This is a genomic window from Spirosoma fluminis, assembly GCF_054778895.1.
In genome coordinates, this window is record NZ_BAAGZD010000006.1 from 114,681 (window position 1) to 172,351 (window position 57,671).

Annotated in this window: 55 protein-coding genes (2 of these 55 cut by a window edge); 29 read left to right on the top strand and 26 right to left on the bottom strand. The window is 51.2% G+C overall.

Going from position 1 to position 57,671, the window contains the following annotated elements; genetic code table 11:
• A protein-coding gene (locus tag ACYVBJ_RS11135; RefSeq protein WP_460982375.1) for a DUF2064 domain-containing protein crosses the window boundary here: on the bottom strand, positions 1-112 show its 5' portion. The gene continues 569 nt to the left of window position 1, outside the view; 112 of the gene's 681 nt are visible here — the first part of the coding sequence; the start codon lies at positions 110-112; its stop codon lies beyond the left edge, outside the window.
• A gap of 196 nt (positions 113-308) precedes the next feature.
• Between ACYVBJ_RS11135 and ACYVBJ_RS11140 the strand changes: the two genes are divergently transcribed.
• Positions 309-1,313 (top strand): glycoside hydrolase family 113, encoded by a 1,005-nt coding sequence (locus ACYVBJ_RS11140; protein ID WP_460982376.1) that lies wholly within the window; start codon positions 309-311, stop codon positions 1,311-1,313.
• Between the two features lie 164 nt (positions 1,314-1,477).
• On the opposite strand, the gene ACYVBJ_RS11145 is transcribed toward ACYVBJ_RS11140, so the two are convergent.
• Genes ACYVBJ_RS11145 through ACYVBJ_RS11155 form a run of 3 tightly spaced genes read right to left on the bottom strand, consistent with a single transcriptional unit; the run spans position 1,478 to position 5,195 of the window.
• A complete protein-coding gene (locus ACYVBJ_RS11145) occupies positions 1,478-3,043 on the bottom strand; it encodes a 4Fe-4S binding protein (RefSeq protein ID WP_460982377.1) in 1,566 nt (521 codons plus the stop codon).
• Between the two features lie 12 nt (positions 3,044-3,055).
• Entirely contained in the window at positions 3,056-4,414 is a 1,359-nt protein-coding gene (locus ACYVBJ_RS11150) for an NAD(P)/FAD-dependent oxidoreductase (protein ID WP_460982378.1), read from the bottom strand.
• 22 nt (positions 4,415-4,436) lie between these two features.
• Positions 4,437-5,195 (bottom strand): DUF547 domain-containing protein, encoded by a 759-nt coding sequence (locus ACYVBJ_RS11155; protein ID WP_460982379.1) that lies wholly within the window; start codon positions 5,193-5,195, stop codon positions 4,437-4,439.
• Positions 5,196-5,316: 121 nt separating this feature from the next.
• Between ACYVBJ_RS11155 and ACYVBJ_RS11160 the strand changes: the two genes are divergently transcribed.
• The 4 genes from ACYVBJ_RS11160 to ACYVBJ_RS11175 are packed head-to-tail and all read left to right on the top strand — an operon-like array spanning position 5,317 to position 8,637.
• Positions 5,317-6,423 (top strand): BamA/TamA family outer membrane protein, encoded by a 1,107-nt coding sequence (locus tag ACYVBJ_RS11160; protein WP_460982380.1) that lies wholly within the window; start codon positions 5,317-5,319, stop codon positions 6,421-6,423.
• Positions 6,424-6,483: 60 nt separating this feature from the next.
• Complete coding sequence (locus ACYVBJ_RS11165; RefSeq protein ID WP_460982381.1) at positions 6,484-7,176, top strand: TIGR04283 family arsenosugar biosynthesis glycosyltransferase; 693 nt, start codon at positions 6,484-6,486, stop codon at positions 7,174-7,176.
• Entirely contained in the window at positions 7,173-7,724 is a 552-nt protein-coding gene (locus ACYVBJ_RS11170; protein WP_460982382.1) for an NAD-dependent epimerase/dehydratase family protein, read from the top strand. The genes ACYVBJ_RS11165 and ACYVBJ_RS11170 overlap by 4 nt, the downstream gene beginning before the upstream one ends.
• Complete coding sequence (locus ACYVBJ_RS11175; protein WP_460982383.1) at positions 7,708-8,637, top strand: SDR family oxidoreductase; 930 nt, start codon at positions 7,708-7,710, stop codon at positions 8,635-8,637. The genes ACYVBJ_RS11170 and ACYVBJ_RS11175 overlap by 17 nt, the downstream gene beginning before the upstream one ends.
• Before the next feature lie 25 nt (positions 8,638-8,662).
• Here the strand turns inward: ACYVBJ_RS11175 and ACYVBJ_RS11180 are convergent, their stop codons facing one another.
• On the bottom strand, positions 8,663-9,571 hold the full coding sequence (locus ACYVBJ_RS11180) for a sterol desaturase family protein (RefSeq protein WP_460982384.1): 909 nt from the start codon (positions 9,569-9,571) through the stop codon (positions 8,663-8,665).
• 10 nt (positions 9,572-9,581) lie between these two features.
• Entirely contained in the window at positions 9,582-10,088 is a 507-nt protein-coding gene (locus ACYVBJ_RS11185; RefSeq protein ID WP_460982385.1) for a rhodanese-like domain-containing protein, read from the bottom strand.
• A gap of 192 nt (positions 10,089-10,280) precedes the next feature.
• On the opposite strand from ACYVBJ_RS11185, the gene ACYVBJ_RS11190 reads away from it, so the two are divergent.
• The 3 genes from ACYVBJ_RS11190 to ACYVBJ_RS11200 all read left to right on the top strand — a co-directional run bounded on the left by ACYVBJ_RS11190 (position 10,281) and on the right by ACYVBJ_RS11200 (position 13,236).
• Positions 10,281-10,883 (top strand): TIGR04282 family arsenosugar biosynthesis glycosyltransferase, encoded by a 603-nt coding sequence (locus tag ACYVBJ_RS11190; RefSeq protein WP_460982386.1) that lies wholly within the window; start codon positions 10,281-10,283, stop codon positions 10,881-10,883.
• Between the two features lie 41 nt (positions 10,884-10,924).
• The gene (locus ACYVBJ_RS11195) at positions 10,925-11,617 is read left to right on the top strand and encodes a glycosyltransferase family 2 protein (protein WP_460982387.1); all 693 of its coding nucleotides are present in this window, start codon (positions 10,925-10,927) and stop codon (positions 11,615-11,617) included.
• A 257-nt stretch (positions 11,618-11,874) separates the two neighbouring features.
• Positions 11,875-13,236 carry a hypothetical protein gene (locus ACYVBJ_RS11200; protein WP_460982388.1) on the top strand — a complete coding sequence of 454 codons (1,362 nt, stop codon included), beginning with the start codon at positions 11,875-11,877 and terminating at the stop codon, positions 13,234-13,236.
• A gap of 329 nt (positions 13,237-13,565) precedes the next feature.
• Here ACYVBJ_RS11200 and ACYVBJ_RS11205 read toward each other — a convergent pair whose 3' ends face one another.
• From ACYVBJ_RS11205 to ACYVBJ_RS11230, 6 genes are all read right to left on the bottom strand, one after another.
• Positions 13,566-15,281, bottom strand: a complete 1,716-nt coding sequence (locus tag ACYVBJ_RS11205; protein WP_460982389.1) for an FAD-dependent oxidoreductase — start codon at positions 15,279-15,281, stop codon at positions 13,566-13,568.
• A 20-nt stretch (positions 15,282-15,301) separates the two neighbouring features.
• Positions 15,302-16,021: an SGNH/GDSL hydrolase family protein gene (locus ACYVBJ_RS11210; RefSeq protein WP_460982390.1), complete on the bottom strand. Its 720-nt coding sequence runs from the start codon at positions 16,019-16,021 to the stop codon at positions 15,302-15,304.
• 71 nt (positions 16,022-16,092) lie between these two features.
• Positions 16,093-17,562, bottom strand: a complete 1,470-nt coding sequence (locus tag ACYVBJ_RS11215; protein ID WP_460982391.1) for a RagB/SusD family nutrient uptake outer membrane protein — start codon at positions 17,560-17,562, stop codon at positions 16,093-16,095.
• 86 nt (positions 17,563-17,648) lie between these two features.
• Positions 17,649-21,128, bottom strand: coding sequence for a SusC/RagA family TonB-linked outer membrane protein (locus tag ACYVBJ_RS11220; protein WP_460982392.1), 3,480 nt, complete (start codon positions 21,126-21,128; stop codon positions 17,649-17,651).
• Positions 21,125-22,147: a FecR family protein gene (locus ACYVBJ_RS11225; RefSeq protein WP_460982393.1), complete on the bottom strand. Its 1,023-nt coding sequence runs from the start codon at positions 22,145-22,147 to the stop codon at positions 21,125-21,127. The genes ACYVBJ_RS11220 and ACYVBJ_RS11225 overlap by 4 nt, the downstream gene beginning before the upstream one ends.
• Before the next feature lie 24 nt (positions 22,148-22,171).
• Positions 22,172-22,834 carry an RNA polymerase sigma-70 factor gene (locus ACYVBJ_RS11230; protein ID WP_460982394.1) on the bottom strand — a complete coding sequence of 221 codons (663 nt, stop codon included), beginning with the start codon at positions 22,832-22,834 and terminating at the stop codon, positions 22,172-22,174.
• A gap of 130 nt (positions 22,835-22,964) precedes the next feature.
• On the opposite strand from ACYVBJ_RS11230, the gene ACYVBJ_RS11235 reads away from it, so the two are divergent.
• Complete coding sequence (locus tag ACYVBJ_RS11235) at positions 22,965-23,762, top strand: LolA-like protein (RefSeq protein WP_460982395.1); 798 nt, start codon at positions 22,965-22,967, stop codon at positions 23,760-23,762.
• Positions 23,763-23,784: 22 nt separating this feature from the next.
• On the opposite strand, the gene ACYVBJ_RS11240 is transcribed toward ACYVBJ_RS11235, so the two are convergent.
• The 7 genes from ACYVBJ_RS11240 to ACYVBJ_RS11270 all read right to left on the bottom strand — a co-directional run bounded on the left by ACYVBJ_RS11240 (position 23,785) and on the right by ACYVBJ_RS11270 (position 29,643).
• Positions 23,785-24,996 (bottom strand): low temperature requirement protein A, encoded by a 1,212-nt coding sequence (locus ACYVBJ_RS11240; RefSeq protein WP_460982396.1) that lies wholly within the window; start codon positions 24,994-24,996, stop codon positions 23,785-23,787.
• Positions 24,997-25,315: 319 nt separating this feature from the next.
• Positions 25,316-25,612, bottom strand: coding sequence for a winged helix-turn-helix domain-containing protein (locus tag ACYVBJ_RS11245; protein WP_460982397.1), 297 nt, complete (start codon positions 25,610-25,612; stop codon positions 25,316-25,318).
• Positions 25,609-26,256 carry a hypothetical protein gene (locus ACYVBJ_RS11250; protein WP_460982398.1) on the bottom strand — a complete coding sequence of 216 codons (648 nt, stop codon included), beginning with the start codon at positions 26,254-26,256 and terminating at the stop codon, positions 25,609-25,611. Before ACYVBJ_RS11250 ends, ACYVBJ_RS11245 begins: the two co-directional genes overlap by 4 nt.
• Before the next feature lie 46 nt (positions 26,257-26,302).
• Positions 26,303-26,677, bottom strand: a complete 375-nt coding sequence (locus tag ACYVBJ_RS11255; protein ID WP_460982399.1) for a diacylglycerol kinase family protein — start codon at positions 26,675-26,677, stop codon at positions 26,303-26,305.
• Complete coding sequence (locus ACYVBJ_RS11260) at positions 26,670-28,139, bottom strand: B12-binding domain-containing radical SAM protein (protein WP_460982400.1); 1,470 nt, start codon at positions 28,137-28,139, stop codon at positions 26,670-26,672. Before ACYVBJ_RS11260 ends, ACYVBJ_RS11255 begins: the two co-directional genes overlap by 8 nt.
• Positions 28,140-28,219: 80 nt before the next feature.
• Complete coding sequence (locus ACYVBJ_RS11265) at positions 28,220-28,936, bottom strand: DUF1361 domain-containing protein (RefSeq protein WP_460982401.1); 717 nt, start codon at positions 28,934-28,936, stop codon at positions 28,220-28,222.
• Between the two features lie 116 nt (positions 28,937-29,052).
• On the bottom strand, positions 29,053-29,643 hold the full coding sequence (locus tag ACYVBJ_RS11270; RefSeq protein ID WP_460982402.1) for a hypothetical protein: 591 nt from the start codon (positions 29,641-29,643) through the stop codon (positions 29,053-29,055).
• Positions 29,644-29,974: 331 nt separating this feature from the next.
• On the opposite strand from ACYVBJ_RS11270, the gene mazG reads away from it, so the two are divergent.
• Together mazG and ACYVBJ_RS11280 are read left to right on the top strand one after the other, a co-directional pair.
• Positions 29,975-30,811, top strand: coding sequence for a nucleoside triphosphate pyrophosphohydrolase (mazG, locus tag ACYVBJ_RS11275; protein ID WP_460982403.1), 837 nt, complete (start codon positions 29,975-29,977; stop codon positions 30,809-30,811).
• A 70-nt stretch (positions 30,812-30,881) separates the two neighbouring features.
• On the top strand, positions 30,882-31,613 hold the full coding sequence (locus ACYVBJ_RS11280; protein ID WP_460982404.1) for a metallophosphoesterase family protein: 732 nt from the start codon (positions 30,882-30,884) through the stop codon (positions 31,611-31,613).
• Between the two features lie 120 nt (positions 31,614-31,733).
• Here ACYVBJ_RS11280 and guaB read toward each other — a convergent pair whose 3' ends face one another.
• Together guaB and ACYVBJ_RS11290 are read right to left on the bottom strand one after the other, a co-directional pair.
• Positions 31,734-33,206: an IMP dehydrogenase gene (gene guaB, locus ACYVBJ_RS11285; protein ID WP_460982405.1), complete on the bottom strand. Its 1,473-nt coding sequence runs from the start codon at positions 33,204-33,206 to the stop codon at positions 31,734-31,736.
• Positions 33,207-33,298: 92 nt separating this feature from the next.
• Entirely contained in the window at positions 33,299-33,727 is a 429-nt protein-coding gene (locus ACYVBJ_RS11290) for a DUF2141 domain-containing protein (protein WP_460982406.1), read from the bottom strand.
• 40 nt (positions 33,728-33,767) lie between these two features.
• Between ACYVBJ_RS11290 and recJ the strand changes: the two genes are divergently transcribed.
• Both recJ and lptB read left to right on the top strand, forming a co-directional pair.
• Entirely contained in the window at positions 33,768-35,513 is a 1,746-nt protein-coding gene (recJ, locus tag ACYVBJ_RS11295) for a single-stranded-DNA-specific exonuclease RecJ (protein ID WP_460982407.1), read from the top strand.
• A gap of 44 nt (positions 35,514-35,557) precedes the next feature.
• The gene (lptB, locus tag ACYVBJ_RS11300; RefSeq protein ID WP_460982408.1) at positions 35,558-36,289 is read left to right on the top strand and encodes an LPS export ABC transporter ATP-binding protein; all 732 of its coding nucleotides are present in this window, start codon (positions 35,558-35,560) and stop codon (positions 36,287-36,289) included.
• A 51-nt stretch (positions 36,290-36,340) separates the two neighbouring features.
• Here the strand turns inward: lptB and recO are convergent, their stop codons facing one another.
• Positions 36,341-37,033: a DNA repair protein RecO gene (gene recO, locus ACYVBJ_RS11305; protein WP_460982409.1), complete on the bottom strand. Its 693-nt coding sequence runs from the start codon at positions 37,031-37,033 to the stop codon at positions 36,341-36,343.
• 92 nt (positions 37,034-37,125) lie between these two features.
• Here recO and ACYVBJ_RS11310 point away from each other — a divergent pair, with 92 nt between their 5' ends.
• Complete coding sequence (locus ACYVBJ_RS11310) at positions 37,126-37,962, top strand: fumarylacetoacetate hydrolase family protein (protein WP_460982410.1); 837 nt, start codon at positions 37,126-37,128, stop codon at positions 37,960-37,962.
• 74 nt (positions 37,963-38,036) lie between these two features.
• Here the strand turns inward: ACYVBJ_RS11310 and ACYVBJ_RS11315 are convergent, their stop codons facing one another.
• Positions 38,037-39,164, bottom strand: a complete 1,128-nt coding sequence (locus ACYVBJ_RS11315) for a 5-(carboxyamino)imidazole ribonucleotide synthase (protein WP_460982411.1) — start codon at positions 39,162-39,164, stop codon at positions 38,037-38,039.
• A gap of 96 nt (positions 39,165-39,260) precedes the next feature.
• A complete protein-coding gene (locus tag ACYVBJ_RS11320) occupies positions 39,261-39,962 on the bottom strand; it encodes a head GIN domain-containing protein (protein WP_460982412.1) in 702 nt (233 codons plus the stop codon).
• A 216-nt stretch (positions 39,963-40,178) separates the two neighbouring features.
• Between ACYVBJ_RS11320 and ACYVBJ_RS11325 the strand changes: the two genes are divergently transcribed.
• Positions 40,179-40,871: an ABC transporter ATP-binding protein gene (locus ACYVBJ_RS11325; RefSeq protein ID WP_460982413.1), complete on the top strand. Its 693-nt coding sequence runs from the start codon at positions 40,179-40,181 to the stop codon at positions 40,869-40,871.
• On the opposite strand, the gene ACYVBJ_RS11330 is transcribed toward ACYVBJ_RS11325, so the two are convergent.
• On the bottom strand, positions 40,868-41,674 hold the full coding sequence (locus ACYVBJ_RS11330) for an aminotransferase class IV (RefSeq protein WP_460982414.1): 807 nt from the start codon (positions 41,672-41,674) through the stop codon (positions 40,868-40,870). The genes ACYVBJ_RS11325 and ACYVBJ_RS11330 overlap by 4 nt on opposite strands.
• 76 nt (positions 41,675-41,750) lie before the next feature.
• Between ACYVBJ_RS11330 and ACYVBJ_RS11335 the strand changes: the two genes are divergently transcribed.
• The 10 genes from ACYVBJ_RS11335 to ACYVBJ_RS11380 all read left to right on the top strand — a co-directional run bounded on the left by ACYVBJ_RS11335 (position 41,751) and on the right by ACYVBJ_RS11380 (position 50,541).
• Positions 41,751-43,268, top strand: coding sequence for a TolC family protein (locus tag ACYVBJ_RS11335; protein WP_460982415.1), 1,518 nt, complete (start codon positions 41,751-41,753; stop codon positions 43,266-43,268).
• 96 nt (positions 43,269-43,364) lie between these two features.
• Positions 43,365-44,780, top strand: coding sequence for an efflux RND transporter periplasmic adaptor subunit (locus tag ACYVBJ_RS11340; protein WP_460982416.1), 1,416 nt, complete (start codon positions 43,365-43,367; stop codon positions 44,778-44,780).
• Positions 44,781-44,941: 161 nt separating this feature from the next.
• Positions 44,942-45,976, top strand: a complete 1,035-nt coding sequence (locus ACYVBJ_RS11345) for a Gfo/Idh/MocA family protein (protein WP_460982417.1) — start codon at positions 44,942-44,944, stop codon at positions 45,974-45,976.
• Positions 45,977-46,114: 138 nt separating this feature from the next.
• Positions 46,115-47,122: an NAD(P)H-dependent glycerol-3-phosphate dehydrogenase gene (locus ACYVBJ_RS11350; protein WP_460982418.1), complete on the top strand. Its 1,008-nt coding sequence runs from the start codon at positions 46,115-46,117 to the stop codon at positions 47,120-47,122.
• 119 nt (positions 47,123-47,241) lie between these two features.
• Positions 47,242-47,559 carry a hypothetical protein gene (locus tag ACYVBJ_RS11355; protein ID WP_460982419.1) on the top strand — a complete coding sequence of 106 codons (318 nt, stop codon included), beginning with the start codon at positions 47,242-47,244 and terminating at the stop codon, positions 47,557-47,559.
• Positions 47,560-47,571: 12 nt separating this feature from the next.
• The gene (locus ACYVBJ_RS11360) at positions 47,572-48,159 is read left to right on the top strand and encodes an RNA polymerase sigma factor (protein ID WP_460982420.1); all 588 of its coding nucleotides are present in this window, start codon (positions 47,572-47,574) and stop codon (positions 48,157-48,159) included.
• A gap of 74 nt (positions 48,160-48,233) precedes the next feature.
• The gene (locus ACYVBJ_RS11365) at positions 48,234-49,256 is read left to right on the top strand and encodes a S1C family serine protease (RefSeq protein WP_460982421.1); all 1,023 of its coding nucleotides are present in this window, start codon (positions 48,234-48,236) and stop codon (positions 49,254-49,256) included.
• Positions 49,257-49,342: 86 nt separating this feature from the next.
• The gene (locus ACYVBJ_RS11370; protein ID WP_460982422.1) at positions 49,343-49,690 is read left to right on the top strand and encodes a hypothetical protein; all 348 of its coding nucleotides are present in this window, start codon (positions 49,343-49,345) and stop codon (positions 49,688-49,690) included.
• A 114-nt stretch (positions 49,691-49,804) separates the two neighbouring features.
• On the top strand, positions 49,805-50,050 hold the full coding sequence (locus ACYVBJ_RS11375) for a MoaD/ThiS family protein (protein ID WP_460982423.1): 246 nt from the start codon (positions 49,805-49,807) through the stop codon (positions 50,048-50,050).
• Positions 50,051-50,130: 80 nt separating this feature from the next.
• Positions 50,131-50,541 carry a molybdenum cofactor biosynthesis protein MoaE gene (locus tag ACYVBJ_RS11380; RefSeq protein WP_460982424.1) on the top strand — a complete coding sequence of 137 codons (411 nt, stop codon included), beginning with the start codon at positions 50,131-50,133 and terminating at the stop codon, positions 50,539-50,541.
• Between the two features lie 41 nt (positions 50,542-50,582).
• Here the strand turns inward: ACYVBJ_RS11380 and ACYVBJ_RS11385 are convergent, their stop codons facing one another.
• Positions 50,583-51,701, bottom strand: a complete 1,119-nt coding sequence (locus ACYVBJ_RS11385; RefSeq protein ID WP_460982425.1) for an endonuclease/exonuclease/phosphatase family protein — start codon at positions 51,699-51,701, stop codon at positions 50,583-50,585.
• A 187-nt stretch (positions 51,702-51,888) separates the two neighbouring features.
• On the opposite strand from ACYVBJ_RS11385, the gene ACYVBJ_RS11390 reads away from it, so the two are divergent.
• From ACYVBJ_RS11390 to ACYVBJ_RS11405, 4 genes are all read left to right on the top strand, one after another.
• Positions 51,889-52,401, top strand: coding sequence for a ribosome maturation factor RimP (locus ACYVBJ_RS11390; RefSeq protein WP_460982426.1), 513 nt, complete (start codon positions 51,889-51,891; stop codon positions 52,399-52,401).
• Between the two features lie 83 nt (positions 52,402-52,484).
• On the top strand, positions 52,485-53,729 hold the full coding sequence (gene nusA, locus ACYVBJ_RS11395) for a transcription termination factor NusA (RefSeq protein WP_460976465.1): 1,245 nt from the start codon (positions 52,485-52,487) through the stop codon (positions 53,727-53,729).
• 166 nt (positions 53,730-53,895) lie between these two features.
• A complete protein-coding gene (gene infB, locus ACYVBJ_RS11400) occupies positions 53,896-57,306 on the top strand; it encodes a translation initiation factor IF-2 (protein ID WP_460982427.1) in 3,411 nt (1,136 codons plus the stop codon).
• 305 nt (positions 57,307-57,611) lie between these two features.
• Positions 57,612-57,671 carry the 5' portion of a metallophosphoesterase gene (locus ACYVBJ_RS11405; RefSeq protein WP_460982428.1) on the top strand. The gene runs 648 nt beyond the window's last position, so 60 of the gene's 708 nt are visible here — the first part of the coding sequence; it begins with the start codon at positions 57,612-57,614; its stop codon lies beyond the right edge, outside the window.

A 57,671-nucleotide genomic window follows, 5' to 3' on the forward strand; every position in this document is an offset into this window, starting at 1 on the left:
GCCGGCGCAATGTCCGCCAGATGGTGGCTGAACGACGCGATACCGTTTTGCGTCCCGATTCAATGGCATCGGGCAGGGCAAAAAGTAATACGGCGGTCGTTGAGCAGGACATAGCGCGTCAAAAACTTGACTATCGATTATATACGAGTTGTCGGAGAAAAAAGTTTTTACGTCCATCAGGGAAGAAAAGACATTTACCGACCTGCGTTCTAGTTTGGTTCTACCGACAAAAATGATGTTAAGATAGCTGGTCAGTGCGTGAGTAGTGCAATAAAAAGGTATCTTGTACAAGGTTTAACCGCTATTTTATGCCGCTGTTTGGTCTTTTCTGGGTACTGTACACAATGGTCGGATCAGCGATAGAGCCGATTCCTAAAATCAATGGGGTGAATTTTGTGGCCCCCGTCAAAGCTGTGCCGGAATCCTGTCTGAAACCACTCCAGACCATCAATGCAGAATGGGTAGCCCTTAATCCGTATGCCTTTTGCCGGAAAGGGCAGCCAGATGTGATGTATAATGTTGGTCATCAGTGGTGGGGTGAGCGGCCAGAAGGCATAAAAGCCTGCGTTGAGTACGCACATAAACAGGGAATAAAGGTGCTCATCAAACCACACGTCTGGGTAGAAGGTCAGGGATGGGCGGGCGATTTTGCGCCGGATAACGAAGCCGACTGGCAACGCTGGGAACAGACATACACTCAGTATATCCTGACACTGGCCGATTTGGCCCAATCCACCAGGGCGGATATGTTTTGTATAGGCACTGAATATCGACGCGCCACCCAGAAACGCCCTGCGTTCTGGAAGCGACTTATTCACCAGGTACGTAGCCGGTACCATGGGCCACTGACCTATGCCGCCAACTGGGATGAGTGTGAAGTTGTATCCTTCTGGCCGCTGCTCGATTATATCGGCGTCGATGCATATTTCCCTTTGTCTGATAGTTCAACCCCGACGGTTGCCGAACTTACAACGGCCTGGAAAAAACCGGCCCGGCAACTGCAGGCGCTGTCCCTCCGCTATCACAAACCCATTCTGTTTACAGAATACGGGTATCGAAGTGTGGACCGTACCGCTGGCAAACAATGGGAATTGCCCGATAGCTGGAAATCAAAAGGAAAGCCCAATATGCTGGCCCAGCAGAACGCCTATTCGGCGCTGTACCAGACGGTATGGCAGCAACCGTGGTTCGCGGGTGGGTTTCTCTGGAAATGGTTCGACGACCATGCCAAAGCCGGTGGCCCGGAAAACGATGATTATACTCCTCAACGTAAACCTGTAGAAGCCGTAATTCGACAACAGTACAGGCTTTGACCGACCTTATCAGCTGACAGGCCGGACCCTGGAAATCCCAGCGACTTCCATGCTGTACTTCTTGGTTCGAGCGGTATCGGCTTGGGCATTTTGTCCGTATCCAGCAAATGTTATCGGCACCATCAATCCCAGACTGACGAGCACAGTTCGGAAATAGACTACGTTCATGGTTGGATGCGAAAACTATTGTTTCCAAGCAAAATAGGGCCTGGATTGGTTTGTCGCGATGATTCCGAACCGTTTTCAAGATTTAAGACACCCCGCGGGCAAACCGCCGAACAAATCCCGCAACCAACGCAGGACGAACGCACAATGTCCTGGCCGCGTTGGGCGTACCAGCGCACGTCGATGCCCATCTCGCAATACGTCGAGCAGTTGCCGCAGGAAATACACTGACCCCCGTTTGTGGTGATTCGGAACCGGGACTTGAATCGTTGAACCAGTCCCAGATAAGCCGCCAGCGGACAACCGAACCGGCACCAGACCCGGCTTCCCAGAATGGGATAGAAACCCGTTCCTACCACCCCCGCAAAAATAGCCCCAATAGCGAATCCGTAGACCGAACGGATGCCGTAGGTGTCCAGAAAACCAAATAGCGACGTCTGTCCGCTCAGATACGTATACAGCACGAGCGCAGTCATCACAACGGCAAATACCAGTACCGAATGCACCACAATACGTTCCAGTTTCCAGGCTCCCAGCCGTTTGTCAGACAATTGCCGGTAGGGATCACCCAGCGTTTCGGCCAGGCCACCGCAGCCGCACACCCACGAGCAGTACCAGCGTTTGCCGAAAAAATAGGTCAGTATTGGCACGCCAATCATCCAGAGCGCCGTTCCCCAGATAAGCAGAAAGGCTCCAAACGTACCCGCCTTAATTTTTTCGTCGATGCGGTAATCGAAGTAAAAACTGTAATCCAGCGGCCATATACTCTTCAAATCCTGCGCGGGCTGATGAAACAGGGCCAGTAGTTCAGGAATCAGAAAGGCAAAGGCGGTCTGAAAAAACATGACCGAAACGGTACGTAGCTGCTGGTAGCGACTATGCCGGTATTTAATCAGCATCCGCACACCCATCACCAGAATCACCAGCGTGTACAACGTACCATACACGAACCACTGACTGGCCGGGCCACCGTTCAGAAACCGGCTCAACGGATCGAACATCAAGACCCAGTTGGTTATGTGTTCGGGGAAGAAATACAGCAGTACGTAGAACCCAATCAGGAAGGTGCCTGTGATGATGCCAATCCAGCCCCTATTTGTGGCTGGGTTATGATAAATGCCCCCGTTTTTTATGCCGGGCAACTCCCGTCGGGTGGGTAGAATGTAAAAGAACGCTCCGCCGATGCACAACAGCACACTCAGCCAGAAAAACAGTTGACTGTTATGGGGGAAAAAACCAACGCTGGCCGCTTTCGTGACCGGAAAGGTATAGTCCGGGATTTGGCGGTTAGTCTCGTTACCGCTCCGGCGTACCGATTCTTTATAGTCTTCGTTAAGCCGGGCGATAGCAGCCCTGTAATCTCCGACAAACCCGAACGATGACGCATACACTTTTCCCTGCATCTCCTTCGTGGCCGAACGGACCGCTTCCAACTGCTCTTTGCTGACCGTTTCGCGCAATACCTCGTCCGTCAGCACGTATCGACTCAGCGAGAGGGTGCCAATAAATAGGGCGAACCCAATCAGGAATGCCGTTAGGCCAATACGTTGCCAGGTGGTTAGCATAGTGATAATAAGTTAAAGCGAATCGGACCGCCGACCGGCCGAAAATAACCGAGTAATCCAGCCTTTCCGCTGGTCCGCCGGTCCGGCAGGTGCGTGACCGGTCAGTTGGTCGGTATAGGATTCTGAAAATTCTGGATTGAAATCGGCCTGACGAAACTGGCTTAATACGTTCTTGAAAGGCGTCCGCTGCTGAATCCAGCGTTCGCAAACGGCGTGACGCAGACGAAGCCCGAGCGCATGAATGCCAACGACGGACTGGTCAGTTTTCCGGTAGTTGATACGTAGACACTGTTCGCCCGACGGGTGCTCCCAGTAATACGTCTGCTCGTCGTCGGTACGTTGGGCGTTCAGGGTGCCGTACGTCTGGTATTCGATGTCGAAAAACTTGGCTGAGTTGAAAAACACACCCGGTCGGTAAGCCGTTCGAGTACCACAGAGCGTTCGGGCGAGCGTTTCGCCGTGCATTCGACCTGTATACCAGATTTGTTCGATGGGTTTGCGCAGGGCTCCGTCTGTACCCGCTATGGGTTGCCGGAATTCGTTGCAATCGCCAATTGCGTACACGTCCGCTACGTTAGTTTCGAAATACTCATTGACCAAAACCCCTTTCCCCAGTTCAATACCCGAGTTTTTCAGGAATGCTACGTTCGGCGTAACACCGATACCCAGCCCCAAAAACTGGCAGCGGATTTCTTCGCCTGCTTTCGTAACTACTGCTCGCACCCGCCCAGACGTATCAGCTAGCACTTCTTTTAATTCAGTTTCAAGCCGGAGGTCGACACCGTGCCGGAGCAAATGACGACCGATTAGCTTACCTTCTTCGGCGGGCAACGTAGAACTCCAGTAGTGTGAATCGCGAACCAGCATCGTTACGGCTATATGTCGTGAACGTAGCATTTCAGCCAATTCAACGCCAATAAGTCCACCGCCGACCACCACCGCCCGGTCGATGTTTTTGGTGAATTGCTCCATCTGTTCCAGATCGGGCAGGCCGTATAATCCCTGCACACCAGCGGCTGTCAGGCCGGGCCAGTCGAACGTAGTGGATACCGAACCGGTAGCCAGCACCAGTACGTCGTAATCGAGCCATTGCCCACCGGCCAGCCGGATTCGTTTCGCCGACGTGTCGACCTGTTCGACATAGCCATGTAGCAGTTCGATGCGATTTTTGGCCCAGAACCAGTCCTCATAAGGCTTCGTATGCGCGTAGGTCATGTGCCCCATGAAGATGTACATAAGGGCTGTGCGCGAATAAAAGTGCTCGGACTCGGCCGAAATGACCGTGATACGTACCCCCGAATCCTGCTGACGAACGTGTCGGGCAGTCGTGATGCCGGCAATGCCGTTCCCGATAATAACTAGGTGCTTCATGGCTGCCGGGTTTAGCAGCGAACTACTGCTCGTTGAGATTCCAGTTGTAATCCAGGAATTCGATCTCGGTCTTATCCGAAATTTTCGTGTTGGAATATTTATTAACCCACTTCTCCACCGATTGTCCGTTGCTGTTCCAGTCGCCTTTATACCAGTCGAAGTATTTCGAGAGCTGGGATTTGTCTTTACCTACTTTATTCTTGGCCGGATTATTCAGAAAGTCGCGGCCCTGGTCGTCCATCTGCGCATCCAGTTTGTCGGCCATATACGCTTCATTCCGTAAGCGGGGGCACGATATGGACGCGCAAACAAGGGTAAAGTGAATGCGGGGGTCATTGTATTTTTTCCGCAGCGTACCGTGCTCAATGTTATCGAGACTCATCTTTTCGCCACCAATCGTAAAAAACTTGGCGGCCCAGGGCGTAGTCACGAACGGGATCTTGATTTTTGAGCCGATGTCTTTGATGCTCTTCACCGGATAATGGTCCAGAATGAGCCGGATGGTGTAGGCGTTATAGGCATTAATCCAGTAAGCCATCTGCTCATTCTTGCTCCACGAAGCAGCCGGTGCATTTTTGCTGAGCATAGCCAGGTAGTCATTAAAGACCTTCTCCTCTGATTTGAAGCCTTTATAGTTGACCAGCCCTTTATCGTTGACGTATTTCTTCAGCAGCCGGTCAAAGGCACTATGGTCAACGGGGGCGCTACCGGCGTAGGTCAACGTAGTTATCAAAAGCAGCAGGCTGAATATAGTCGTTAGGCGAATGGTTAACTTGCTCATTTCATTACAATTTGTTCGTGTGAAGATATACGCCGTAAGTGGTCGAAAGGTTTTAAACTGAACTAATCCCAAACTCTGTCCGACATTTTTTCGTATGGTATAGGAAGCAACCTAGTTTCTAATGCTCATCGTCTCACTGTTTTCGGCTTTACTCGTTACCGCTCCGCCCGACAGTGTTCCGAAGGCATTCAGTCTGTTGCCACTTCCACTCATCTACTACACCCCCGAAACCCGGCTGGCGTATGGTGTGGCCGCTACTGCTACTTTCCGTTTTCGTCGCGACATGGCCGTTTTGCGTTCAGATACGTCCGGGCAGGCCAGAGCGGCTGTTCGGCCATCGCAGGTTACGCTGGGCTTCGCCTACACGCAGAACAAGCAGATGCTGTTGTATCTGCCATTCCAGATTTTCTACGATCAGGACAACTACTACGTCAACGGCGAGGCCGGGTATTATCGCTACAGCTATTTTTTCTTTGGGGTTGGGCGGCAGGAGGTTTCCCGTGAGTTGTACGGCGTGAATTTTCCGCGTATCCGTATCAATGCGTTCCGACGCATAAGTCCGAATTTGAGCCGAGGGAAGCTATTCGCTGGTATTCGGTATCAGTACGAAGATTATCAGGTAACCAGCGTTGAGCCAGGTGGATTGCTGGCTTCGGGCAGGGTGCCGGGTGGTTTAGGGAGTCGATTATCCGGGGCTGGTCTGGGGGTGTTCTATGATTCGCGCAATGTCATTTTCTTTCCGGCCAAAGGTGTCGTAGCCGACATCGCCTATCTCAATCAGAATCAGGTATTAGGCAGCAACGTCCGCTTCGACCGCTATACCGCCGACGTATCATCCTATCATTCGTTGAGCAATCACGCAATCTTAGCAGTTAATTATTTCGTAAGTTTTACAACCGGTACGGCTCCCTTCAATGCCATGTCGTTGCTGGGAGGTACCAAACGAATGCGGGGCTATTACGAAGGTCGGTACCGCGACCAGAACGTAGCGTTGTTACAGACAGAAGTTCGGTTCGACCTGTATAAACGGCTGGGCGGGGTAGTTTTCGGGGCTGCTGGCATCCTGGGCGACGCGCAGTCGGTGCTGCGTCCCAGCGAACCCAAACTGGCATATGGAGCCGGGCTAAGGTTTACCATGAATCGTCGTGACCACCTTAATATCCGACTGGATTACGGGCTGGGACGACAGTCGAGCGGTTTGTACCTGACGATAGGAGAAGCCTTTTAAGGTAGGGGAGTGTTGTCTGGTGCTGATAAATGTGGTATGTTGCTTACTTATGCATTGCCGATGACGTTCAGTATTATCATTCCTACGTTTAACGAAGCTGAATCAATTGGCCAATTGGTCGGGAAACTGCTGGCATTTGGTGGCACTTCGTTAGTGGACGTACTGGTCATTGATGCAGGAAGCCCTGACGGTACTGCCGATTTAGCGCAAAAGGCCGGTGCTACGGTCAGGCAATCGCCCAGACCGGGTCGGGCCGCTCAGATGAATTTTGGCGCTACGTTGGCGAAAGGCGATATACTCTATTTTGTCCATGCCGACGTCGGTATTCACCCCGATTTCATAACGGATATTGAGCAGGCGGTGAAGGCTGGTTACGATGCCGGTTGTTACCGATTTCGCTTCGATTCTGATAAAGTTATGCTTCGATTCAACAGTTACGGAACCCGTTTCCCGGGGCTGATGAGTCGTGGGGGCGACCAGACTCTATTTATGACGCGTGCGCTATTTGACCGTTTAGGCGGCTTTGACGAATACTACACGATCATGGAAGATTTTGATATGATTGTCAGGATTCGCCGTGTTACGCGGTTTTGCATCATTCCCAAAGATGTGATGGTATCGGCCCGGAAGTATGATACCAATAGTTGGCTGCGGGTACAATTGGCCAATCTTACGGCCTTTTCGCTGTTTTTTATGAAGGTATCGCCGAACCGGATTGCGCGTACCTATAAAGCGATGCTGCATTATCGATGATGAAACCAACGGTGCTATTAACCGGAGCGAGTGGTTTTTCGGGGGCTCACCCGACCCGCGAATTGTCAGCGCGTGAGTACCGGGTAAGGGCACTGATTCGGAATGGACGTAGCTGCTCAACGCTGGCCGACCTCTCCGTTGAGTATTATGCGGGCGATGTGTTGGATACGAAATCGCTGAAAAAGGCCGTTGTGGGCTGCGATGCCAGTATTCACGCAGCGGCTTTAGCGCAGATAAACCCCGCTCGTCGTTCAGTTGTCCGGGCAGTCAATCCGGCCGGAACAGAAAATCTGATTGAGGTTGTCAAGCGTGGCAATATTCAGCGGTTCGTCTACATCGGAACGACCTGCCTATTTGGGTTTGGTACGAAGACCAACTCGCTAATGGAATGTATCCTTTCGTCGGAAAACAATACGGATCCGATTATATTGATAGTAAACGAGCGGCTACAGAGCGGGGGCCAGACACCCGTTGGGGCCGCCATTGACGAAGCCGTAAACGGGCTCAAACGATATAACTATACTACTCAACGTGGTCGAACTCATTAAGTCAATCGATACAGCGGAATCTACCGAAGCAATATTATCCGGTTCACCTGGCACCCTTTCGGAATTTCCCGGCAAACGAAAACGTAGTGCGAGCGCGATTGCAGGGCAGTTTGCCGGAAAAGTAGCAATCGTTACCGGTTCCGAATCGGGCATCGGCAAGGCTACGGCACGGGCGCTGGGAATAGCCGGAGCCAAAATAATTTTGAACGGGCGCACACAAGAGCGGTTGACGCAGACGGAGAACGAGTTGTTGCACGAAGGGCTGGACGTAGTGAGCTGCCTGGCCGATGTAACCTGCTTCGAAGACTGCGAACGCCTGGTGGCTACTGCCATTGATACGTTTGGCCAGCTGGATATTCTCATTACGAATGCCAGTATTTCCATGCGCGCTTATTTTGCGGATATGAAGCCCGACGTGTTTCGGCAGGTACTCGATAGTAATGTATACGGAACGGTATTCCCCCTAAAAGCGGCCCTGCCTTATCTGACCCAAACTAAAGGCGTTGTTACGTTCATCTCATCAATTTCGGCGCTGAATGGTATGCCCAGCGGCTCGGCCTACTGTGCGGGCAAAGCGGCTATGGCAAATCTGGCCCATACGCTACGTCTCGAACTGGCCCACACGGGCATTCAGATAGGCGTGGTACATATTGGTTTTACGGAGAACGACCCCGACAAACGGGTGCTCGATGCTACCGGGCAACCGGTGCCCATTGCGCATCGGCCTCCCCGCTGGCAGAAAAGTCAGCGGGAAGTCGCTCAAATAATTCTGAACCATATTCGACGACGACGGCAGCGGACAGTGATTTCGGCACTGGGCAGGCTGATTGCACTCGTACATACGCATCTGCCCCGGCTAGGCGACTGGATTGTGCTGACCTCCATTCGGCGGTTCCGGCACTTTTATGAGTGACTAGGGAATCTCGACCCATTAACCATTAGGGATCTGCTTTCTGTATTTCGGGTTGTTTGCGGGCACGACTGCGCCACGGATAAACCATTTGTCCGAAAAATGAATTGGGCACCTGGTTCGATCCGGGAAATCCCAGCCGAAGGGTACTCTTTTCGTATGGAACATGAGCCGTGCCGAATACATAGTCCCACAGACTGAGTGTTATTCCGAAATTGATGCCTGCGCGGCTGTGCGCCGGTAAGTCTTCGGCATGATGCCACAAATGCATCTGCGGACTGTTGAACACGTAGCGTAGCGGACCGATGGGCAGATACATGTTGGCGTGGTTAAGATGCCCAATTGCCAGCGTAAACAGGTGGACGATAAAAAATTCCTGCAGGCCAAAGCCAATCATCGCCAGTGGAATGTACTCCAGTGTCCGGTACACGATTGTTTCCATCCAGTGATACCGAAAATGGGCGGCATATCCCATCACTTCCGTCGAATGATGAACTTTATGAAACTGCCATAACCAGGGCGAATGATGCAGCAGTCGGTGAACGTTCCACTGAATGAAATCCCGAACCACAAATAAAAGAAGCAGTTGCGCCCAGCCGGGCAGCGACGCTACGTTGAGGGCAACGATGTTTTTGATACCAAAGAGGCCCAGAAAATCACTGAACGCCTTCACCCCTACCTGCGAAATCGCATTATAGGCAATCAGGGAAAACAGGAAGTAATTGAAAAACAGGTAGAATGTATCGAGCCAGAACCCTTCGCGAAAAATGGGCTGATTTCTTCGCCAGGGAAACAGCAGTTCCAGCACCCAGACCAGCAGTGAAATGCCGACCAGGGTATAAAAGTAATTCGGCCAGCCCGGTTGCGTAATTTCCCGAAACAGGTAGCTGGCATAATCACCGTACCCCTGCAAAAAGGTCTGAAAATACTCCATCATGGCTTAAGGCTTATTTATAAACTTTCTGTCCCCGTTGCAGCCACTGGCCCCACGACGGACTATAGGCGTGAACCGAATCGGTCTGGCCTTTGGCATTCACCACGGGATAGCCCCGGTTGACCCACTCAAAAATGCCGCCGTACACGTTTTTAACCTGTGTGAAGCCCTGGTCGGCCAGTTTCTGGGTTATCTTCTGGCTACGGTAACCGACCGAACAGTAGACCATGATCGGCTGATTTTTCGGTACGTTGTCGAGGGCACTCAAATCCAGTTTTTTGTACCCAATCGGAATCGCGCCTTTCAGGTGACTGACTGCGTATTCACCGGGTTCGCGGGCGTCGAGTATCAGCGCATTTGCCTGATGCTGATGCAGTTCGTCGGCAGTAACGGCTGGCACCGACTTATTGAGCATACCGTGAAGCAAATCATCGAATTTTTTGTCAGCTACGTATTGCGCCTTAACCGAACCGGCGGGCAGTGCCAGCAGCATGAACAGATGGAACCAGCGTTTTATCATTATTCAACGGGTAGTTTGCCTGTACCATACCGATAACGCTTACTTGTCCCAATACATTCAACATACGTAAAGGCAATCGGTGAGGTATCATCCTCTTTGAGAAATCGGGCAGGGGCGACTTCAGGTATTGAAGACAGAAAGGCAACCGATTGCCCGTCTGTTTCGTTAGTATTTCGTTAACTGCATTTATGTATGCCCGCTGAACACCTTATTGTTTTCGTAAAGAATCCGATTGCTGGTCAGGTTAAGACACGTATCGCACGGACGGTTGGCAATGCCAAAGCCCTCGACGTTTATCTGCATCTGCTACGTTACACTCAGCACGTAGTACGCGATTTTCCGGGTCGCTGCGCCGTGTATTACGGTGATTTTATCAATCCTGATGATGGCTGGAATGACTTCGACAAATACAGTCAGTCGGGCGTCGATCTGGGCGAGCGGATGAGTCAGGCGTTTGGGGAGCAGTTTGCCGCTGGTGCCGGTAAAGTGGTTATTATGGGCAGCGACTGTTTCGACATAACTCCTGATCATATTCGTAATGCGTTTGCCGCACTCGATACCGTCGATGTGGTTATCGGCCCGGCTACCGACGGTGGCTATTATTTGCTCGGTATGAATCAGCTTCAGCCTTTTTTGTTTCAGGATATGCCCTGGAGCCAGCCTGAATTAGGGCAGTTGACGGAACTGGCTCTTTTGCAGCACGGGTTAACCTACGCCCGGCTCGACGAACTAACTGACATTGACGAGTGGGCTGACTACGAAGCCTATCTTCAGAAAACCAATCTGTCATTGTAATACGGAATCAACTATTTTTCTCCTTTACTGCCGCACTACGTTTGAACCAGCCTATTATTGTCGCTATCATTCCCGCCTTCAACGAGGAAAATTCAGTTGGGCAGGTTGTCCGTGAAATACCTGCTGAACTGGTGCAGGAAATTATTGTTGTCAACAACAACTCCAACGACCAGACTGCCGTGCAGGCTTCCCGCGCTGGTGCTACGGTGCTGGATGAACGTATTCCGGGATACGGTCGGGCGTGTCTGCGGGGCATTGCCTACGCAAAACAACGCCAGCCCACACCCGACATTGTTGTTTTTCTGGATGCCGACTATTCCGATTTTCCGGCTGAAATGCCTCGTATCATTGCCCCAATTCTTGACCAAACCGCCGATCTGGTAATTGGGTCACGGGCACTGGGGAACCGGCAGCGTGGTTCCATGACTCCTCAGCAACTCTTCGGAAACTGGCTGGCTACCCGGTTGCTGCGTTGGTTGTATGATGTCCAGTTCACCGATTTGGGGCCATTCCGGGCGGTTCGGTTTGATACGTTGCTGGCGCTGGACATGCAGGATAAAACGTATGGGTGGACCGTTGAAATGCAACTGAAAGCCGCCAAGATGCGGTTCAGAACAACCGAAGTACCCGTGAGTTATCGTAAACGGATCGGTCACTCAAAAATTTCGGGCACAATTAAAGGCACGGTACTGGCAGGCTATAAAATTCTCACTACCATCTTTAAATATTGGTAAATATGTCACTGAAAATACATTAGATTGTTTTTTGTCATGCTGACCCAGGAAGCATCTTCGAAGCAATTCATTTATCTATCTAGGATGCTTCCTGCGCCAGCATGACAAAAAACGCTACCAGAGAATACGCTAAACTAATTGTGCTTGTTTTACATAGTCTGCTAGCTATTGGATAGGGTCTGAGGGTTAGCTATACACTTGCCCATATCTGGGCGTACCGAAACGAACGTAGCACCGAACGTGACTGTTCTACAGCCATGATAACACCGTTTCGGATTGGCTGGTTGTTTCTTTCGCTGGCATTGTTCACCCTGATGGGATATGGGCTTGTCAGACCGCAATTCAATCTGCTGATCCTGTTGTACGGTCTTGCCTTCTGGGGCTATGTTCGGATTACCCGACCGCTGTGGGCCATCGCACAACAACCAGTACGTTCGCCTATCGAACTACCCGAACCAGACCGATTTCTGTTTCTGGCCGCCGTTCTTTTCCGGGTTGCTCTACTGGCTGTAATCCCTAACCTATCCGATGATTACGTTCGATTCGTTTGGGATGGACATCTGGTCGCCAATGGCTACAACCCGTATCTCTACTTACCCAGCCAGGTTATCCATACGCCTTTGGCAACAGCAGCCGGATTGACCGAATCGCTGTATACGTCTCTGAATTCACCTGATTACTTCACGGTTTACCCGCCCGTCAATCAGGCATTATTTGGGCTCGCGGCCTGGCTGTTTCCACATGATCTGCTGGGTAATCTGATTGCGCTACGTTTCCCGATTCTGCTGGCAGAAGTTGGTATCGTAGGGTTGCTGCCGATACTCCTGCGTCGATTCGGACAAAACCCAAATCTGGCCCTGCTCTACGTTCTGAATCCACTGGTGATTCTGGAACTGACGGGCAACGTTCATTTTGAGGCCGTGATGATCTTCTTTGTACTATTGGCAGTCTGGCTATTCGTGCAGAAGCGATGGTTTGCCTCCTCCATGCTACTAGCCCTGGGCATTGCCACCAAACTTTTGCCCTTCCTTTTTTTTCCCTTACTGATCCGGTACATAGGCTGGAAGCGGGGCCTGGCTTACGGTTCATTAACACTGGTTCTTACAGCCGTTTTGTTCTTCCCATTCATCGACGCCGACCTGGTTCGAAACTTGTTTTCAAGTTTACACCTGTATTTCCAGAAGTTTGAGTTCAATGCCAGCATCTACTATCTGATTCGGACAGTCGGCTACGTGATCACCGGAAACAGCATCAGTATAGAAACTGGCATCGCCTTGTCTATCCTCATCGTTATTGGTACGTTAATTATCGCCTTCGGAGATCGTTTATTCCCGGCGTTGACGAGTCTGGCAACCAGAATGCTGCTGACCATGAGCCTGTACTGGCTTCTGGCTACTACGGTTCATCCCTGGTACTTAACCTCACTGGTAGCCATTACAGTATTTACCCCATTTCGGTATCCGTTAATCTGGTCGGGGCTTGCTATCCTATCGTATGGGGCCTACCGAACGTTTCCTTACAATGAAAACCTGCTACTTGTGGGCTTGGAGTATGTGATCCTATTCCTTTACGGATTGTATGAGTGGCAACAGGCGAAGAGAGCCATAGTGACTACATAATTTTGATTTTGGAAATGAACCGATTTAACGTTCATCTGCTTCTACACCATGCATACATGATTTTACTCTGAAGTATCTTCAAAATAAGCTTTTACTCTTGTATAAGCTACAGAGCAAACAGGTTCTTGACAAGGCAAGAACCTGTACTAAGCAAAGTAATTGTTCAGAAAAAGCAACCTTTTCGTGAACGGCTTCAGATACATGATAGAGAAGCCCGCCTGATTGCCTGCCTGGCAAGCTACCCAGATTCTGGTTTCTTTCCAGTTCTCAAACCCAAAGGGCGACCGGGTTCTGTAGGCGGGATAACAAAGCCTATGCTTCTCGATGACTTATTCTAACCGTTGCCCATCCTTCAACAGCACCTCCCGAAGTTTTTGATAAGGCAAACGCTGGGGAGATACTTTATTCTCCAGCGATAAGACAGCCGCTGTCGCAGCCGACTGACCCAGGATCATAAAGACGGGTTCCATCCGGATTGACCCAAAGGCGATGTGCGAACTCGATACGCAAACCGGTACGAGCAGGTTATTGCATTCCTCTTCTTTGGGCAGAATCGATCCGTACGCGATTGAATACGGCCGGTCGGGGTGAACGCCGATGTCGCCTTCGTTCTGCACAAAGCCGTCTTTTTTAACGTATCGCTGGGCCTGGTGCGCATCGAGCGTATAGGAACCCATGCCAATTGGATTTGGTACGGTGGTTTTGCCGAGCGCATCCGCTTCTTTCATCACGAATACACCCAGCATACGCCGGGCTTCGCGGATGTACAACTGGTGAGGCCAGCCGCCATTGTCGACGAATTCATCTTTGGGCAGTCCCCACTGCTGCATCTGCTCCCGAACATCAGCCGGAACGCGTGGATCGTTCTGGAGGAAGTACATCAACCCCTTCTGATACAGTTCATGCTCTTTAATGATCTGGCGTCGGCGCTCATAAGTCGCTTCGGGATAATCATAGTTCTTGCCAATGTAGTCGGTGCTGAACGGACCGTGGTTGTTCGTGTCGGTTTTGCGGTTCGGAATCGGGTCAAACTTGTTGAAGGTTTCGCGCCAGCCGGTGTCGAATACTCTTCCCAGTAACTCATACCGCGCCGGATCGTAACCTGCGGGCTTTGGAAACGGAATGCGGTTATCGGGGTGGTTGCTCAGGCACATGCGGAAACAATACGCCTGAATTTTGTTATCGCCCGCCCCGTACTCGCCGGGCAGATTCGGCGATACTTCGGGAAGCAGACCGCTCTCTGGATTTCCGGCAACTTTGTAAGGGCTCACGTTCGATTTGAAATGGTGCCCGTGGTGAAATACGTCAGTTTGTACACCGTTCCATTTCTCCCCATAAACACTGTTCGCTTCGCGGCCAACGTGGTAACGAATCCCAGCGGCTGCCATCAGATCGCCCTCGTACGTAGCGTCAATAAACATCTTACCTGCGTAGACAGTCCCGCTCAGCGTACGAAATGACTGAATACCACCCGACTTTTTGGTAACGCCTTTGGCCGAGCGGTCGAGCCATTCGTCGCGGTAGATCTGAATCTTGTTTTCGCGAATGAAATCTTCAAAAACCTGTTCGGCAGCATGGGGTTCAAAAATCCACATAGTACGCGCATTGCCATCAATGGCAGGTGTTCCCTGGCCTTTGTTGCCATACTCTTCCTTTTTTTGCCATTTCCAGCCTGTCGGTTTCTGATAATGCTGGTACAGGCGCTGGTAGAACTGGCGGGAGAGGCCGCCAATTACTTCTTTATTACCCGTATCGGTAAAGCCCAGTCCTCCCGCGGATAAGCCACCCAGATGTTTGTCGGGCGATACAATGATCACCGACCTGCCCATTTTCTTAACCTGCACGGACGCTGTGACAGCGGCTGATGTACCGCCATAAATAATAACATCGGCCTGCCGCACCACGGCTTTGACCGGTAACGCTGGTCTGTGAGCAGCGCGGTGGCCCGGCAGGATCAGCAGTAAACCCAGGAGCCAGCCAGCCAGCAGCCCATGTCTGCCCAAACGAGAAATCAGTACTGATACAGAATGTGCGAAAAAAGTCATAGAACAGGTAGGTAAGTAGGTTATGAAACAGTTACCAGTTTCTGAAGATAAGCGGGGTAGTTTTTACCGGCATCATCGCCTTTGGTAATGCTGTCGCCCAAACAGACGATACGGTTTTTTAACAACTGATTCGTTGCCAGAAACAGATAAATAGCCACGGCCATCGTACGGTAGCCTTCAGCCGTAGGATGGATGCCGTCGGTTTTATTGCTGTTTACCTCGTTTTTTAGCAGACTCCCGGCTTCCAGGCCAAGGTTACCAACTTTCTCGAAAATAGGGTACATGTCCAGTAAAGGAAAGCGATGCTCTGTGGCTACTTTGCGGATGGTGTTATTTACGTTTGCTTTTCGGGCCGTATGCCCTTCGGGCTTGTAAAAATCCGGGTCATGGCGGGTCATCAGATACGGTTCGTAAACGGGCAGAATGGTCATCAGCATGACCTGGCTTCGGGCGGCTACTAGCTTCGTGCAGATGGTTCGCAGGTTTCGCTCGTAGTCGGCAAGCGGCACGTATTTCCGGCTGTTCATATCGTTGGTGCCGATCATCAAAATTGTCAGGTCCGGGCGTTGCGCCAAACAATCGGCCTCAATCCGAGCCAGTAAATCGACGGTGTTATTGCCACCAATACCCGCGTTGATAATAGTTGGCGGTTGCTCAGCCTTAGTCGTCAGTTCAGATGCATATAAGGGCGCGGCCGCCGTAACGGCTAATGTGCTCTGCAAAAAGGTTCGACGTTGCATTAGAGGAGCGATCAAACGATAGAAAAGGTGATGCCGAGCCCTTCGACCCGACATCACACGTAGCTAGTAGCTTAATACCCTGGATTCTGCGTCAGTTGCGGATTCACGTCGCGCTCCGTTTGCGGAATAGGGTAGAGGATATGAGTTGCAGGGACAACAATGGTCGGATTCTGCGCTTTAATAGCCTCAACGAGCCGACCCGTGCGTGCCAGGTCATACCACCGGTGCCCTTCAAATGCTAGTTCCAGACGGCGTTCGAGCAATATCGCATCGCGGAATTCGGCTTTCGTTAAGCCGCTGAGATCGGCCAGACCAGCCCGTTTGCGAATCCGGTTAATGGCCGCATACGCATCCGCCGTCGGACCATTTTGTTCATTTAAAGCTTCGGCATACATCAGAAGGACATCCGCGTAACGTAGTATCGGGAAGTTGTTGCTGCCTTCGGCATTCGCGGTTGCCGATGGGTCCAGATACTTATAGACGTAGCAGGGGAAGCTGATGCTGGCCGGAGCCGCGGGCGTACCCGTTGCCGAATACAGTTTCAGCGTTACGTCCCGCCGTTTATCGGCAGCTGAGTACGTTTTGTACAGATTTTCGGTTGGAGGATCATCGCCGAACCCGGCCACCCCACTGACCCGATCGAACGGTGGACGCATATATCCTTGCATCCAGCTCCCTTCGTTAAAGCCACCACCCAGGGCCTGCATCTCGAAAATGGCTTCTTTGCCATTCTTGTTCGCAATCAGGAATACCTCTGGATACGTAGTCCATAAGTCGTACGTTCCAGCGTCGATTATCTGCTTCGCTTTTGCCGCGGCATTGGCCCAATCCTGGCGGGTCAGGTAAACCTTAGCCAGGAACGCCGTTGCTGCGCCTTTGGTCGCGCGCCCAATATCGGCTCCGGTGTATTTCGCGGGTAGGACGTTTTCCGCTTCCGTGAAGTCCTGAACAACTTGTTTATAGACATCATCAACCGAAGCCCGGCTTACGTTCAGGTTATTGAGCGACTTGGTTTCCTGGACGACCAGCGGCACTCCGCCGAACAGCCGAACCAGCGTGAAGTAATAGAACGCCCGCATGAACTTGGCTTCGGCAACGTAACGTGCTTTTAAGGTCTCATCCATCGGAATGCCAGGAACCCGTTCTACAACTGCATTTGCCCGGTTGATACCCTGGTAGGCCGTTGACCAAATCGACTGGAAGGTAGAGGTCGCCGGGGTGAATGTATGCTTATCAAGGTCGTTTTTCGCCTGGTTAGCCGTCGATCGTCCGCCACCCCATTCCGAATCGTCGGTAGCCTGGTCCTGCAGAATCCACATGACCTGCGCGTACATATTCGAGTTGTTCATGGGGTCGTAGACGCTACTGACAGCGGCTCGGGCATCTTCGGCATTTTTGTAAAAGTTATCGGGCGTAAAACTCGATGCCGGAATCTGATCCAGCACCTCGCAGCCGGATACAATGAAGAGAGAAACAGCAAAAGAGACAAAGAGCGAAAGGCTTCGTCGGGGGCTTGGGGTTGCTATTGGTGGTAACTTCATGTCTATTATTCGTTAAGGGTAATGGAAGAAAGCGGCAGGAGCAATTCGCCAGAATGAATTGCTCTTTCTTTCATTCACTCTTTAGATTAAAAACCAACGTTAAGGCCAAACATCAGGGTTTTAGCGGCCGGATAGCTTGCGTAATCGAAGCCCTGACTGCGGCTGTCCTGACCAAACCGGTTCACTTCCGGATCGTAGCCTGAGTAGTTTGTCCATGTTGCGAAATTCTGAGCGGTCGCATATACACGTAACGACTGAATCTTGAGCGTTTTCAGGACTAGCGCGGGCAGGTTGTAAGCCAGCTGGATATTCTTCAGCCGCAGGTAAGAGCCATCTTCAATTTGTCGGGTCGAAATCCGGTTCGCCGGGCGAGTGGTCGATGCGCGCGGGATGTCAGTATTGGTGTTCGTGGGCGTCCATCGGTTGAGCATGTCCCGATCCTGATTATTAGTACCGTTCAGGTATTCCAGCTCGAAGCGGTTGGCATTCAGAATCTCATTCCCGTAAACACCCTGGAAGAAAACCGTTAGCTCCAGTCCTTTGTATGAGAACGTATTGTTGAAGCCACCGATGAACTTCGGTTGCGCACGACCGATAATGGTCCGGTCGTTATCGTCGATTTTCTTGTCGCCGTTCAGATCGAGGTATTTCCGATCGCCCGGCTTGCGGGCCTGTGCATCGACCAAAGCCGCCAGTTCGTCGGAGGTCTGGTATAACCCGTTAGTTACGTAGCCGTAGAACGACCCTAAGGGCTCGCCGACCCGAATAATACCGGAGTTGACATTTTGGGCGATGTTGGCCACTTGTCCGGCAAAAATCTGCGGAGCCCCGCCGATGTCAAGAACCTTATTGCGATTCAGCGCAAAATTGATGTCGGTATTCCATTTGAAAGCTCCATCGATGTTTCGGGACGAGACGCTCAGTTCCAGGCCCTTGTTTTCGACCCGCCCCAGGTTCTTGATCGCGCTTGTATAACCCGATGTGCTCGGCACGGTGACGTTAAGCAACAGGTCTTTTGTGCGCTTCACATACGCATCTGCCGTTACAGTGATTCGGTTGTTCAGCAAGCCGAGATCAATACCAAAGTCGGCCTGCGACGTGGTTTCCCACGATAGATCGGGATTGGCGATCTGGTTGGGCCCTATGCCGGTTGCCACCGTATTGCCCAATACATAGTTCTGGGTGGCCAGCAACGAATAAGCGGGGTAGTTACCGATACCATCCTGGTTACCCGTTAAACCGTAGGTGGCGCGAAGTTTCAGGTCGCTCACGGCCCGGACATCTTTCATAAAGCTTTCTTCGGATACCCGCCAGGCTAAAGCCGCCGATGGAAAGTAACCGTATTGCTTGTTAGCACCGAAGCGTGATGAGCCATCGGCCCGGAACGAAGCAGTGACCAGGTATTTGTCTTTGTAGCCATAATTGACGCGAGCCAGGTACGACTGTAAACCCCAGGTACCAATGCCCGACGAAGGCGTGAGCGGTACTGATCCCGCGCCCAGGTTGCCAGTGTTCAGGTTGTCGTTGACGAAGTTTCTGGCTGCGGCCGTGCTGGTTTCCACTCGATACGCTTGTTGGGTGAAACCGAGCAGGGCACCAATCGTATGAACTGTATTTACCGTCCGGTTGTAAGTCAGCAGGTTTTCGTTCAGCCAGGTTACGGCCTGACTATTGTACAGCGAACCGACTCCACCCTGCGACAAGCCACTCGATACGCTCCGGGGGAGATAACTATCCTGTTTCTGCAAAATGGCATCTACGCCCAGCAGCACTTTCAGGTTCAGCCCATCGATGATCTGGTACTCGCCAAATACGTTGCCGAACGTCCGGAAGGCGGTGTTACGGTTCTTGCTGTCGCGGGCCAGGGCCACCGGGTTATCGGCCGTAAAATTCAGCGCCGGGCTAGTCACCAGATACGTACCGTCAGGGTTGTAGACGGGAAGAATCGGCGGGAATTGCAAGGCTGCCATGGTCACCAGACCGGCGCTGCCCAGGTCGCCATCCGTGCGCGATTGGTTCGAGACCGTGCGGTTCACCGTCAGACTATTCCCGATTTTGATTTTGTTGGTCAGCTTGCGGTCCAGGTTGATCCGGAACGAATACCGGTCAAAATTCGAGTTGACAACGATCCCATCCTGCTTAAAATACCCCCCGCCAATGGCGTATTGCGTACGCTCGTCACCGCCCGAGATCGACAGTTGATAGTTCTGGATGGGGGCTGACTGGAATATCTGGTCCTGCCAGTCGGTGCCCTCGCCGAAGGCATTGACCTGGTCCTGACTATAAACAGCTGCCCGGCCTTCGTTCGTGTTGGCGTCATTTACGAACTGAGCGTACTCGCGTCCGTTCAAAACCGGGTATTTCCGTCGTACCTGCTGTACACCATAATACGTGTCGAAGTTGATAGTTGACTTGCCCGCCTTACCCCGTTTGGTCGTAATGATAACCACGCCGTTCGCGCCACGAGAGCCATAAATAGCCGTAGACGACGCATCTTTCAGGACCGAGATCGACTCAATATCGCTGGGGTTAAGCGTGCTTAATACGTTAAAATTCGAACCGCTGCTGGCTCCGTCGTTCTTGAACGGGATGCCATCGATAACGTAGAGCGGTTCGTTATCGCCCTGAATGGAGTTGCCGCCCCGAATCCGAATGGTTGTGGTGCCGCCGGGAGCACCCGAATTTTGCGTGATCTGTACGCCAGCGGCCCGTCCCTGAAGCGCCTGGTCGAGCGAGGCAACGGCTACCTTCCGGATTTCTTCTACCGGAACCGTTGCCACTGCGCCGGTGAGGTCGCTCTTCTTCTGCGTACCATACCCGATAACAACCACCTCATTCAGCGAACGCGTGTCGGTCGCCAGTTGAACATCAACGGTTGTCCGGTTGCCGACGACAACTTCCTGGCTAACGTACCCGACAAAGCTAAATACCAGCACCGCCTTGCTGTCCGGGACGCTCAACTGATAGCGCCCGTTGGCATCCGTTGTTGTGCCGCGTGTTGATCCTTTCACCACCACGCTCACTCCGGGAAGCTCTTCGCCGTTCTCAGCCGCAACGCGACCAACGATACGTACATCGGCCAGTGCGGATTCCGCCGGTAAGGTAAACGGTAGCCCGGTTATCGAGGTTGGGGTGGGTAGGGGAGCCGCGGCCGACGTTGTGGTAATAGGCTCAGGCGAGTCCGTAACGACCCTGATCGTCGTCTTGACCGGCACAATTAAATAGGCACCTGACTTTAATTTTTTGAACCGTAAACCCCGAGGCTTCAGTAACGTATTCAGGTTTGCCTCCAGTCGGGCGTTGTAATTAATTGGTTCAGCTGGCTTCGTGGCTGTTTCGGCGATGACCGATTCTTCAAACAGAATATCAGCGCCGTAGTGCTGCTTTAGCTCAAGCAGGGCTTGCCGGAGTGAAAGCTGCTGGGACGTAGTGTGTTGGTTAAGTTTACTGGGTTGCCAGCTGACCGTACGGGTTTGCACCGACGCCAGGGTTTGAGCCGTTGTTAAATCGTAACCAGCTACCACGAGCCAGCTGACGGTTAGGGTAAAGGGTAGGAGTTTCCTCATTGGTTAGTTGTTTTATCGGCGTTTTGAAAAAAGACAAGGGTTTGATCGGCGTTCGTTACGTGTAGATCAAGCAGCTCAGCGAGGGCTTCGGCCAGTTCCTGTGATGAACCCGCCCGAATTGTGCCGGTCAGCGTTCGACGCGCCAGCTGAGGATCGCTGCATTGAACCGTTACGCCAAACACATCGTGTATCTGTCTGAACACATCCAGCAACGGGGTATTGTTGAATACGAAATGCCGGTACCGCCAGCCCGCGAAAGCGACGGTGTCGGTTTGGTGGCGGAGTTGTACGGAGCCCAGGCGGTCGAGAGATACGTAGTCGCCGGGTTTCATGATCAGGCTCTGCGGCTCCTGTTTGGCGGATGTATAGGCGAGTTTTACCTTCCCGCGCTTGAGTACAACCTCCGTATTGGCTTTCCGATCACTTACCGAAAACTCGGTGCCTAAAACTTCAACATCGACGCCAGAGGGCAGCTTGACCACAAACGGTTGATGGGTGGCCAGATGCCGGACGTTAAAGACCGCATCGCCGGAGAACTGGACCCGACGCGATACCCAGCCATACCCCCAGCGGGGCACACGTAGCGTCGACTGACCATTCAGGGCAACGGTAGAGCCATCGGGGAGGTTAACGGTTCGCAACTGCTGTTTGGTCGTTACAATGGTGCGGTAATTCCAAACGTCCTGCGTGGCGTATAAACCAGCAAGTAAGCCGGCTAAGCCAACAACGGCTGCGGCCCATTGCCAACGGCGTTTGTTGCTGAGTCCCGGCTCGGGCCGGTGAACGTGCTGGAAGGGAGAAACGGCCGGAGCCGGGTTCGCCATCCGTTGCTGGAGCCGTGCGAGGATGAGGTCTGAGTCGGGTTTATACTGCGGATAGCTGCGCTCCCACTCGTCCAGCCACTGGAAAAATTGCTCCCGGCCGTCAGGGTGGGCCAGCCACTCGCCAATGACTTTCTTCTGGAGCGACGTAGCCTGGCCGGCAAAGTAGGTGTACACCAATTCTTTAGTTGGTTGCATGCGTGTTCGAGTATCTTGTGGAGACTATCCTAGCGTGATTAGCAATAGGACCGTTGAGATAAGCAGGTGGCTCTGGCGCAGGACCGACCGAACGGCCGTTAACGCCCGGAGCAGGTGATTTTCGACTGTCTTTGGCGTTAGCCCAAGTTCATGGGCAATCTCTTTGTACGATTTGCCTTCGAATCGACTCATCAGAAAGACCCGCTGCCGCTGGGGAGACAGCTGCTGGACCGCTCGTTCAAGCGTCTGGTAAAGTTCATCCTGTACCAGAAGATTGTCGGGCTGTCCCGATTCCGTATCGGGTTCGTTGAGGTCAGGCTCCTCGGTGCCTTGCCGACCTAATTCCCAGCGAATGCAGTTGAACGCCCGATTCCGAACGGCCTGGTAGAGATACGCCCGGTAGGAGCTGGTTACGCGTTCATACTGCCGATTGGCGTAAAAGGAATAGAATAGGTCCGCTACCAGATCTTCGGCCAATTGGCGATTATACACGTAGCGAACGGCGTGGCTGCAAAGCGGGGCAAAGTAAAGCTTAAATAACAGCTCGCAGCCGTGCCGCGGGTCTTGCTCGAACGCTTTGCGCACAAAAAGCTCGTGGTCGATTTCGGTCGGCACCGACTGACCAGACTCTGGACGTAAAGCTGGCTTATCGCCTGGCGGGGTAATCAGAAATGGATTAACAGACATCTGGGAAAGGGCTCACAGCTATAGGACAAGTTTACCCGGCTAAATCCCCCAATGGTAAAGACAAATTTTTGCTGATATAATGCAAAGTGTCTGTATATTCGACAAAAGAGACGTAACAAAACTCTCTTCCTTGCCAAAACGCGATCAGGCAGTTACTCAACCTGGTCCGCTTTATGGAATCATTACGTTCAGAGTTGACCTGACCAAGCCCAAACTGATGAAGAAGATAGCCTTAACCTTGTCCTTGGCGTTGACGTTCTGGCTGTCCGTACTGGCGCAAACTACTCCAGCCGCCGACGAAGTAATTGATAAATACATTGCCGCCATTGGTGGGAAAGATGTGCTGTTGAAAGTGCAGGACCTAACCACGTACCTATCGAGCGAAATCGAACGGGAGCACATTATCATTACCTGGAAGCAGAAACTTCCCAACAAATTTTCGATGGCTATCAACATCAACGGTATGGAGATGATGATGCGGACAGGTAATGGATCGAAGGTGGCTATGGGCGGTATGCAGGGAAGCCGTACCCTCGACGGTCCCGCTGCGCAGCAGATGATTCTGATGAATATTATTTTTCCCGAGTTGCATTACACTGAAAACGGTGTAAAAACTACGTTCGTTGGCTCCGAGAAAGTAGAGGGTAAGGATACGTATAAATTAAGCCACGCGACCGCGGATGGAGCCACTACGTGGACGGATAACTTCGACGTAACAACTGGCCTGAAAGTGCAGTCGGTTACGAGTGGCCAATCGCCACGAGGTCAGATGACTACTACGTCCTTGTATACCGATTATAAAGACGTAAACGGCATAAAGTTTCCCATGACGATCGTTCAGCAATCGCCACGCGGATCAATGACCATGTCCGTCGATAATGTGAAAGTGAACAAAGGCATCAAGGATTCGGAGTTCAACGCCAACTAACGGGGTTTGCTCATAGGGCTAGCTATACGCCCGTATCTGGTTTTACGTCGTTACCATCAGTCTGACCTTCTACGCGCTCGGTACTTGCCGGAGCCGCCGGGGCCAGATTGTCGCTGACAATCATGGCCATCACCAGGGCAGCAGTAATAATCATCAGATTAATTGGACGTAACGACGCAAACGCGCCAACGCCAACCAGAACAAGGGCAATTCCAAAGCGGGTGACAATGCCGCGAACGAAGCTAGGATGAGGAGGGCCTGCCTTAAGTGATGTCAGGCTGATACCGGCTTCCGTTAACAGATAAGCAGCTACGGAACCCGTTAATAGCCATTGCGTCTGCTGGGGTAAATCATCCTGGTTGGTGGCCCGCACCGCGTAGGTCAGGCTAATGCCTACCAGGGTTAAAGCAATGGTCAGGGGTAAGTGCAGATAGAGCCACAGGGTATAGAACCGGGCCGTACCGCCTTCGCTCACCTGCCGCACCGCATCGTCGTCGAGCCGGTCGAAATAAGCCCACCACAGGCCAATGATGATAATGCCGCCTAAGACCGTAGCCGGAATCGTTTCTGCGTTCAGTCCGCTGGCCATCAGACCCTGCGTTGCTCCGCTTACCGATTGCCCGAGCACAAGCAGCGTAAACAAACCGTACCGTTCGGGTAGATGCCGAACGTCGGGTGGAAACTCCCGGTGGAGCTGCCCGCCCGTCGAGGTTAAGGGAGTTCCTAGTTCAATGAGCAGGGCCAGGGCCCAGACTCCGTATTTATAAGGAAGCGGAACGAATACCGAGCCAATCCAGAGCAACGCCGAAAGAGAAAAGCCAGTGGCTAAATGCTTAATGTAAGGGCGGGCTTTGGGCACGTAATACCAGGCCCGGCCGTATTCGGCCAAAAGTATAATCCGCACCACCGAGTACGTCAGCGCGTATACCGATGAACTGGCTTCGGCTCCTTTGGGAACCGACGCGGCCAGCACAATCAAACCGAGTAACTGAAGACTCCCCAGAAAGCGGTGCGTTATATCCTGTTCGTTGTCGAAACGTGTGGAATAATGCGTCTCACCATTCCAAAGCCACCAGACAGGAACGTATAGCAGGATGAACTGGCCAAATTCTTTAGCGTCAAACGAGGTCTGCAACCGCTGCGCTAACTGCATGATAATGACCGTAAACACCAAATCATTGAGCAGTTCAGCCCAGGTTGTGCGTCGCGTTCCTTCCTTTTCAAGCGAACGCAATTGAGGTATGGCTGTTGCAGATGATGACTGGTCAGGCATAGGACCGCTGGTTTGCTGAAGGAGAGTTCATGAGATTCATGAAAAAGCAACGGTTTGTAGACTCATTTTGCTTAGCCAACCGCGTTAATTCCGACGGTAATCGAATTTCGCTGGTGATAATTGACCTATAAAGCACCTATAGAAGCCGCGGAGAACGGTATAACCCTGATTGCCAAGCCTGACCATCGGCCTACGGACTGGGTTTGCATGGAACTGCCAGTGAAGAAAAAAGTACCCAAGCCGCAATACAAGAGAACCTGTAGACGGTGTAAAAAAACGTCTACAGGTTCTTAATAAACTCTTCGAGGGCGTTCAGGTGGTCGGCAAAGGCCTGACGGCCAGCATCGGTAGTAGAATACGTCGTGTTTGGCTTTCGGCCGATAAACTGCTTCTGAACCGCTACGTAACCCAGCTCTTCCAGCGACCGTAAGTGCGTAGAGAGGTTGCCGTCGGTCAGGCTAAGCAGTTCCTTCAGCCCGTTAAAACTCATGGAGTCGTTGACCATCAGGACCGACATGATGTTTAGCCGCGCCTTGCTCTCAAATGCTTTGTTAAACTGAGCCAGCAGGTCTTTCATGCGGTATTACGTTCGTATTTGAAGTACATCGCCAGGCCATACGCAATGTGCAGGATGCCGAAGCCAATGGCCCATACTAACAGGTTGTATCCCGGCAAAAATAAGGAGATTAAGCCAAGCACAATTTCGCAGTAGCCCAGTGATTCGACATCCCGGAGTGTGTGCCGACTGCCGTTTACTAAGGCTAAGCCGTAAAAGATAAGGGTAGCCGGGAACGCCAGCCAGATGATATTGTAGTGCAGAAGCGCCAGGCAGAAGACTCCCCCCGCTGCCAGCGGAACGGCCATAGCCCAGACCAAACGCTGGGAAGACGTATTCCAGACACTTAAGCCCTGCCGACGTGCTTTCCGAACCGTAAAATACGTTCCCAGCAGCAGAGCCGCCACCAGAACGGCCAGAGCCACCAGTACCAAAAATTGTTTGATAGCTGCATGGTCGGCATCATCGTAAAGCTCCAGCCGGTCGTAACCGGGAATGGTAAACCAGCCGGTACGTAGCCGCATGTACACAACCACCGCCCCCGTGAGCGCAACTACACCGGCCGAAACACCCGACAGCCCGCTTAGGGAAAGGAACTTGGAAGAGCGCTCCATCAGACTACGGATCTCGGTCAGCGTCTGTAGATGTTCACGCGATTCGTGCATGAGTTTGTTCGGTATAATTTGATAGACAAGATCGTTACAATCACTTTTACAGCAGTTCCAGCAGAACCAGCAGTCGTCCGCCTATGATGACAATGCCGATAATAACTGCAATCACAACAACCATTAAAACGGCCCCCGCTGATAAATCTTTAATGGCTTTAATTTGGGGATGGATGCCTGGCGATACAAAATCGCATAGTTTTTCAATAGCGGTATTAAACGCTTCGGCGGCCCAGACAATCCCAACCTGAGTGAGAATAATTGCCCATTCAACCCGGCTTAGCTGAACCAGTAAACTCACTAAAATAATGGCGATGGCAACAAGCAGGTGAGCCTTTGCATTGTTTTCATAGCGAAATAAGTCAATAATCCCCTGTCCCGCATACCGAAAGCTGCGGAATACTTTCCGGATGTTAATCATGGAGCAAGCGCGCTGAACGACCCGAAGGTAATGTATTCAGTTCAGGTAACGTACCAGACAGAACTTCCGCAGGTTTGTTTTCTTCCGTAAAATCCGGCTGGGTTGTTCGTACATTGGCTAAAATCGACTCCAGAATCGGCAGCATATCATTCAGAGTCCGGGTCTTGATCAACAGATTCCAGACAGGCTCAAACTTTTTCCAGCCACCCGTATAGAACAGGTGTTTCAGCTTGTGTTTAAGTGACTCGTGCGCGAAGCTTGATTTGAGGATGTTCAGCCAGCTATAGAACGATTGATAGGCCCAGTCATAGCCTTGTTCCAACTCGTCCGGAGCCAACCGCGCCGTTTGGTAAACGACGTGCCGAGTGTCATACAAATCCCAGTTTCTTGTTAGGATTCGGCCCTGTGCCTCCATGGTTTTAAACAGTTTTGTGCCCGGATAAGGCGTCAGAATATGATACGTGGCAGTGGTGATGGCGTTCTCGACACCCCAGTCTACGGTTCGTTTGAATACGTCCCGATCGTCTTCATCGAGGCCAAACACAAAACTTCCATTGATCAGAATACCCAGCGAGTGCAGCCGATTAACCGCCTGCCGGTAATCCTTCGCCAAGTTTTGTTTTTTGTTGCTTTGCTTTAGATTGGCCGCCGAAAACGTTTCGAAGCCCACAAAAACGCTACGTAGCCCGGCATCAGCTGCTTTCTCGATCAGGTTTCCGCGGAGAATGGAATCAATCGTGGCCGCTCCCTGAAATACCCGGTTCATGCCCCGCATACCGTCGAAGAGCCCGCTGGCAAATTTAGTATTGCCCAACAGGTGGTCATCGAGAAAATAAAGATGCCTGCCCGGAAGCCGCTCAATTTCGGCCAGGGCTTCGTCCACCAATTGCGTATAAAAGGTCTTGCCGCCTTCAAAGAACGCGTCCTTGTAGCAAAAGTCGCAGTGGTGTGGGCAGCCGCGCGTAACAACCAGAGAATTAGGCACCAGGTACCGATTACGTTTAATTAAATCTCTTCGGACAGGCGGTAGATTGTCGAGGGTTCTGCTGGTTGACCGGTACGTCTTTTTAGGCTCTCCCTTCTGGAAGTCAGCCAGGAACTCGGGAAAGGTCTGATCGCCCGGACCAAGAAAAATAGTGTCGGCGTGAGCAGCCGCTTCCTCCGGCAGCGACGTTACGTGTAAACCGCCCAGTAAGACGTAAGCACCACGACTTCGGTAGTGATCGGCAATGGTATAAGCTCTATACGCATTGGTGATGTAAACCTGAATAAGGACCAGATCGGGGTAATCATCCAGTTGCAGCGTCTCTACGTGTTGATCCTGCAACTCAACTTCGTCGTCAGGAGATAGATGAGCGGCCAGCGTTGCCAGACCGAGTGGCGGAAACAGAGAGTACTTGATGGGGCGCCAGAAGGGGCTTTCAGCCTCGGCCAGAGCGGGTAGGATTAGCTTTACTTTCACGATTTTGTCAGCTATACGTAGTCATGCGTATCAGTGGCCGTCCGATAACCTAAGTCTTACAGACGAGTACGTATTGTTCCTCAGGCTAATAGCCGCGATTTTGGCTGCTCTTCAGCGTCGATGTACCAATAAAAGGCGATGTATAACACGACCAGCACGAAGCCATAGGCTAACGTGAGCTTGATGCTCAGGTGATCGTGGTACGATTGAGAAATGGCCTGGACGAGCATGGACGGTTTAGTTAATACGTTCCAGCTATTCCAGCGCCCAAAGCGACCCAGATAAATGCCAAAGCCGGATAAAACCTGACCCGCCAGCATCAGCATCCACGTCAGACCGAAGCCGAGCAGTGGCCGAAGCATTCGGTGGGCAATGAGCATCGAGTATAAGCCTGCCAGCAAACCCGTCAGTGCGAACAGAAACAGGGTGATGGTATCGAACCAGAGCAACTGCGTCGGAGTGTGTTGAATATGATACAGGTCGGTGATGATGTAGGGCGCGTTCGGCAGAAAAGCCAACCAGACCGCTAAACCAGTAGCCAGCAGCCACGGACTTAAAAAACCGGCCGTTCGCAAATCGCGCAGTACCAGTACTACGCCCAACGGAAAAAACGCCAGAAACAAGTTCCAGGTCAGCATCACGAAAAACCACCAGTTGCCGGTTAGTAATCCGCGCGTGGTTACCAGGGCAAGCCCGGCTGCGGTAAGCCCCGTTAAGGCAATGAGCCCCCGACCGAGTACCGGACGGCCAGAATTACTGTTTAGCAAGGAGTGCAGGGCGTAAGTGAATTGGTTCATAATTTAAAGTACTTTGTTTTGCAAAGTAAATGAAATAATAAAACGTCAATCAAGGTAGACCGACATTTTATTATTTCATGGCCTATATCTGCCGAATTGATCAGACAGGCTAGTGACTATTCAGCGGTTGCCTGAGCGGACGTATCACTGGTGTAAAACAGCCGTATCAGTTGAGAGGCCTGGTGGCCTGGATCACTACTCAGATTATCCAACTCGTCAAAAGCGGCAACCTTTTCGGGTTGGTCATAAAAGATGTCTTTAAGGACATTGGCGGTAATAGCGTGAATAGGAGAGTCCGCCTTACGGCTGAAATAGTACGTTATCAGCGAATTAGCGTTCCGGCCGATACCCGACAGGTCTGTTGGGCGGCTGTATATATAGATACGGTCGGTGTGTTCAACCCGGTATAGTTCGCCAGTAAAACGACGGTAATCTACGCCTGATTTACGTTCTCCCCACAACTGTGCGGCCGGAATTTCGACGTCCTGATTGTCGGGCGTTACAATCTTAACGGCTGGTTTAAATAATTCGTCACGCAGGCGATAGCCCGTTTGAGCGTTGTCGAAACCGTCCGTTATCAGATGGTGCTTAAAATCGGTGGCCGACAGATAAACGCCATTGTCAGGCATATGAACGAAACTGGACGTTGTCTGAGCGGTACTCAGGAAAGGCAACGTAGTAAAAGCGGCCAGCACTAGGGTTTTCATTTTATAAGAACGATTAAGTGAAACATGAAAATGGTTTACATAATTGTGCTTCATCCTGAATGGTGCTATCGTGTTCGCTTTACAGACGCAAAGGTTGGCTGGCGAGATTAGAATCAGTTCAGTTTTGCATTAACAAGTAGTTAAAAGTGGAGAGTTTATGAATAAGCGTCGGGGCAGGTTGCAAAGACTGTTTGCCAATAAGGGTATTAATGTTTCTGCCCGGATTGCTTTATCTATTTTTGTTCCGAAATGGCCGAAGCGGATCGCTATTGTAATTACCGCTCGTGGTCACTCATAAAATTGGGCCGCCTGTAAACCAATACAGCGCCTTATGCCTTATTGGGATATGAGCGAAACGAAGAAACAATTTCAAGACCTACCCGCCCGCCGTCAGGAACAACTGATGGCTTTTGATCGGCTGCTGACCATCATGGATGAACTGCGCGAGCAGTGTCCCTGGGATCGTAAGCAAACGCTGGATAGCCTGCGTCACTTGACCATTGAAGAAACGTATGAACTCTCGGATGCTATACTCGAAAACGACCTGTCCGAGATTCGGAAAGAGCTGGGCGACATTCAGTTGCACCTGATTTTTTACGCCAGGATCGCTTCGGAAACCGGTGCCTTCGACGTAGCAGATGTCCTCAATGGCGTCTGCGAAAAGCTCATTAGCCGTCACCCGCATATTTATGGCGATACTGTAGCCGAAACCGAAGAGCAGGTAAAAGCCAACTGGGAGCAGTTGAAGCTGAAAGAAGGTAACAAATCGGTACTGGGGGGCGTGCCGACTTCGCTGCCCGCTCTGGTTAAGGCGATGCGTATTCAGGAGAAAGCCCGCGGGGCCGGTTTTGACTGGGACGAAAAGCAGCAGGTCTGGGAAAAGGTAGAAGAGGAAATGCAGGAGTTTAAAGCTGAATTTAACGCGGAAACAGACGAAGCCATCGACGTGCAGCGGGCCGAGGGCGAATTTGGCGATTTGCTGTTTTCACTCGTCAACTACGCCCGCTTCATTGACATCAATCCGGAAACTGCGCTCGAACGCACGAATAAGAAGTTTATCAGGCGCTTTCAGTACATTGAAGAACAGGCCCGGGCGAATGGGAAAGCGTTGCGGGACATGACCCTGGCCGAAATGGATGTGTACTGGAACGAAGCCAAAACGAACTGATTGCTAAATAAAGGCACCTAGGTTAGTAATTTCGTCTATTTAAGCGTGTAGATAACGTAACGACAACTGTATGAAAATAGCGTTTATCACGGATATACATTTGGGTGCTGAAGGCGAAAAGCCACAGGAAGTTGATGTACGGCAGAATTTTCTGAATGCGCTCGCGTTTCTTCCGCAGATTAAACCCAACTGCCTGGTCATTGGTGGCGACATCTGTAATGCAGAAGGAAACCGTAGTACGTACGAGTGGGCAAAAGAGCAATTGGACAAACTGCCGTATCCGTATTATGTGATTGCCGGTAACCACGATGACTCTACTTTGTTGGCCGAGGAGTTCAACCGAACAAACTACTTACACGGCGATGAATTGTATTATGCAATACCGCTTGAAGGCCAGCCAACTCTTTTTCTTGATACCGCCAAAGGTATAATGTCGCCAACCCAATGGGCATGGCTGCGTGAATTTATGTCGGCCTTACGAGACAGCAACGTACTGGTATTTATGCACCACCCGCCTGTGCCAGCCGACGTTACGTTCATGGACCGCCACGATCGCTTCCGGCAAACCGACCAGTTTCTGGAGTTGATCAAGGACCTGCCGTGCCACGTAACGGTTGTTTGCGGACATTACCACGCCGACAAAATTGTACAACGCGGCAATCTGCTCGTTTTATTAAGCCCGTCTACGTTCGTGCAGCTAAGACAGGACACGACCAATATGGTCATTGACAACCACCGTGTGGGCATCCGCGAGATCAACCTCACTAACCACGGCACCAACAGTACGGTTCACTATCTCTGAACCGCACAGGCGGCCCTGCGGGATTGACCTGATTCAACTTGATTAATCCGATCTTTGTGTAATCGTAAGAATCAAGTTAGGTCAGCTTACTCCTGCAGGGCCGCCTGTGCGGTTCAGAGCTTATCTCGCTGAATAATTCGGCGCTTCTTTCTGAATCTGAATATCGTGAGGGTGGCTTTCGCGCACACCTGCCGAGGTAATTTTTACGAATTTAGCCTGTTGCAGAGCTGGTATATCGATGGCTCCACAGTAGCCCATACCAGCCTTTAAACCACCAACCATCTGGTACACAATCTCAGAAACGTGGCCTTTGAACGGAACCCGACCGACGATACCCTCGGGAACAAGTTTTTTGATGTCGTCTTCGGCATCCTGGAAATAGCGATCCTTAGAGCCGTCCTCCATTGCTTCAACCGATCCCATACCCCGGTACGTTTTAAACCGCCGACCCTCGTACAAGACAACTTCGCCGGGGGCCTCTTCAGTGCCCGCCAGCAGCGAACCGATCATGACCGTACTGGCTCCGCCCGCCAGGGCTTTGGTAATGTCGCCCGAGAAGCGAATACCGCCATCAGCAATAATGGGTACTCCTGTTCCCTGTAAGGCTTTTGCCGCTTCGTAAACCGCCGTTAACTGGGGCATACCAATACCGGCGATGATCCGTGTCGTACAAATGGAGCCTGGGCCAACCCCGACTTTCACGGCATCAGCACCCGCATCCGCCAGCGCTTTAGCCCCTTCGCCGGTGGCTACGTTTCCGGCAATGACCTGTAGTTTGGGAAACTGCTGTTTAATGCCACGTACCGCGTCGATTACACCCTTTGAGTGGCCGTGGGCGGTGTCGACACTGATCACGTCAACGCCGGCTTTTACGAGCGCTTCAATACGTCGGGTCAGGTCGGGCGTTACGCCAACGGCGGCCCCCACGCGCAAACGACCTAATTCGTCCTTACAGGCGTTGGGGTGGCTCTTTTTCTTAAGAATGTCTTTGTACGTAATAAGGCCAACCAGGCGATTCTCTTCATCAACAATCGGAAGCTTCTCGATTCGGTATTCCTGCAGGATGCTCTCGGCCTCATCCAGGGTTAGCCCCGTAGTGGCCGTAATGAGCTTCTCGCGGGTCATTATATCGGTAACCGGCTTCGACAAATCGCTCTGAAAGCGCAGGTCGCGGTTGGTGAGGATACCCACCAGCTTCCCGTTTTCGTCAACGACCGGAATGCCGCCGATCTTGAACTCGCGCATGATTTTGAGTGCGTCGGCCAGCGTAGCGCTTTCGGCGAGCGTGATGGGATCAATAATCATCCCACTTTCTGAGCGCTTCACCCGACGAACCTCATCGGCCTGCGCTTCCACACTCATATTTTTGTGGATCATACCGATACCCCCTTCCTGCGCCATCGCAATAGCCAGCGCTGACTCCGTAACGGTGTCCATTGCCGCCGAGATGAGCGGAATGTTTAGTTGAATTTCGCGGGTAAGTTGGGTAACAGTACTTGTATCGCGCGGGAGAACCTCTGAGTAGGCAGGCAGCAGCAGTACGTCGTCGTAAGTGAGAGCCTCGTAAAGAAACTTACTGGTATCTAAGCTCATGGCAAATAAACAGGTGGTGTTATTTGCCGGACAAAAGTACGGAAAGTTTCTGAGTTTTCCCTATTAAAAATGCAGCTACCGCCAGGTCAAGGCTAAAATGCGTCTAGTTTGATGCTTATAGCCTTGCCGTCGTCGCCTACCGTGAACTTGCAATCGCCGAACTTAGGCGCCGACATCGTAGGACGGAAATTATTACTGAATCCGTAAGGTTCTTTCGGAATACCAAACACCCGTTTATCCATTTTACCGTTTCCGTTTTCATCATGATACACGGCTACAGCATAGTCGCCTGGTTCCACGGCGAACGTTGTCGAAACACTATTCGTCTCAGCGTCTAGCTTTCGCCCTTCCATTGGCTTACCTTGTGGGAAATTAGCTCCCGGGCGAAAGAGCGCAACGTACACCGCTCCTTTTGAATGACGGACGTTTTGAACGTCAACTTTAAGGTTGGCTTTTTTAGGGGCTTTATAAGCAGGTTTGTCAGCTAAAAATAAGCTAAGTGCAGAAAGCAAAATGAGCATAAACACAATCTTTTTCTAAAAACGGATTTATTTTGCAAGTATGATAGCCCAACCGACACCTTCCCTAAGACGATGGATCACCAAACCTTTCCCCGAATCAGCGGAGCAGCGAACTGCTATCGAATCATTAACGCATTTACTTAATATAAGCCCATTCCTGGCTGCTTTGTTAGTTCAACGGGGTATTCATTCCTTTGAAGAAGCCCGGGCGTTTTTCCGGCCTGAAATCGGTCATCTGCATCCGCCGTTCCGGATGAAAGACATGGACCGGGCCATCGAGCGCCTGAAACGGGCCATGAATCCAGATCAGGAAGAAAAAATTCTTATCTATGGGGACTATGATGTAGACGGAACAACCTCGGTAGCGCTGGTATATGGCTTTCTGAAGAACTATCACGCAAAAATAGATTATTATATACCCGACCGTTATAAGGAAGGATACGGAATTTCAACGCAGGGTATTCAGTGGGCTGCCGAAAATGGCTTTACGTTAATTATCGCTCTCGACTGTGGAATTAAATCGATTGAGCGGGTAGCCGAAGCTAAAGCGCTTGGGGTTGATTTTATCATCTGTGATCACCACCGTCCGGGGGCGGAGCTGCCGGATGCCGCGGCTGTCCTTGACCCAAAACGTGAAGATTGTCAGTACCCATACAAAGAATTGAGCGGTTGTGGTGTAGGCTTTAAATTGCTACAGGCTTTCTGCCACCAGGCTAATATTCCGCTGGATAATTTATACCCGTACCTCGATCTGGTTGCGGTCAGCATTGCGTCGGACATTGTGCCGATCACGGGCGAAAACCGGATTATGGCGCATTATGGGTTAAAATACCTTAACGCGACCCCCCGAACCGGTTTAAAGGCGTTGATCAAGGTAGCGGGCTTTAAGAACGAGCTGGACATTACGAACGTAGTGTTTGGACTAGGACCCCGAATCAATGCTGCCGGACGAATTCAGCACGCAAAAGCCGCCGTGCAGTTGCTGTTGGCTGAGTCGGAAGAAGAGGCCGACAATTTTGCCATGGCGATCAACAAGCACAACAACAGCCGCCGGGAGTTTGATAGCAGCATTACTGAACAGGCCCTGGCCATGATTCGTCAAAATGAGGCAATGGTTCAGGCAAAAACAACCGTGTTGTACGATGCAACCTGGCATAAAGGCGTAATCGGTATTGTGGCGTCGCGCTGCATTGAGCATTTTCACCGTCCAACCATTATTCTGACTCAGTCGCACGATAAAGCTGCCGGGTCAGCCCGGTCGGTACCGGGTTTTGACGTGTACGAAGCGATCGAAGAGTGCGCTGAACTGCTGGAGCAATTCGGCGGTCACACCTTCGCGGCTGGCATGACTATGCCGGTTGATAACATCGACGCGTTCCGGCAGAAATTTGAAGAAGTTGTTGCCCGGAAAATCAAGGAAGAACACCTGACACCGCTGGTAGACATTGACCTGCCCCTGGATTTCAGCGAAATCAACGACAAGCTCGTTCGGATTGTGAAACAAATGGGGCCGTTCGGGCCACATAACATGCAGCCAGTCTTTATGACGGAGGATGTGTATCTGGCAAACGAGCCGATCATCATGAAGGAAAAGCACCTGAAAATCAGCGTGCACCAACGGAGAACCGGCCATACGCTAACTGCCGTCGGGTTCGGCATGGCGCACTTTGCCGATCAGCTTCGGTCTGGACAGCCTTTCTCCATTTGCTACCAAATCGAACAGAATTTCTTTAATGGAAATATGTCGCTACAATTAATGTTAAAAGATATTAAATGCGGCAATTAGTCAGCAGTCGGTTGTGTTAGACTGGTGATTGACTTACAGAACGAATGATTCTCAGAACGGAAAACCTAATCAAAAAATACGGCTCACGACTCGTCAATAACAACGTATCATATCAGGTTGCACAAGGCGAAATTGTGGGGCTGCTGGGGCCAAACGGAGCAGGAAAAACGACCTCGTTTTACATGGCGGTTGGTCTGGTCAAGCCTAATAGCGGTAAGGTATTCATCGACGATATCGACGTAACCGATCTGCCGATGTACAAACGGGCGCGGTTAGGGTTAGGCTATCTGGCGCAGGAAGCCTCCGTGTTTCGCGATTTATCCGTGGAAGAGAACGTACTGGCGGTGCTCGAAATGACGGATATGCCGAAGGCAGACCGGAAAGAGAAGGTTCAGGAGTTGCTGGAGGAGTTTAGCCTGACGCACGTCCGCAAGAGCAAGGGGAAAGTGTTGTCAGGTGGTGAGCGTCGACGTACCGAAATCGCTCGGGCGCTGGCTGTCGACCCTAAATTCATTCTGCTCGATGAACCGTTCGCCGGTGTGGACCCGATTGCCGTTGAGGACATTCAGAGCATTGTCGCCAAGCTGAAGCATAAGAACATTGGCATTCTGATCACCGATCACAACGTAAACGAAACGCTGTCGATCACCGACCGGGCGTATCTGTTGTTCGAAGGAAAAATCCTGAAACAGGGCACGGCCGAAGAGCTAGCCAGTGACGAGCAGGTCCGGCGGTTGTATTTAGGTCAGAACTTCGAGCTGAAACGGAAGGTCTAGAAGGGATACACATCAGCAAAATCTTATCAAGTCGAAATCTTCAGACTTATCTTACCCCAATACTTCACGTAACACGGGCAGCGATTTCACTTCGCCGATCGAGTCAATGTGAATTTGATAATACGCCACCAGCGCGTCGAGTAGTTCGTTGCGGGCGGAACGTGCCAGCTTGATGGGTGTGCCAAACGGTTGCCGAAGCATGGTGTTCAAGGCTGTTTCCATCTCATCATCGGGCAGAAACGGGTACGAGTTCTCACGGAGTTGGTTCTCGAACTCACGGGCCGTCTCGGGACCAAACCCCAGAAAGAACGACAGTTTCAGGAGAAACGCCAGGTGAAAGTTTTCGTAGTTGGTTTGCGCTTCTTCCAGAAACAAGACCGAGTCGATCAGAAAGCGGTACAGAATTGGGCTGCTGGCTTCTTCTTTCAGCACTTTGTTCAGAATATCCGTCACGAAAATGGCGATGGTCGACTTGCTTACCTCGAACGGCAGACTCTGAAACGGATGGTTCGTTTTCACTTCTGAAAGTCGATGCAGATCCCGGTCGTTTTTGTAATAAACGACCATTTCCAGCAAGGTCAGCGGTTGAAATAGCGCAATTCGGTTGCTTTTGCTCTTGGCGCTCCGAACGCCGTTAACAATGTAGCTTTGCAGGCCGAACTCTTCGGTATAAGCGCGGGCAATAATGGATGTTTCGCGGTAACGGATATAGCTGAGGGCAATACCCCTGGTTTTTTGCAGCATCGTAACGAGGTAGTGAATTACCTAAGATAACGCTTTTTGTCCAGAAAAGTCGTCGCTTTACTCTATAATTGCCGTCAAATCCTTAGTCATTTATGAAACTGTACAAAACCAGCGCTGGCTTCATTGTCGAATCTAATAATCAGTATTACCCGGTTCAGGCGACCGATTGGGACCAACTCGTCAATCAGGACAATTTACACGAAGTATTAACACAAGCGATTGCAGCCTCCAGTGCATTGGAGGAAGGTGCCAATCCGATAGCTCAGGGCTTACAGGCCCCTATTGGCCGACAGGAAGTCTGGGCGTCGGGCGTTACGTACCTGCGCAGCCGCAATGCGCGTATGGAAGAATCAAAGAAATCAGGGGGCGATAACTTTTACGATCGTGTTTATGATGCCGAGCGTCCGGAGTTGTTTTTTAAGGCTACACCCGAACGAGTAGTCGCACCCGGAGCGGCTGTTCGAATTCGTCAGGATTCGACCTGGAACGTACCAGAGCCCGAATTAACCCTGTTGATTACGTCGTCGGGCAGGATTGTCGGCTACACCTGCGGCAACGACATGAGTTCGCGAAGCATTGAAGGCGAAAACCCCTTGTACCTACCCCAGGCCAAAACGTACGACGGTAGCGCTGCGCTTGGACCATGCCTCTACGTACCGGAAGCCCCGATTAGCCCGGACACGCAAATACAACTGGAAATTAGTCGTGACGGCGAGGCTGCCTTTACCCAAAGCATTGCCATCAGTCAGATGAAGCGTCAGCATACGGAACTCGTATCGTTCCTGTTCCGCGAATGCTCATTTCCGAACGGCTGCTACTTGATGACGGGTACGGGTATTGTGCCGCCTGATGACTTTACGCTTCAGTCAGGAGACGTTGTCCGAATTACGATCGACAGAATTGGTACGCTGGAGAACCCGGTTGCTTAAGGAGTCATTTTACAAAACAGGCTGACGAATGGCCCTTGGGGGAATGTTCGTCAGCCTGTTTGTTTAACCAACCGTTACGTCGAGATTATCCGAATCCCGGCTTTTACGTCTGCTACCTTTTCGCGCAGTGCGTCCATCGTCGCGTCCATCACCGTTACGTGTCCCATCTTGCGAAAGGGCTTGGTAATCGCTTTGCCGTAGAAGAACGGAAATACACCCTGCATGGCCAGTAACGTCTCTAATCCTTCATAGACTGCCGGGCCGGTGTGACCGTCTTCGCCCAGGAGGTTTACCATAGCGGCAGGCTGATAACTAGTCGTGTCGCCGAGTGGATAATTCAGGATCGCTCGCCAGTGCTGCTCAAACTGGGACGTTACGTTAGCCCGCATGGTATGGTGACCACTATTGTGGGGGCGCGGTGCCACTTCGTTAATCAGTACGTTGCCCGATTTATCCAGAAACAACTCAACCGCCAGCAAGCCTACAATGTCAAACGCTTCGGCAGTACGGCGGGCAATGTCCTGCGTGTGATTGTTAATCTCGTCAGAAATTTCGGCGGGGGCAAACAGGTATTCCACCAGATTGAGTTCAGGATGAAACACCATTTCTACCGTCGGGAAGGTCTGGATTTCACCACGCTCGTTACGCGCGACGATAACAGCCAACTCTTTTTCGAAGTCGACGGCTTTTTCCAGAACGCCCGGTGCATCGAACGCTTTATCCACGTCAGCGGCAGAAGCAATGCGCTGAACGCCCCGGCCGTCGTAGCCGTCGCGGCCGAGTTTGTGAAATGCTGGTAAAAAGTCGGTATGCTGCCCTACGTCGGCGCGGTTGTCCGTCAGGATAAAGTCGGCCGTTGGTAAATTATGGTCCCGGTAGAATTGTTTTTGAAGCCGTTTGTCCTGAATTGTGCGGATCACCGACGGCTGCGGAAAGACCCGTTTGCCTTCCCGTTCGAGCGCTTCGAGCGCATCGACATTGACCCGCTCAATTTCGATAGTCAGCACATCAACCGTTTGCCCGAATTGATAAACGGTGTCATAATCGGTGAGTGAGCCTTGCGTAAACTGCGTGCAGAGGTGGCGGCAGGGAGCTTCCGCGTCAGCGTCGAGGATATGTACCCGAAGGTTCCAGTCGATAGCGGCTTGCAGGAGCATAAGGCCAAGCTGCCCGCCACCGAGAATGCCAATTGTAGGTGTCAAAAGAGCGAAAGACCGGTTCGCCGGTACGAAAAAACGTGAAAGAATAAGCAAAGTTATCCATTCACGCTGTTGCTCTCTCGCTCTCTCGCTCTTTTTCTAGTTCCGCTTCGAAATATCCGAGCCGCCCGATTCGCTTTTGGCGAGCACCTTGGCTGGGCCGTAGTAATAAATATCTGAACCACCCGAGGCTTTCATACTCAGCTCTTTGGTCGCGTTTACGTAGACATCTGAACCGCCCGACGAGTTCGCGTTGCAAATCTCGGCGGTTAGTTTCCGCGCATCCAGGTCAGCTCCACCTGATCCGCTCGCGTTTAACGTACGGGCCGTTCCCTGTAAAATGGCATCAGCTCCCCCCGAAGCCGACACATTGAGCTCATCGGCCTGTAGGTCTAGCTTTACGTCCGAACCGCCCGATGCTTCAAGGTTCAGATTGTTGAAGGTCAGTTTGTTCTGTCCAAATACGTCGGCTCCACCCGTGGCTTGCAGATTACTTAACTGCTTAAAGGTCAGGTAAGCTTTTACGTACCGGTCTTTACCGAAATTCATTCCCCAATTCGTGCCTTTCCGGTCGATGTACAGGCGCAGTACGCCGTTTTTGACTTCTGATTTAACGTCCTCTTCCTCAACTCCTTTCACCTCTAACGTCAATTTTTCTGAACTTCCCTGGGTCAGATAGACATCAATACCACTGGTAACACTCAGCCCGGTAAAGCCCGAAACGGCCCGGTCTTTTTTCCAGTCGCGGTCAGCGGTCGTAAAGCCGGTCAGCATAACTAGCGCTAAAGCAATTGCTTTCATAATGGAGAAAGGTTTGTTCTGATGTGAAGATGTGAAAAAACAGCGTTACGTTGCATGAGCCGGAAAAAATTATGTCCGGTTTCGAGTGAGCAACTGTCCAGTATCGGACGTAAATTTACCCAATGGCCGAGTAAGCATTTCAAAATCAACTAGTTTTAAATCTGGCACGACACTTGAACCACGCAGTAAAATAGAAAAGACTTAAGATATTCGATTATGATTCAACTTCGCAACGTGTCAAAGTACTATCCTGCCGGGTTTGGCCGGGTTTATGTGTTACGTAACGTCAGCCTTGATATTTCCCAGGGCGAGTTCGTTTCCATCATGGGGCCATCCGGCTCCGGGAAGTCTACACTGCTGCATATTCTTGGTCTGCTCGAAGAACCGTCGGAGGGCGAATACCTGTTTGACGATGCGCCGGTGCAGAAGCTCTCGGAAAAAAGACGTACCGAGCTTCACCGTACCCAGATCGGGTTTGTGTTCCAGGCGTATCACCTGATCGACGAACTGACGGTTTATGAAAACATCGAAACGCCTTTACTCTACAAAGGGCTGAGTGGGTCGGAGCGGAAAAGCCGCGTGGCCGAATTGCTCGATCGCTTTAACATGGTGGCCAAAAAAGACTTGTTTCCGGCTCAGTTATCGGGGGGGCAGCAGCAACTCGTGGGCATCGCCCGCGCCCTGGCGGCCGAGCCTAAAGTCATTTTTGCGGATGAGCCAACCGGAAACCTGCACTCCGATCAGGCCCGCGACATCATGGAACTGTTCCGCGAGCTAAACCAGAAAGATGGGGTAACTATCGTTCAGGTGACGCACTCCGAGATCAATGCTGAATACGGAAATCGTATACTGCGCCTGAAAGATGGCTGGCTGGAGTCCGAAGTGTTAGGCACACAGGTGCAAAGCTAGAGCAAGCTGGTTTCGGTAAACAGCTGCCTGATCTGTTCCCCGAATGCCTTTGTAAACTCGCCCTGGAATAGCTGGATGCCCATCACATTGGCGGCAAAAACAACGTCGGCATTAAGTAACGTATCGGGCAGGAACAAGCCTTCCTGTACGTTCGGGAACGTATTGAGCATCTGCCTCCGGGCAATACCGCCGATGCAGCCGCTCTGGAGTGAAGGCGTGTATAAAGTGTTGTTCGCGATCCAGAACAGGTTCGATGCGATGCATTCGGCCAGGTGGCCCTGCGTATCCAGTAGAATAACGTCGTCGGAGCCTTGTTCCTGCTTATAGAGACCCGCCAGTACGTACGGCAAGGCATTTATGGTTTTAAACGACGAGATCGGGGATGGAGATAAACGAAACGAATTGTAAATAACTACGTTGGTTTGCCCAGTAACCGCAAACGACCGACCGGGTCGGGCCGAAATAAGGAAGTTACCATCGTGATGAGTTGGCGTATACAAACCTCCTGGCCGTCGCCAGACCTGAATTTTGATGCGGGCTGGCTGATCACTCAGTCCGTTCGCGGCAAGAAGCTCCAGAATTAATCGCTTTAGCGTTGACGCATCGACGTCGGCAGGTAGATTCAGTTGGAGCGCCGATAGGCCTTGGGTCAGCCGATCGTAATGATCGGGCCAGAACCACAGCTGGCCACGCTCGTACCGAATCGTTTCGAACAGGCCGTCGCCGTACTGAAACGCTCGATCGCTGGCGTCAATGGTAAATTCGTTCTCGGATAATATATCCGAATTATAAACCAGATTCATGCTTGTTTTGCGCCGTTTATCCTAAAAAGATAGCTGCGCCGAAGGTAAGTTTGTAACATTGAACCATCAAAAAATTATGAGTATGCGAGTTGCGTGGAGACAAAGTCGGCTTGTACTAGCCCTGTTACTTACAACTGGTTTGTCGGGAACATACGCGCAGAACACCAACACCCCGGGCGTTGTCTCGCCGGGTAATCGACCAGCGGCTACTACGAGTGCCTCATCGCGGTTTAACCTACAGCAGTGCATTGATGTCGGTTTGCAAAATAACCTGACAGTACGTCAAAGCCAGGTTCAGCTCGAAAACAGCGAATTGCAGCTACGCCAGTCGAAATTGAACCGCTTACCCAACGTCGGTGGCTTTGCCTCGCAGAACTATAGTTCCGGGTTTAACATCAACCCCGTAACCAACACGTTCGTGGAACGGGGTATTCTGTCGAACAACTTTCAGTTGAATACGCAGATGACCGTCTATAATGGAATGGCGCTGCAAAATACGATCAAGCAAAACGATTATCTCCGGCAGTCAAACCAGCAGGCCCTACAGGCTACCCAAAATAACGTAGCCCTGACGGTGGTGCAGAACTACCTGAACGTATTAACTGCGCAGGAGCAACTAATTGTAGCCCAGCGGCAGCTTGACGTATCGCGCGCCCAGCTCGACCGTACCCAGCGGCTGGTTAACGCGGGGTCGTTGCCCGAAGCGAATCTGTTCGATATCCGGGCGCAGATCGCGAACGATGAACTCGCCATTGTAAATGCGCAGAATACCATCGACCTGGCTAAACTGGCTCTGCTGCAAACCATGAACGTACCGGCTGCCAACGTACCAGGCGTGTTTGAGGTTGAACCCGTTGCCGTGCCAGACCCTAGTGTCGATCCGTATTCAGCAACCAACCAGCAACTTTATGAAACGGCTGAACAGTTTCTGCCAGATGTAAAAGCCGCTGACCTGCGCGTGAAAAGCGATGCATTTGGTGTGCAGGTAGCGCGGGCTAATCTGCTCCCGACCTTAACGCTGAACGCGGGCGTGAGTACCATCTACTCTAACTTCGGGCAGCAACGTCAGATTCCCACCGGGACAACGGTACAGATACCACAAACGATTATTGTAAATGGGGTTCCGCAGCAAATTTTTCTATCTCAGGAAGGGTACAGAACAGAGGACTACTCATTTCCTGAGCAGTTGCGGAACAATATGAATCGGTCAGTCGCCCTGAACCTGCAGATTCCTATTTACAACCGTTCGCTCTCTCGCACGCGGATATTAACGGCTACCCTGCAACGGCAAAATTCAGAAATAGCCGCTGCCAATGCCCGCTTGCAACTCCGTCAGCAGATTGAAACCGCCTACACGAACATGCGGGCCAGTGCTAACCGGTACCGGGCAACGCAGGCACAGGTCGCTCAACTGGAACGGTCGTTTCAGGTGGCAGAAAGCCGGTTCAACGCAGGGGCGCTTAATTCTACGGAATATAACATTGCCAAATCAAACCTTGACCGGGCTCAGGCCAGCTTAGTGCAGTCTAAGTATGATTACGTATTTCGAACCAAACTCTTAGATTTTTACCAGAACAAACCGCTTACTTTCTAATGAATAATGGCGAGTGTATAATGAATAATGCGTAGTGTTCAGAAATGAACTGGCTACCGTTTTACATTTTGCATTATTCATTATACATTTCATGCCATGAAAAAGAAGTCAAACCGTATTTGGTGGATATTGGGTGGGCTAACCGTCCTGCTCGTTGGTGGATTAATTGCGGCTAAGCAAACCGGAATGATCGGTAAGCCTAAGTCTACCGAGGTAGATTTTGCCAGCGTTAAACGCATCGACATCATTGAACGCGTCAGTGCGTCGGGGCGAGTGCAGCCCCAGGTTGAAGTTAAAATCAGTCCGGATGTATCGGGCGAAATCATTGGCCTGTACGTAAACGAGGGCGATCCTGTCAAAGCCGGGCAGCTGCTCTGCCGCATACGCCCCGATAACTATGAGTCATTACTGGCGCGGGCACGGGCAACCGTCAACCAGAGCCGGGCGCAGCTGGAGCAATCGAAAGCGTCTGTATCTCAGTCCAATGCACGCCTGATCCGGGCCAAAGCCGATTACGAACGCACCCGAAAACTGTTTACGGATAAGGTAGTATCGTCGGCCGATCTCGAAACCAGTGAAGCCAATTTCAACGTAGCGAAGCAGGAAGTAGAAGCCGCTCAGGCTAGTGTCCGGGCCGCTCAGTTTAACATTCAGAGCGCCGAGGCTTCCCTGCGTGATGCCACCGAGAACCTGCGCAAAACCACGATCTATTCTCCTGTCAACGGAACCGTATCGAAGCTGAACATTGAATTAGGAGAGCGCGTTGTTGGTACGTCGCAAATGGCCGGTACGGAAATTATGCGTATTGCCAATCTGCAAAACATGGAAGTTCGTGTCAACGTCAACGAAAACGATATTGTTCGGGTTAACATGGGCGATACCGCCGACATCGAAGTGGATTCGTATACGACGGCCGGACGTAAGTTTAAAGGAGTAGTGTATGAAATTGCCAACACGGCGAACGGGCTGACGAGCTCATCCGGAGCCGCTGCAGCTGCGTCACTGTCTTCTGATGCCGTAACAGAGTTTGAAGTAAAAATCAAGATTCTTAACAATTCCTACGCCGATCTGCTGGCTCAGAAGGATAAGAAGGGCTATCCCTTCAAGCCCGGTATGACCGCTTCGGTTGAGGTGCTCACGGATCGAAAAGCTGGCGTAATTGCCGTCCCCATTGCGGCCGTTACTACGCGCGGTGCGGATGCTGAAGCAACCGCTGAAGTAGAAGACAGACCGAATGGTACGGTCGACGAAAAACCCGCCGGTGTACCCGAGAAAAAAGAGAAGCCCAAAGAAATTGTTTTTGTCAATCAGGGCGGTAAAGCCGTGCAGCGGGAAGTGAAAACAGGAATCAGTGACTTTGAAAATATTGAAGTGATTTCTGGATTAAAGCCCGGCGAACAGATCGTATCAGGACCGTTTATTGCCGTATCCAAAAAACTTACGAACGGCGATCTGATTGTAAAGCGTGATCCGGCAAAGGCTAAAAAGAAAGAAGAAAAGGAAGAGGAATAAAGAATTCTGACTTCTGGCAGATAGAAACAGGGCTCGGTAGTATACCTACTGAGCCCTGTTTCTATTTGGTATTCTCGTTTGATTGCGCCTGTTTTGTGCGGGCGAAAATGCAGCTATTTCGACGTAGTAAGCCCTAATCCTGTTAATTAACCGCTCTACTTATGTCTCTATTTCGTGCTGCCATTATAGGCGGTGGCAACATTGCCGATGCCAATCACATTCCAGCTCTGAAACGACTAACCGACCGAGTTGAGATTGTAGCCGTATGCAGTCGGGATCAGGCAAAAGCGCGTTCATTGGCCGATCGGCACGGTATTCCGGACGCGTTTGAGGATGCCGCCGACATGTACCGCCGAAGTCAGCCCGATGTAGTTGTCGTCTGCACGCCGAATAATTTGCATTATCCGTTTACGATGCAGGCGCTGGAAGCAGGCTGCCATGTTTTCTGCGAAAAGCCGCCTGCTATTTCTGCCCATGAAGCCCGCGAAATGGCCGACCTGGCTGCCAGTAAAGGCTTAACCTTAGCGTACAACTTTCAATTGCGGCAGGCACCCGAATGGGCGCTGTTCATGCGTTGTCGTGAACAGGAAATGTTGGGAGACATCTATCACATTAAAGCCAAATTTTTACGTCGACGGGGTATTCCAGGCTGGGGGTATTTTACCAGTAAAATGATGCAGGGTGGCGGAGCGCTCATGGATTTGGGCGTTCATGTCCTCGACCTGGCCCTTTGCGCGTTGGACTATGCTACGCCCACTCAGGTACTGGCCAATACGTATGATTTTATCGGGAAAGCGGGAGGGAAGGGCCTGATGGGTGATTGGGATCCCGCGACTTTTGAGGTAGAGGATGCCTGTACCGCTTATTTATCGTTTCCTACGAAAGCGTCGATTGACTTGTCGGCTTCGTTTGCGCTCAATCAGCAGGCTGATAAGGAGCGGAATCTAGACGTGTTCGGCAGCCGGGCGGGCGTTACGTTGTTTCCCTTCTCACTACATACCGAGCTTGCCGGTGAGCTGGCCGACATCCGTTTTCCGTATTTAGCGGATGAGGACATTCAGTTAAAAAATACGCTGGCGTTCCTGGAAGCCTGCGCGGGTCGCCCGTCGAACGTTTGCACAGCCGATCAGGGAGCGATCTTGATGGAGGTTATCGACCGGATTTATCAGTCGGCTTCAACAAGACAAACAACGTAAAGGTACACGTCAGTACCTATGATTCATTGCTGTAGCGCTGGTTTGGATTCCCTTGTTTCAGTTATCCTCAGGCTAGTAAAACGGCCGGCTCGACTTCCTAACAGTAGCCACCAATTGAAAGACTAGTATGTTTGCTGTATGAAACACTCGAATCAACCTACTCGGCTAACGATGGTGGGGGGCGGAAGCTGGGCAACAGCGCTGATAAAAATTCTGTCCGAAAATAATGTACTCATCAAATGGTGGCTGCGTAAAGAAGCTGATGCGCAGCATATCAAGGCCTATAATCATAACCCGAGTTACCTCAGTGACGTACAGATAAATCCGCGCAAGGTAAAAGTGTGCACAAAAATTCGGGATGCCTTCCGCGACAGTGATTATATTGTACTAGCTGTTCCGGCGGCTTTTGTGTCGGACGCCCTAACGGGAATAAAGCCGGAGCATTTCAGGGATAAGTACGTAGTGTCGGCGATTAAAGGCATGATTCCCGATGCGAACCAGCTGGTTACGGATTGGGTCAGCCAGCAGTACAATGTAGCTGCGGAGCGCATATCGGTTATTGCCGGTCCCTGCCATGCCGAAGAGGTAGCGCTCGAAAAACAATCGTACCTGACCATTGCTTCACAGGATGCGGATTGTGCCGGGGAAGTAGCAGCCCTGTTACGTTGCCGGTTCGTGCAGACAACGCCGGTGGACGATATTTACGGCATTGAATACGCGGCTGTGATGAAAAATATTGTTGCCTTGGCCTGTGGCATTACCCATGGACTGGGCTATGGCGATAATTTCCAGGCTGTACTGGTTTCCAATGCCATGCAGGAGATTCGTCGATTTGTCGACGCACTCTATGCTAAATACCGTGACCTGAGCGGCTCAGCCTATCTGGGCGACCTGCTCGTAACGGCTTATTCACCCTTTAGTCGCAACCGGACGTTTGGTACCCTGATTGGCCGTGGATACACAATCCAGTCGGCTCAGGCCGAAATGAACATGATTGCAGAAGGGTATTACGCCGTAAAAAGTATCTACGAAATCAACCAGCGGTACAAGGTATCCATGCCGATTATCGATGCGGTTTATGCGGTTTTGTACGAACGGGCCGCCCCCATCATTGAGATGAATACGCTGAAAGGGCTGTTAAAATAAACAGAGCAAAACGAAAAGGCCCTTTGATTTATCAAAGGGCCTTCAAACGTTTATAGCGGTGTCGGTAAAATATACCGGCAGTTGTGCCTTAGCTAAATTACTTCGCGCTATCCGACGACATGGTCGAAGCCGAATCGGTAGCCATCGTAGAATCCGTAGCCATCATCGAAGAAGAATCAGATGACATGGTCGTGGTCGAATCGGTCATAGTCGTGCTTTCAGTTTCAGTCTTTTTCGAGCTGCAAGACGTTGCAAGGGCGATCATAGCCATGAAAAAGAAGGCGGATTTCGTGATTGCTTTCATAGTTTTGGAATGTTTTTGTTTACGTGTGATTAATGATTCAATGTCAACGTTAATACTCCATAGGGAGAAAGGTAACCCAACATTTTTTAAATTTTTTTTGGGTTACGTCGATGACGTTTCTGGTATTAAGTAATGACCCAACGCGATGAAGGAAAGTAGGCGACCCGTACTAACAGATAGCGAGTTGCTGGCGGGTTTAGCTGATGGCTCCGACGATGCACTAACCCAACTGTATCGGCGGTATTTCCCGATGGTACTGCATTTTGTTACCAGCAACAGCGGTAGCGAAGATGACGCCAAAGACATATACCAGGAAGCTCTGGTCGTTTTATACGAGAAGGTAAAAAGTGGATCGCTAGAGTTGCATTGCCAGTTGAAAACGTATTTGTATTCGGTTGGCAGGCGCTTGTGGTTGAAGCAATTGGCTCAACGAAGCCGGTTTATGGTGCGGGATATTGAGTTCTCTGCGGAAAACGAAGACGCCATCCGGCAAATTGACGACGATCTGATTGATCACGAAGAGCGCAATCGGCAGTTCGAGTTGATGGCCGATTCGCTTGATCGGCTTGGCGAACCCTGCCGAACGCTGTTAGACGATTTTTACATCCAGCATCTGAGTATGCAGGAAATTACAGAGAAGTTTGGGTATACCAACGCTGACAATGCTAAGACGCAGAAATACAAATGTTTGATGCGGTTGAAGCGATTGTTTTTTTCGGAGTACAAACAATAACGATCACCCGGTTTTGGTCGGCTTAAGCAATCCTTGGGCTTCAATCAAAAACGGACTACCATACCTGGATAAAAATGGAAGCGAACGAGGAAAAGGATATTGAAATGGCGCTCCGAGCGTACGGAGAGCGTATTCGATTCAAACAGCGCCTGGCGGCAGTGCATGCCGGTATGGACGCCGACGCTATGCGGCAGGAGGCTGACTTATATTCGTCTGAAATCAGTCGGCCAGGCCAGCTACGCACGTTATGGCATACGTACCGTACAACCCTGGCGGTAGCAGCTACGGTAGCTGTGGTCACTACGTTCAGTACTATTTTCCTGTATCGTACCTACCAGAAAAGTCATCAGGAGCAAGAGCAGCAATACCGGCTGTTGAGCAAAGAGATTCAGGCGGTGAAGTCGTCGCAGCGCAAACTTCTCAGCGATTTTAACGGACGTGGCCGTGCCCTAACGGTTAATCCCGCGCAGGTTGCCGGGTCGGGTTTTCTGCTGACTGCCGATGGGTATTTTGTGACCAATAATCACATTGTGCGCGACGCTGATTCGGTATACGTACAAAGTGCGAAGGGAGAGGTTTATAAAGCACGCGTGGTTCATACCGATCAATTGCACGATCTGGCAATTCTGCAACTTTGCGACGATAGTGCATTTCGCTCATTACCACCCGTTCCATATAGTTTTGAAGCCCACTCCTCGGAGTTAGGCGAACGTGTATACACACTGGGCTATCCGCGTGAGGAAATCGTTTACGGTGAAGGGTATCTGAGTTCAGGTACAGGGTATCGCGGTGATACTACGGCTTATCAGGTCGCCATCAGTGTAAATCCGGGCAATTCGGGTGGGCCACTTCTCGATGAGAAGGGTAATGTAATCGGTATCATTAGCGGCAAGCAAACTACCTCCGAGGGCGTTAGTTTCGCCGTAAAAACCAACTACCTGTTCGAAGCACTTAGCGGTATTCCTGCGGATTCGTTGAAAGGACAGCCTTTACATTTGAATCGAAAGAACACCCTGGCTCGCCTACCCCGCAAACAACAGATCAAGCGGATGCAGGATTACGTGTATCAGGTGAAGGTGTTCAAGCACAAAGAGTAAACTGAGCGACTGGTCAGCCAACTGCACAAACAATCTATACGGCTGGGGGTTATACGTTGAGTACTGTACAAACAAACTCAACAGATATGAAAAAGCTCATGATACTGGCCGCTGCGCTGGTCTTTTCGGCTGCAGTAGTCACGGCACAGGATACGAAACAAAACGCTAAAGAAACCGCCCGGCAGGCTGGACGTACCGCTGATGCGGCTGGTGATAAAATCGGACGGGAAACCCGGCAGGCAGGTCGTAAAATTGGTAACGCTGCTGAAAATACGGCCGAGGACGTAAAAGATGGTACTAAAAAAGCCGGCCGGAAAGTGTCAAGAGCCGCCAAAAACACCAAGGAAGATGTTAAAGACGGTACCAACAAGGCACTCGACAAAACCGATCGGAGCCTGAAAAAAGCTGAGCGTAAGCTGGATAACTCAAAGTAATTCGGCGGACGTTCGCCATAATTAGAAAGCCATTGCCAGACCGGCGGTGGCTTTCTGACTATTTTAGCGGCTAACCAAGTTGACTAATCGCTATCCATCACCTTATTTTGATCTATGAATACAGTATCTGTGTTGCTTTTTGGCATTACGCGCGATCTGACGGGGCAGTCGATGGTTAAGGTACCGCTTCGAAACGGGGCTAGCGTGAATGAGCTATTGGCGGAAATTCATCAGCAGTATCCGGCTGTAGCTGGTATCCGGTCTTTATTAGTAGCCGTTAATGGCGAGTATGCTGAAGCGGAACAGGTGCTTTCGGGTACCGACGAAATTGCCCTTATTCCACCCGTTAGCGGAGGGTAAATACGCTTAAAACCGGCTATTATTGGGTAGTTCGCCTACGGTTGCCCTTGCCTGTTTATCTCTCCAGCCTTAATTAATTTATGATTGCTATTACCACTGACCCCATCGACGTAGCGGCAGCGTTGCAGCACCTTCAATCGGCGCAGGCGGGAGCCATTGATCTGTTTCTAGGGGTTGTGCGCGACAATACGCAGGACCGGGCCGTTGATCGACTTGAATACGAAGCATACGACCGCATGGCTATCTCGGAGATGCAGAAAATTGCGGACGAGGCAAATCGTCGCTGGCCGATTATAGGCTACACGATTATCCACCGGAAAGGGACTTTAGGGGTCGGTGAAATCGCCGTTTTGATTGGCGTGACAACCGCGCATCGGGCAGAAGCGTTCGATGCATGTCGCTATATAATCGATACCATCAAGCAAACTGTACCCATCTGGAAGAAAGAAGTGTTTACGGATGGTGAGGAATGGGTTAATGCCCATCCCTAACAGGAACGGTTGTGAAGTACACCTTCAAAGTTTTCAGCACATTACTTGATCAGATACGTGCCTACAATCGGGTAATGGTCTGAGTAGCTGATGTAATTAATGGTTTCGAAGGCCAGCACCGGAATCTTGGGGTCATGAAACTGGTGGTCGATCCGAATGAATCCCGGAAGTTTGTTGTAGGAAAAGCCAAAGCCACGTCCGGCATCCTCAAAGCTGTTAGGGAGTATACGGCGCATTCGCTCGTAAACGACGCTATACGGTGTATCATTATGGTCACCGGTTATAATAACGGGATACTGGCTTTCCCGAATGTGTCGCTGAACCTTCTCGATCTGATCACGTCGCTCAATAAACCCGGTACGTAGCGCGCTCAGTACGCCGTGGGTTTCGTGTTTGACCCCCTCTAATTCATCTTGCCGAAGCACACGTCCCACCCGAATGCCCATTGAATGCAAATGAATATTGATAACCCGGATAGTATCATTACCAATCTTGATGTTGGCCCATACGATTCCGTTGAAACCGTCGAAACTTTCGCGTCCGGAGTGGATAATGGGATACACTGAAAAGATAGCCGCCCCAATCGGGCCATCTTCTACGGTTGCATAGTCGGGGTACAATAAAACTGAGTATGGGTAACCCTCCTTTTTAAGCCGCTCAACTACGTTGTAATCTGCAATAGCCGTCGAGTTATAAAACTCCTGAAAACATTTGATGGGAGCCTCGTACCGTATGGCGTAATTGATAATGCGCCGGGCTCTGGGCGAGCTGTGGTAACGTTCCCAGGGATTGTCCAGGTTGAACGACTGCACATTGTAGCTAAACACTTTTACGGGTTTGCCATTCCCGGCAAATTCGACAGGCTCATGCCAGACAAAAGTCCGGGAGCCGAACAAGATGATACCGGCCAGTATGATTACGCCCGACAACCAGCTTCGCCAGGGGCGCGAGGTAAGCCAGAAAAGAACAAATCCCAGATTGATCAGCCAGCTAACCGGTAAGGCAATCATCATCATTCCTGCCAGCCAATGTTCCGTTGGCAGACTATACAGCAACCAGTACGTCAGGCCTGTATATAAGGCCAGCAATAAGTTGAACGACCACAACAACGACCGGAAGAAATAGGTAATGAGCTGGCCAACTCGGGTTTTTACGGTCATACTATCATCAGACAGAGGTCGATGCCTCGTTGGGGTCAAAAATAAAGCATAATGACCGGAATGCCCATAACTCCCCTTCACCGGGGTCTTGCTATCCAAGCTGAAACGTATTATCTTTGTGGCATAAAAACCATATAGCGTTGATCAAAAAAGGGAGTACGACTCCCTTTTTTGTTAGCCCTAGCTTATGGACGACAAAGGACGTATCATTGAACTTTTGCAGCCCTACCTGAACGGTGGCGATTTATATATTGTTGATGTTCAGGTTGTTGGTCGGCAGGGCGGCCGTATTAAGGTAACGATCCTGCTTGATAGCGACACCGGTATAACCATCGACGAGTGCGCCGATATTAGTCGACGGTTAGGTGTTGACATGGACGAAGGAAATTTTTTCGGTGAATCCGCATTCACACTCGAAGTTTCTTCCCCCGGCGTTGATTACCCGCTGACGTTTCCGCGTCAGTTCGTCAGGAATGTCGGGCGGCAGCTGGTCGTTACGTTAACGGATGGCACTACCCGAAAAGGGAAGTTAGAATCAGTTGCCGACAACCATATTGTGCTGGATGTGGAAGCCGAAAAGAAATCGAAGAGTAAAAAGAAGAAAGAAGCTGAATTAACGAGCGAAGCCCCGCCGATCGGCCCCACACCGATTGCCTTTGAGCAGATTAAGAAAGCGAACGTAGAAATCTCATTCAAATAGTATATCGTTTTGGTCTGTAGCCGTTTACCAACGTAACGTCTGAATCAGGAGGAAAAGCGTATACCTATAAACTACCAGTAAAAATGACCAGTGGATTATTAATCGAATCGTTTGCCGATTTCGCCCGGTCGAAAAATATTGATCGGCCCACCATGATCGCCATTCTGGAAGAAGTCTTCCGGACGATGATTCGTAAAAAATACGGTACTGACGAAAATTTTGACGTAATCATCAACGCTGAGAGCGGTGACCTGGAGATGTGGCGTACGCGCGAAATCGTGGACGACGACTCCGAAGATATTTGGGACTACGATAAAATTCCCCTCGCTGAAGCGCGCCGAATTCAGGACGACTTTGAAGTAGGTGAGCAGGTCGCCGAAGAAGTCAAACTGGAAGATTTCGGTCGTCGGGTTGTACAGACGGCCCGCCAGACGCTGATTCAGAAGATAAAGGACATGGAGAAAGAACTCCTTTATCAAAAATACAAAGATCAGGTCGGCGATTTGGTCAGCGCCGAAGTATACCAGTTGTTGAAGCACGAAATCATTCTGGTCGATTCGGAAAACAACGAGCTAAGCTTACCACGGACCGAGCAGATTTCTAAAGATCGGTATCGCAAGGGAGAAGCCGTGAAAGCCGTGATTAGCCGGGTTGAAATGATCAACGGCACACCTAAAATTGTGCTGTCCCGTACGTCGCCCGTATTCCTGGAACGCTTGTTTGAGATTGAAGTCCCCGAAATCTACGATGGCTTAATTTCGATACGGAAGATTGTTCGTGAACCTGGCGAACGGGCTAAAGTTGCCGTTGAATCGTATGACGATCGCATCGACCCGGTAGGCGCTTGCGTTGGCATGAAAGGCTCCCGTATTCACGGTATCGTTCGCGAACTGGGCAACGAGAATATTGACGTAATCAACTACACCGAAAATCTTGAACTGCTGATTAGTCGTGCGCTTAGTCCGGCCAAGATCAGTTCAATGCAGATTGATCGTGAAGCCAAACGGGTATCTGTTTTCTTAAAGCCTGATCAGGTATCGCTGGCAATCGGTAAAGGCGGTCAAAACATCAAACTGGCCGGGCGGTTAGTAGATATGGAGATTGACGTCTTCCGCGATAATGAAGGCCAGGAGGACGACGAAGACGTTGACCTGATGGAGTTCTCGGATGAAATCGACGAGTGGATGATTGAGGAGCTGCGTAAAGTAGGACTCGACACCGCTAAGAGCGTACTTGCTTTAAATAAAGAAGAGTTGGTACGTCGAACGGACCTGGAAGAAGATACTGTTGAAGAGATTCTGAGTATCCTGCGCCAGGAGTTTGAGTAAGTTTTGATTGAAGAGTTTAGTATGAATGAAGAGACATAAAGGACAGCCTCGTTCTTCATTTCACTTTATTCAGTACCCATTCTCTTGATTAAGGGATTTTTATTGCACTAACTGTTGTTCATACCATATCAACAACCATTAAATTTGCCGAATATAGACCGAACGTATGGCAGAAGATAAGTCAATGCGCCTAAGCCAAGTGGCAAAAATTCTCAACACGGGGACATCCTCGGTTGTGAGTCGTCTGTCTGCCAAAGGGTTTAAGGTCGATAGTAACCCTAACACCAAACTCAACATGGAACAGTTGGAGGTGTTAGCGAAGGAGTATAAATCTACGGAACTCCTGAACGGAGCTCGCCGGTCCGAACCGTCGGTTGCGGTCGCTGAGCCACCGCGTCGTCAGGAGGAAGATGTTATTTTGTACCGTCGTGATGACGCAGGTCGTCCCATTGTGGACGCTAAAGCTGATCAGAGCCGATCTGCCGGCCCTGTTGACGCACCGAAAGCGGCTCCTGCAACCGAGCCGCAGCCATCTCCACAACATGTTCAAACAGGCCTTCCTGGTTTGAAAGTCATTGGTAAGATTGATTTAAACGCAAAGCCGGCGCCAAAACCAGCGCCTGCTCCGGAAGCTAAGGCTCCAGCTCCTCAGGAGGTGAAGCCAGCGCCAGCAGCTAAGCCTGTCGAAAGTCGTGCTGTTACGAGTGGTGCGGAAACGCCCCCTGCGGATACTGCTAAGCCTGTTGCTCCGCAAGTTCCGGTAGAAGCGCCAAAACCAGCGCCTGCCGAGCCTGTTGAAGCAAAATCAATACCTGCACCTGCACAGCCTGTTACGTCTACACCACGTCCGGCTGAGGTGCCTGTACAGCTTAAGGCCGAGACCCCAGTGGTTGAAACACCGAAGCCAGCGCAGCCGCAACCAGCGGTTCAGCCTGAACCACCTAAAGCAGCTTCACCAGCTCCGGCGGTTGAAGCACCGAAGCCAGCTGTTAATCCGACGACTGTAGAAAACAAGCCTCCCCGTCAGGAGAATCATCCTGCCGAACGGCCGCAGCCAAAGGTTGAAGCCGCAGAGGTTAAACCGGCTTCTCCGGCATCCGCTGATGAGCCGGCCGAACAAACCGAAACCATTCGGGCAGCGGGCAGTCACCAGTTAGGTGGACTGAAAATTTTAGGTAAGATTGAGTTGCCCGTCAACAATCCCCGTCAGGGAGGTGGTGGCGGAAGCAATGCCGATAAAAAGAAACGGAAACGCATCCGGGGAGGTCGCGAAGGTGCCGTAGGTGGCACTGGCCAACCGAATCAGCAGGGTGGACAGCCACAAGGTCAGGGCGGTAACAATCCGCGTAATGATCGTGGCCCACGCGATGGTCAGAACGACCGTGGACCAGCTAACCGCGTTCAGGGCGACCGGCCGCAGGGTGATCGGAATCAGACGGCTGGTCAGCGCGATGGAAACCGTCCGCAGAACCAGGGTGACCGTAACCAGGCTCCCGCTAACCGGGCTGGAGGCAATACGCCGAATCAGGGCCAGGGAGGTGGTAATAACAATGCCAACCGCGGTGGTCAGGGTAATGCGAACAACGCTGGTAATAACCGGAATGCTGGTAACAACCAGAACCGGGGTGGTGGCAACAATGCCAATCGCGGTGGTAACCGTCGCGAAGCGCCAACGCAGGCGGATGTTCGGAAAGCAATCCAGCAGACCAACGCCCGAATGCAGGGTAACCAGCCCAATCGGGGTGCTGATCGCCGACGTGACCGCCGGAACCAGCGGGAGGAAGACCGCCGGTTGTTAAACGAACAGGAGGAACTCGAAGCAAAGATCCTGAAAGTAACCGAGTTTGTATCAGCCAATGATCTGGCTTCGTTGATGGACGTATCAATTAACGAAGTTATTTCGGTCTGTCTGAACCTCGGTATGTTCGTATCGATCAACCAACGGCTGGACGCCGAAGCAATCACCGTCATTGCCGATGAATTTGGCTACGATGTTCAGTTCATTTCGGCTGAAGACGAAACTGAAGCAGGCGTTGTCGTTGAAGCCGATGAGCCTGAAGATCTCCAGCCACGCGCACCGATCGTAACGATCATGGGCCACGTTGACCACGGTAAAACGTCGTTGCTTGACTACATCCGTCGGGCTAAAGTAGCCGCTGGTGAAGCCGGGGGGATTACGCAGCACATTGGTGCCTACAGCGTAAAAACCAACGACGATCGGATGATTACGTTCCTGGATACACCGGGTCACGAAGCCTTTACGGCCATGCGGGCACGGGGTGCGAAAGTAACGGACGTAGTAATCATTGTGATTGCCGCTGACGATAGCATTATGCCGCAAACGCGTGAGGCCATCAACCACGCTCAGGTAGCGGGTGTGCCCATCGTGTTTGCGTTCTCGAAAGTTGATAAGCCAGGTGCCGACGCTGAAAAGATCCGTACAGAGCTGGCAGCGATGAACATGCTGGTTGAAGAATGGGGTGGTAAGTATCAGGCCCAGGAAATTTCGTCGAAGTCCGGGATGGGCGTTGACGATCTGCTTGAGAAAGTTTTGCTGGAAGCCGAACTCCTCGAACTGAAAGCAAATCCTGATCGTCGGGCACTGGGTACCGTCATCGAAGCCTCGCTCGACAAAGGCCGTGGATACGTATCGACGGTACTGGTTGAAAACGGTACGCTTCGTCAGGGGGACATTATGCTGGTAGGTGCGCACTATGGTCGTATCCGGGCCATGACTAATGACCGTGGCGAACGCATTAAAGAAGCGGGTCCATCGACACCTGTACAGATTCTGGGCTTGCCCGGCGCTCCGCAGGCGGGTGATAAGTTCAACGTAATGGAAACCGAACGGGAAGCCCGTGAAATCGCCAACAAGCGTGAACAGCTTCTCCGTGAGCAAACGTTACGTACTCGCAAGCACATTACGCTCGAAGAGATTGGCCGACGCAAAGCGATTGGTACGTTCAAAGAGCTGAACGTGATTGTGAAAGGTGACGTGGATGGTTCTGTCGAAGCGTTGTCTGACTCGCTGTTGCAGCTTTCGACGGAAGAGGTTCAGGTGAACATCATCCACAAAGCGGTGGGACAGATTTCTGAATCGGATGTTCTGCTGGCTTCTGCATCTGATGCGGTTATTGTTGGCTTCCAGGTTCGTCCGTCCTCCAGCGCTCGCCGTCTGGCTGAACAGGAACAGATCGAAATTCGACTTTACTCGATCATCTACGACGCCATCAACGAAGTGAAAGACGCTATGGAGGGGCTGTTGGCACCGACTGTAGAGGAAGTGGTCGTTGGTAACGTTGAAGTACGCGAGGTGTTTAAAATCAGTAAGGTAGGTACCGTAGCCGGTTGCTACGTAACCGACGGCCTCTTGAAGCGGAACAACAAAATTCGGATTATCCGCGACTTCATTGTCGTGCATACCGGTGAGATCAGCGCGCTGAAACGCTTCAAAGATGATGTAAACGAAGTTCGATCAGGCTACGAGTGTGGCTTGAGCATCAAAAACTTTAATGACATTGAAGTTGGCGACGTAATCGAAAGCTTCGAGCTGAAGGAAGTAAAGCGGACATTATAAATTAGCAGGAGTTGATACAGCCCCCATCAAGCCAAAAGCGGATGGGGGCTTTTTTATGCACTCTGCATAGGTGCCGGAATGGATTGAGTGAACGGCACGAGGGGCGGCTTTCCGTATTTAATGAGATAAATGGATAAGCGAAGATATATGTTGGTAAGAACGCTCTGTCCGCTTATCTTGAACTAGTTTGCGAAATGGCTTTAGTACCACTAATCAGTACAGCGTATTGATACAACGTCTAAAAAATCTTTCTAGACAGACCTGTTTAAGCACTATAGCCTTATAAAGCCATAAAATTGAATTTCATGAAGCTTGTTACCATTAGCGATATTCACGGGCGGAGTGACTGGGTACACGTCGACGTA

Coding starts and splice junctions, on each gene's coding strand:
- ACYVBJ_RS11145 (WP_460982377.1), bottom strand. CDS start 3,043: ATGCTAACCACCTGGCAACGTATTGGCCTAACGGCATTCCTGATTGGG.
- ACYVBJ_RS11140 (WP_460982376.1), top strand. CDS start 309: ATGCCGCTGTTTGGTCTTTTCTGGGTACTGTACACAATGGTCGGATCA.
- ACYVBJ_RS11325 (WP_460982413.1), top strand. CDS start 40,179: ATGATTCAACTTCGCAACGTGTCAAAGTACTATCCTGCCGGGTTTGGC.
- ACYVBJ_RS11350 (WP_460982418.1), top strand. CDS start 46,115: ATGAAACACTCGAATCAACCTACTCGGCTAACGATGGTGGGGGGCGGA.
- ACYVBJ_RS11340 (WP_460982416.1), top strand. CDS start 43,365: ATGAAAAAGAAGTCAAACCGTATTTGGTGGATATTGGGTGGGCTAACC.
- ACYVBJ_RS11160 (WP_460982380.1), top strand. CDS start 5,317: ATGCTCATCGTCTCACTGTTTTCGGCTTTACTCGTTACCGCTCCGCCC.
- ACYVBJ_RS11250 (WP_460982398.1), bottom strand. CDS start 26,256: ATGCACGAATCGCGTGAACATCTACAGACGCTGACCGAGATCCGTAGT.
- ACYVBJ_RS11215 (WP_460982391.1), bottom strand. CDS start 17,562: ATGAAGTTACCACCAATAGCAACCCCAAGCCCCCGACGAAGCCTTTCG.
- ACYVBJ_RS11220 (WP_460982392.1), bottom strand. CDS start 21,128: ATGAGGAAACTCCTACCCTTTACCCTAACCGTCAGCTGGCTCGTGGTA.
- ACYVBJ_RS11385 (WP_460982425.1), bottom strand. CDS start 51,701: ATGACCGTAAAAACCCGAGTTGGCCAGCTCATTACCTATTTCTTCCGG.
- ACYVBJ_RS11365 (WP_460982421.1), top strand. CDS start 48,234: ATGGAAGCGAACGAGGAAAAGGATATTGAAATGGCGCTCCGAGCGTAC.
- ACYVBJ_RS11170 (WP_460982382.1), top strand. CDS start 7,173: ATGATGAAACCAACGGTGCTATTAACCGGAGCGAGTGGTTTTTCGGGG.
- ACYVBJ_RS11360 (WP_460982420.1), top strand. CDS start 47,572: ATGAAGGAAAGTAGGCGACCCGTACTAACAGATAGCGAGTTGCTGGCG.
- ACYVBJ_RS11290 (WP_460982406.1), bottom strand. CDS start 33,727: ATGCTCATTTTGCTTTCTGCACTTAGCTTATTTTTAGCTGACAAACCT.
- ACYVBJ_RS11320 (WP_460982412.1), bottom strand. CDS start 39,962: ATGAAAGCAATTGCTTTAGCGCTAGTTATGCTGACCGGCTTTACGACC.
- ACYVBJ_RS11370 (WP_460982422.1), top strand. CDS start 49,343: ATGAAAAAGCTCATGATACTGGCCGCTGCGCTGGTCTTTTCGGCTGCA.
- ACYVBJ_RS11185 (WP_460982385.1), bottom strand. CDS start 10,088: ATGATAAAACGCTGGTTCCATCTGTTCATGCTGCTGGCACTGCCCGCC.
- mazG (WP_460982403.1), top strand. CDS start 29,975: ATGCCTTATTGGGATATGAGCGAAACGAAGAAACAATTTCAAGACCTA.
- ACYVBJ_RS11200 (WP_460982388.1), top strand. CDS start 11,875: ATGATAACACCGTTTCGGATTGGCTGGTTGTTTCTTTCGCTGGCATTG.
- lptB (WP_460982408.1), top strand. CDS start 35,558: ATGATTCTCAGAACGGAAAACCTAATCAAAAAATACGGCTCACGACTC.
- ACYVBJ_RS11225 (WP_460982393.1), bottom strand. CDS start 22,147: ATGCAACCAACTAAAGAATTGGTGTACACCTACTTTGCCGGCCAGGCT.
- ACYVBJ_RS11230 (WP_460982394.1), bottom strand. CDS start 22,834: ATGTCTGTTAATCCATTTCTGATTACCCCGCCAGGCGATAAGCCAGCT.
- ACYVBJ_RS11165 (WP_460982381.1), top strand. CDS start 6,484: ATGACGTTCAGTATTATCATTCCTACGTTTAACGAAGCTGAATCAATT.
- ACYVBJ_RS11335 (WP_460982415.1), top strand. CDS start 41,751: ATGAGTATGCGAGTTGCGTGGAGACAAAGTCGGCTTGTACTAGCCCTG.
- nusA (WP_460976465.1), top strand. CDS start 52,485: ATGACCAGTGGATTATTAATCGAATCGTTTGCCGATTTCGCCCGGTCG.
- ACYVBJ_RS11150 (WP_460982378.1), bottom strand. CDS start 4,414: ATGAAGCACCTAGTTATTATCGGGAACGGCATTGCCGGCATCACGACT.
- ACYVBJ_RS11330 (WP_460982414.1), bottom strand. CDS start 41,674: ATGAATCTGGTTTATAATTCGGATATATTATCCGAGAACGAATTTACC.
- infB (WP_460982427.1), top strand. CDS start 53,896: ATGGCAGAAGATAAGTCAATGCGCCTAAGCCAAGTGGCAAAAATTCTC.
- recO (WP_460982409.1), bottom strand. CDS start 37,033: ATGCTGCAAAAAACCAGGGGTATTGCCCTCAGCTATATCCGTTACCGC.
- ACYVBJ_RS11245 (WP_460982397.1), bottom strand. CDS start 25,612: ATGAAAGACCTGCTGGCTCAGTTTAACAAAGCATTTGAGAGCAAGGCG.
- ACYVBJ_RS11390 (WP_460982426.1), top strand. CDS start 51,889: ATGGACGACAAAGGACGTATCATTGAACTTTTGCAGCCCTACCTGAAC.
- ACYVBJ_RS11355 (WP_460982419.1), top strand. CDS start 47,242: ATGGTCGAAGCCGAATCGGTAGCCATCGTAGAATCCGTAGCCATCATC.
- ACYVBJ_RS11375 (WP_460982423.1), top strand. CDS start 49,805: ATGAATACAGTATCTGTGTTGCTTTTTGGCATTACGCGCGATCTGACG.
- ACYVBJ_RS11270 (WP_460982402.1), bottom strand. CDS start 29,643: ATGAAAACCCTAGTGCTGGCCGCTTTTACTACGTTGCCTTTCCTGAGT.
- ACYVBJ_RS11255 (WP_460982399.1), bottom strand. CDS start 26,677: ATGATTAACATCCGGAAAGTATTCCGCAGCTTTCGGTATGCGGGACAG.
- guaB (WP_460982405.1), bottom strand. CDS start 33,206: ATGAGCTTAGATACCAGTAAGTTTCTTTACGAGGCTCTCACTTACGAC.
- ACYVBJ_RS11210 (WP_460982390.1), bottom strand. CDS start 16,021: ATGCAACGTCGAACCTTTTTGCAGAGCACATTAGCCGTTACGGCGGCC.
- ACYVBJ_RS11280 (WP_460982404.1), top strand. CDS start 30,882: ATGAAAATAGCGTTTATCACGGATATACATTTGGGTGCTGAAGGCGAA.
- ACYVBJ_RS11310 (WP_460982410.1), top strand. CDS start 37,126: ATGAAACTGTACAAAACCAGCGCTGGCTTCATTGTCGAATCTAATAAT.
- ACYVBJ_RS11190 (WP_460982386.1), top strand. CDS start 10,281: ATGCCCGCTGAACACCTTATTGTTTTCGTAAAGAATCCGATTGCTGGT.
- ACYVBJ_RS11345 (WP_460982417.1), top strand. CDS start 44,942: ATGTCTCTATTTCGTGCTGCCATTATAGGCGGTGGCAACATTGCCGAT.
- ACYVBJ_RS11380 (WP_460982424.1), top strand. CDS start 50,131: ATGATTGCTATTACCACTGACCCCATCGACGTAGCGGCAGCGTTGCAG.
- ACYVBJ_RS11205 (WP_460982389.1), bottom strand. CDS start 15,281: ATGACTTTTTTCGCACATTCTGTATCAGTACTGATTTCTCGTTTGGGC.
- ACYVBJ_RS11155 (WP_460982379.1), bottom strand. CDS start 5,195: ATGAGCAAGTTAACCATTCGCCTAACGACTATATTCAGCCTGCTGCTT.
- ACYVBJ_RS11265 (WP_460982401.1), bottom strand. CDS start 28,936: ATGAACCAATTCACTTACGCCCTGCACTCCTTGCTAAACAGTAATTCT.
- recJ (WP_460982407.1), top strand. CDS start 33,768: ATGATAGCCCAACCGACACCTTCCCTAAGACGATGGATCACCAAACCT.
- ACYVBJ_RS11180 (WP_460982384.1), bottom strand. CDS start 9,571: ATGATGGAGTATTTTCAGACCTTTTTGCAGGGGTACGGTGATTATGCC.